The following is a 56,718-nucleotide window of genomic DNA, read 5'->3' on the forward strand; positions in this document are numbered from 1 at the left end:
AACCGGTCGACGAAGCGCTGCGTGGGCGCGCGCGTGCCCTGCGCCTCTTCGACCGCATGGATGATGCGCGCGAGCGTGGTGTTGGCCGCCACCGCGGTGACGCGGAATTCGAGCGCGGCCGTCTGGTTGATGGTGCCTGCGAACACCGCGTCTCCCACCGCCTTGTCGACCGGAATGCTCTCGCCCGTGACCGGCGCCTGGTCGATGGCGCTCGCCCCTTCGGTCACCACGCCGTCCAGCGGCACGCGTTCGCCGGGCCGGATGCGCACGACGGCATCGAGCGCCACCGCATCGGCCTTCTCCGTCTTCCAGCGGCCATCGGGCTGCCTGACCTCGGCCAGTTCGGGCGTCAGCGCCAGCAGGCCCTGGATGGCGTTGCGCGCGCGATCGACGGCGCGCGCCTCGATCAGCTCGGCAATGGCATAGAGCGCCATCACCATCGCGGCCTCGGGCCATTGCCCGATCAGGAAGGCGCCCGTGACCGCCACGGCCATCAGCGCGTTGATGTTCAGGCGCCCGCGCAGCAGCGCGGCAAAGCCCTTCTTGTAAGTGTCGAGGCCGGCCAGTGCGATGGCCGCGAGCGCGAGCCCCATCTCCGCCGCCATGGACCCGGCGCCCTCCGGTGCGAGAAAGGCAACGGCCTCGGCCGCGATGGCGAGCACCAGCGCGGCAACGAGGCGCACGAGGCCGCTGCTCATGCCCGCGATGCCTGCAGAGGCTGCCACCGGCTGCGCACCATCGGCCGGGCTGCCTGCCGCGCCGTTCAGCGGTTCGGGCTTGAAGCCCGCCTTGCGGATGGCGTCGAGCGCACCGGGCAAGGCGCCTTCGTCGGCCGTGATGGCCATGGTGCGTTCACCGAGCCGAAAGCGCAGCCCCCGCACACCCGCGACCGGCTCGAGCGCGCGCCGGATCTCGGACTCTTCGACCGCGCAGTCCATCGTGGGAATGCGAAAGAGCAAGGCGCCCTTCGGAATGTCGGCAGCGGCCACGGCAACGGCCGGCGAGCCGCAGGCCGTGCTGCCGCAGCAGGCCGTTTCGGGAGCGGCCGGCGCATGGGAGTGGGCATGCGGCGCCATCGGTTTCAGGGCATTCTGGTTCGTCATGAATCCCATTGGAAACCCTGAAGCAGGTGTAGAGTCAAACGACCATTCCTCCACTCATTCATCTTGCCGCATCATGAAAATCGGAGACCTGGCCAAGGCCGCGAACACGCCGGTCGAAACCATCCGGTACTACGAGCGCGAGCAGCTGCTGCCCGCGCCCGCGCGCACCGAAGGCAACTACCGCATCTACGACGACGAGCATGCGCAGCGCCTGGGCTTCATCCGCCGCTGCCGTTCCCTGGACATGACGCTCGACGAGATCCGCAACCTGCTCAGGTTCCGCGATGCGCCGGGCGAAGACTGCGGCGAGGTCAACCAGCTGCTCGACGACCACATCGGCCACGTGGCCGCGCGCATCCGCGAGCTCAAAACGCTGGAAAAGCAGCTGAAGGCGCTGCGCCAGCAATGCTGCGGGCCCGAATCAGCACGCAACTGCGGCATCCTGCAGGAGCTGGACACCGCCGCGCCCGCGGCCGAGCCTTTCGGGCAGCATGCGGGGCATGTGCATGGGTCGCTGCACAGCGCGTCCGCGAAGCGTTCGGCTTGAGGGTGATGTAGTTCAGCGATGCACAACGAGCGTGCCCTCGTGCACAGGGCATCGGGTGCTCCCCGCAGCGAAATCAAGGAGGAGGGGCGTAGCCCCGGGGGACATTCGCGGAGGGGAGTACCCGGTGGCCTGTGCACGCGCCCTGAACAAGAGCGCCCGAACACAAGCAACCTGAACCGTCACTTCCCGATCAGCTGCGTCAGCTTCTCCGCCTCGAAGCTCTCATCACGCGCCGCGTCGCAGGGTACGCAGTCCTTGGTGCCGGGATGCGCAGACAGCTTCTCGATGGCCTGCCACAGCAGCGCGATCTGGTGCTCCTGGCCTGCGGCGTTGTCGATCAGCCCGCGCATCGCCTGGCTCAGCGGGTCGTCCTCCTGCGTGATGCCGTAGGCGGAGAACTTCTGCGGCGCGGCCACATCGGCGCTCTCGCCGGCCTTCGACGGGATGATGCGTGCGGGAATGCCCACCGCCGTGGCGCCCGCCGGCACCGGCTTGATGACCACCGCGTTGCTGCCGATCTTCGCACCGTCGCCGACGAGGAAACCGCCCAGCACCTTGGCGCCCGCGCTCACGACCACGTTCTTGCCCAACGTCGGATGCCGCTTGGTGCCCTTGTAGAGCGAGGTGCCGCCCAGCGTCACGCCCTGGTAGATGGTGCAGCCGTCGCCGATCTCGGCGGTCTCGCCCACCACCACGCCCATTGCGTGGTCGAAGAACACCCGCTCGCCGATCTTGGCCGCCGGATGGATCTCGATGCCCGTGAGCCCGCGCGCCACGTGCGCGATGAAGCGGGCCGGCCACTTGAAGCCGTGCGTCCAACAGGCGTGCGCCCAGCGGTGCAGCACCACGGCATGGAAGCCGGGATAGACCGTGATCACTTCCCAGGCGCTGCGCGCGGCCGGGTCGCGTTCGAGGATGCACCGGATGTCGGCGCGCAATCGAGAGAACATCGCAGCCTTTGTTGTCGTTATATCGATAGGGCCGCGAAGTCTAAGGCCGGCCGTCTTCGCGTATCGCCGATGGGGTTTTGTCAGCCCTTGCGCGGTCCGCGCGCCGCATCGGCCATGGCCTTGGCGATGCCGCGCAGGATGTGGATCTCCTCCGGCGTGGGCTGGGCGCGGTTGAACAGCTGCTGCAGCCGCGGCATCAGCTTCTTGGGCGCCGCCGGGTCCAGAAAGCCGATCTCCACCAGCGAACGCTCCCAGTGCTCGAGCATGCCGGCCACCGCCTTGGCATCGGCCGCCTCGATGGGCGCGGTGGCATCGCGCACCTCGTAGCCGCCCAGCGCAAGCCGCCATTCGTAGGCCACCACCTGGATCGCGGCCCCAAGGTTGAGCGAGCCGAACTTCGGATCGGTCGGGATGCTCAGCGCCACGTTGCAGCGGTAGACGTCTTCGTTGCGCATGCCGAAGCGCTCGGAGCCGAACAGGAAGGCCACGTGCTGCTCGCCCTGCTTGGCGAGCGGCTCCAGGTGCTCGCGCGGCGTGCGCGTGGGCGGGCCGAAGTCGCGCGGGATCATGGCGGTGGCGCACAGGTGGGTGACGCCGTCGAGCGCCTCGTCGAGCGTTTCGACGATGCGGGCATTGGTCAGCACGTCGAGGGCGCCGCTTGCGCGCTGGATGGTTTCCTCGCGCCGCAGCACGTTGGCCCACCTTGGCGCGACCAGCACCAGGTCGTCGAAACCCATGGTTTTCATGGCGCGGGCGGCGGCGCCCACATTGCCGGCGTGGCTGGTCTGGATCAGGATGAAACGGGTGCGCATGGCGGGGTTGGGAGACACGAGGCGGCGGAGCCGGTAAAATGCTTGATTCTCGCCGCCCGCATCGCCGGACCGCAGGGTCGCCCCCAGGGGACCTATCCCACCGTTCTTCCCACAATCCAGAATGTCGTCCCCCAACCTGCATCCCATGCTCAATGTGGCCGTCAAGGCCGCACGCGCCGCCGGCGCCATCATCAATCGCGCCGCCCTCGACGTCGAGGCCGTGCGCATCTCGCAAAAGCAGGTCAACGACTTCGTCACCGAAGTCGACCACGCCAGCGAGCAGGTCATCATCGAAACGCTGCTTGGCGCGTATCCGGGGCACGGCATCCTGGCCGAGGAATCGGGCACCGAGCATGGCGCCAAGGATTCCGACTACGTCTGGATCATCGATCCGCTCGACGGCACCACCAACTTCATCCACGGCTTTCCGGTCTACTGCGTGTCCATCGCGCTGTCGGTGCGCGGCAAGATCGAGCAGGCGGTCATCTACGACCCGAGCCGCAACGACCTGTTCACCGCCACCAAGGGCCGCGGCGCCTACATGAACGAGCGCCGCATCCGCGTTTCCAAGCGCACCCGGCTCAGCGAATGCCTGGTGTCCACCGGCTTTCCGTTCCGCAGCGGCGACAACTTCAAGCAGTACCTGGCCATCATGGCCGACATGATGCCCCGCATGGCGGGCCTGCGCCGCCCCGGCGCCGCGGCGCTCGACCTCGCCTACGTGGCGGCCGGCTTCACCGACGGCTTCTTCGAGACCGGCCTCAACCCCTGGGACGTGGCCGCAGGCTCGCTGCTGGTCACCGAGGCCGGCGGCCTGATCGGCAACTTCACGGGCGAGCCCGACTTCCTCGAGCAGCGCGAATGCCTGGCCGGCGCACCGCGCATCTACGGCCAGCTGGTGCCACTGCTCTCCAAATATTCCAAGTTCGCGGGCATCGACGACAAGATGCGCGCCAGCGACCGCGTGCGCGCCGTGTCGGCCGCCGCGCGGCCCGGTGCCGACGAATCGGTCGACCTGTACGCCCGCAGCACCGTGACCGACCTGACGGCCGCGCCGCTCGACGGCGAGGCGCCCGCTCCCGCCGCCCCACCGGCCGCGCCCGTGCCGCGCAAGCTCACGCGCGTGCGCCGCGACGCGCCCGCGGGCGGCGGCTCCCCCGAAGGCGACGCTTCCGCCAAGTGATGCAGGGGCCAGGCGCCGCCCTCCGCTTCCGTGCGGCGCTGCGCATTGCGCTGAGCCAGTACGTCGCCAGCGGCCTCACCGTCGCGCTCGGCCTGCTCGTGATCTCGGCCGGCGCGCACCTGTGGCTCGGCGCCGTCGCGGCCTCGGCCGCCGCGGTGGGCGTGATCGTCACGGCCCCGCCCGACCTGCCCGGCCCGCGCCGCGGCAAGTTCTTCCAGATGCTGCCGGCCCCGCTGATCGGGCTGCCGCTGTTCTTCCTGGTGCAGCTGCTGCACGCCGCGCCCATCCGCCTGGGCCTGGTGCTGGTGCCCGCCACCTTCGTCGCCTTCCTGGCGATGGCATGGGGCAAGCGCGGCATCCCCATTGCCATCGCGGTGATGTTCTCGATGATCTTCTCGATGGCCACGCCCGCACCCAGCGGCATGGCCGAGGCGCTCGAGCGCACCTGGCACTTCGGCATCGGCGCCGGGCTCTACGTGATCTGGGCCACGCTCGCCAACCATGCGCTGAATTCGCGCTTTCGCGTGCAGTCGGTCTCGGACGTGCTGTATTCGCTGGCCGCGCTGATGCGCACCGAGGCCAGCCAGTTCACGCCGCGCGACGACACCAGCGACATCCGCGAAACCCCCGCGCCTTTGCTGGGCCGGCTGCTGCGCGAACAGGCCGCGCTGGCCGACCAGCTGCAGGCCACGCGCGACATCGTGCTCGAATCGCCGCGCACCCCGCGCCGGCAGCGGCTGGCCGCCATGCTGGTGATCGTGCTCGAGATGCGCGACCAGCTGCTCGCGAGCGAGCTCGACCTGGACGCGCTCAAGAGCCATCCCGCGCACGCCGAGGCGCTCATCGAGATGCGCCGCGTGCTCGAGGAGCTGGCCGACGACACCACCGCGCTCGGCGACGCGCTGCTGATGGGCCGCCAGCCCGAGGCGGTGGCCGACCGGCGGCCGCGGCTCGCGTCGATCCATCTTTCGGGCGAAGACCACATCGCCAGCCACGGCCTGCCGGGCCCGAACGCCGCCATGCTCGCGCGCGGCCTGGCCAGCCGCATCGGCCACATCAACGACGAGGTGCTGCGCCTGTCGGCCATGGCGCGCGGCGATGCCGAGCCCAATCTTGCGGTGGTGCGCGCCAACTGGCAGATGTTCGTGAGCCCGACCGACTGGTCGCTGCGGCCCTTTCTCGCGCTGTGGCGCTGGGACGCGCCGCCGCTGCGCCACGCGATTCGCGCGGCCCTGGCCATTGCGGCCGGCTACACGATTGCGGTGTCGCTGCCCTGGGGTTCGCACGACTACTGGATCCTGCTGACCATCGTGGTGGTGCTGCGCGGCAGCCTTTCGCAGACGCTGGAACGGCGCAACAGCCGCGTCGCCGGCACGCTGCTGGGCAGCGTGCTCGCGGTGGGCCTGCTCTCGGCGCATCCGTCGCCGCTCGCGCTGCTGGTCATCCTCACGGTGGCGCAGGCCATTGCCCACAGCTTTGCGGTGCGGCGCTACCTGATCACGGCGGTGGCGGCCACGGTGCTGGGCCTGGTGCAGGCGCACATGCTCAACGTGGGCGCCGCGCCCATCTTCGCGCTGTTCGAGCGCATTGCCGACACGCTGATCGGCGCCGCGCTGGCCTGGGGCTTCTGCTATGTGCTGCCCTCGTGGGAGCGCGGGCAGATTCCGGCGCTGGTGGCGCGCACGCTCACCGCGCAGGCGCGCCATGCACGGCTGGCGCTCGGCCTCGGCCAGCTGCAGGCCGTCGACAGCAGCCCCGAGCTCGAATGGCGGCTCGCGCGCCGCGAGGCCTACGACAGCCTCTCGGCGCTGGTGCAGGCCACGCAGCGTTCGCTGTCGGAGCCGCGCGCGGTGCAGCCGCCGCTCGAGCCGCTCGAACACCTGCAGGCGCACAGCTATCAGCTGCTCGCGCAGCTCAGCGCCGTCAAGTCGATGCTGGTGCTCAGGCGCGACCGGCTCACGGCCGCCGAGATCGAAGGCCCGCTCGCGCGCACCGCGCAGCGCATCGAGGCCGCCATCGGCAGCGCGCCGACCACCGGCCCCTCGCTCCCTGAAAGCACCGGCTCCACCACCGTGGGCGGCCCGATTCCCCTGCCCGACCCGTTCGACAACGACATCAGCCCCTGGCTGCTGCGCCGGCTCGACCTGGCCACGGCACTCTCGACGCAGCTGCGCGACGACGCGGCGCGCATCCTTCAACACCTGGACGAGACAACAGAAGCAGCCACGACCCCCGCCTGATGACCCAAGAGATACTTGCCCACCCCTGGTTCGGCACCTGGATTGCCGTTCTCGTCGCCGTCCCGCTCGCTCTCCTGGTCCACCGCATCGGCGGCCTTGTGCTGAAACGCATCACCCGCCCCGCGCCCGCGGTGCACGCGATGGTGGTCAACTGCAACGCACCGGCGCGGCTGGTGCTGCCGCTGGTGGCGCTGCTGCTCATCTTCCAGGCCGCGCCCGAGGACCTGCGCTTCCTTGGCAGCGTGCGGCATTTCAACGGCCTGCTGCTGATCGCCGCGACCACCTGGCTCGCGGTGCGGGCCATCAGCGGCTTTGCCGACGGCGTACTCGCGCAGCATCCCTCCGACGTTGCCGACAACCTGCAGGCGCGCCGCGTGCTCACGCAGACGCGCGTGCTCGCGCGCACGGCCATGTCGGTGGTGCTGGTGGCCGGCGGCGCGATGATGCTCATGACCTTTCCGGGCGCGCGCCAGGTGGGTGCGAGCCTGCTGGCCTCCGCGGGGGTGATCGGCATCGTGGCGGGCCTCGCGGCCAAGCCGGTGTTCAGCAACCTGATCGCCGGGCTGCAGATCGCGCTGGCCCAGCCGATCCGCATCGACGACGTGCTGGTGGTCGAGGGCGAATGGGGCCGCGTCGAGGAGATCACGGGCACCTTCGTGGTGCTCAAGATCTGGGACGACCGGCGCCTGATCCTGCCGCTCAGCTACTTCATCGAGAAGCCGTTCCAGAACTGGACGCGCCATTCCTCGCAGCTGCTGGGCTCCGTCTTCGTCTACGTCGACTACGGCATGCCGCTCGCGCCGCTGCGCGAAGAGGTCGAGCGCATCGTGAAGGCGGCGCCCGAATGGGACGGCCGCTTCTTCAACATGCGCGTGACCGACGCCACCGAGCGCAGCATGCAGGTTCGCGTGCTGTGCACCGCCGCCACATCGGGCCTGGCCTTCGACCTGCGCTGCACCGTGCGCGAAGGGCTCCTCGACTTCATGCAGCGCGAGTACCCGCAGTTCCTGCCGAAGATGCGCATCGAGGCCGATCCGCTCCAGGGCGCGGCGGCGGCCTGACGCAGCGCGCCGCAGCGCCTCAGCCGGGCACGGCGCCCGCCGGCACCGCCACCGCGCGCGCCGGGATCGGCACCGACATGACGATCGATGTGCGCGTCTCGCCCAGGTGGTTGATGCTGCTCACGAAGGCCTCGAGATGCTCGATGTCCCGCGCGACCACCTTCAGCACATAGGAATCCTGCCCGGTGACGTGAAAGCACTCGAGCACCTCGCGCCGGCCGTCGAGCAGCTTCAGCAGCCGGGCCTTGTCGGGCTGCGCGGTCGTGATGCCGATCAGCGCCGTTACCGTGTAGCCCGCCTTGCGCGGCGGGACCACCGCGCGGTAGCCCTCGATCACGCCGGCCTCCTCGAGCCGCTTCACGCGCTCCGAGGTCGAGGGCACGGACAAGCCCACCTGCCGCGCCAGCGCCGTCAGCGAGGTGCGCGCGTCCTGCTGGAGCGCGTCGAGGATTTGCCAGTTCTTGGAGTCGATTTCCATGAATCTAAGGTGCAGTTGGGAATTTCACTTCCGATTTCAGGCCAGGCACGCTGCGCGCCTGAATTCCGTCATTCTCACCATGAAGGTGGCGCCGAACAATCGAAGGCATGGACTTTTCTCTTTTCCTCAAGGCCCTGGTCATCGGGCTGTCGATCGCCGCACCCGTGGGCCCCATCGGGCTGCTCTGCATCCAGCGCACGCTCGCGCACGGCCGTGCCATCGGTTTTCTCAGCGGCCTCGGCGCCGCGCTGGCGGATGCGTGCTACGGCGCCATTGGCGCGTTCGGCGTGTCGGCGGTGATCTCGTCGATGGTGGCGGCGCGCGTGCCGCTGGCGCTCGGCGGCGCGGCCTTCCTGGCATGGATGGGCGTGCAGCTGCTGCGTGCGCCGGCCGCCACCCAGGCCCGCGCCGCGCAGGACGCTGCCACGCCGCTGAAAGCCATGCTGTCGGTGTTCATGCTCACGCTCGCGAACCCGATGACGATCCTGTCCTTCGTCGCGGTGTTCGCATCGATCGGCACCGGGCATGCGAGCAGCGGCAGCGGCGCTGCCGTGACGATGGTGGCGGGCGTTTTCCTCGGGTCGGCGATATGGTGGCTGGGCCTGTCGACCGTGGTGTCGATGGTGCGGCACAGGCTCGGTGCGCAGGTGCTCCAGTCCATCAACCGGCTGTCGGGCGCACTGCTGCTGGGCTTTGCGGTGTTTCAGCTCTCGGCGCTGCTGTCGCGCTGATCCGCATGACGGCGCCGGCGCAGCGGCGGGCGCTCGAGGTAGGTGAACGCCCGCAGCAGCCACTCCGCCGGGCCGTAGGCGAAGCGCTGCATCCACCAGTGGCTCAGCGCCAGGTTGCCCGCAAAGATCGCGAAGGCAATTGCAAACGTGGCCAGCGGCCCGACGGTTCCGATCCAGCGCAGCCCGTAGGCCAGAAAGATCCACGCGCAGGCCGCCGATTGCAGCAGGTAGTTCGACAACGCCATGCGGCCCGCGGGCGCCAGCAGCTGCGCCAGCCACCGGCCGCGCCGGCCCTGGAACACCAGCAGCAGGCCGGCCGCATACGCAGCCGACAGGAACGGCGCCGTCAGCAGCGTGAGCGCGAGGCCCTGGATGTCGCGCACCGGGTCGTTCAGCCGCAGGGTCGGCCAGGCGTAGGCCAGCGCACCCGGCAGGCCGAGGGCAAGCCCCCACCAGAACACGCGCCACCACAGCGTGCGATGCGCTTCGGCCTGCGCGAGGAGCCCGCGCTTGCCGGCGATGAAGCCCGCAAGGAACATGGCCAGCGCCTCGGGCGCCTGCACCAGCGCCGTGATCCACCAGGTCTGCGAGAGATCGCGCAAGTGCTGCACCACCACCATGGCGGGCGTGGCGCGGTAGGCGGCCAGCGCCGCGGCGGCTTCGGCGTAGGCCGCCTGCGTGGCCATCAGCATGTCCATGTGCGTGTACATCTGGCCGACGGCGGCCCACAGCAATGAAGTGAGCAGCACCAGCGCGATGGCCGCGCACGCCAGGAACACATCGCCGCGCCTGCGCAGCATGAGCAGCACGGCGCCCAGCACGGCGTACGCGGTGAGGATGTCGCCGTAGTAGAGCAGCACGGCATGCGCCACGCCGAGGACCCACAACCCGAAGTGCCGCCGCACCATGCGCGGCACGAAAGGCTTGCCGTCGCGCTCGGCCGCGCGCATCTGCAGCGTAAAGCTGTAGCCGAACAGGAACGAGAACAGCAGGTAGAACTTGCTCTCGAACACAAGGGCCCGCACGAACGAGGCGCCGCGGTCAGCCGGCGAGACGGCCATCGGATCGGGAATGCCCAGGCCGTAGTAGGTCGATGCAAAGCTCGCGATGTTGACCACCAGGATGCCCAGCAGCGCAAAGCCGCGCAGCGCATCGACCATCTGCTGGCGTTCGCCCGGAGCGGTGTTCATGCGGGTTTCCCGATGCCGGCATTGGCCAGGTTGCCGCGCGCCGCGGCCGCGACGATGCCGCGGATCGCCTCGACCAGCAGCCGCGCGCCCTCGCCCGCTTCGCCGCCGCGCCGCACCGTGAAGCCCACCGGCCCTTCGGTGCCCGAGGTGTCGATGGCCACGCGCTTCAACGCGCCCTGTGCAATCAAGCCCTCGACGGCACCCTGCGGCGCAAACCACACCGCATCGCAGCGCTGCAGCAGCCCGACCACGAAGCTGGTGTCCGTCGCCTCCACCAGCCGGCTGGGCAGCGCCATGCCCTGCGCGATCAGGAAGGCATCGGCCGTGTGCCGGATCAGCGTGCCCGAGACCGGCAGCACCAGCGGATGGGCGGCCAATGCATCGAGCGTGGGCCTGCGCCGCGCGGCGAGCGGATGGCCGGGTCGCACCACCAGCAGCAGCGGTTCGCTGTAGAGCTGTTCGAACGCCAGGTCGGCCATGGCCGAGGCTTGCGCGAGGCGGCCGAGCACCAGGTCGATCTCGCCCTGGCGCAGCTGCGTCATCAGCTGCGCATTGGTGCCGCTCACCACGCGCACGCGCAGCGCCGGGTGCGAGGCATACAGCCGCGCGACGGCCTCGGGCAGCAGGTTGGCCGCCATGTTGGGCAGGGCACCCACGGCCACGCGCAGCTGGTCGGCTTCGGGCTGGTCCATGGCCAGGCCCATGCCTTCGCGCAGTCCGCGCAGCGCGGAGACGGCATGGCGCACCAGCACCTCGGCCGCCGGCGTGAGCTCGACGCCGCGGCGGCGGCGCAGCAGCAACTGGCGCCCGACGATCTCCTCGAGTTCGGCGATGGTCTTGGACACCGCGGGCTGCGTGAGCGCCAGGGCCTTGCCCGCGCGCACGAGGTTGCGCTCCTGCGCCACCATCACCAGGCATTGCAGGTGGCGCAGCTTGAGGCGTGCAAAGTTGTTCATGGCTGACATGGGTGTCTTCCCTGTGGAGCGGCCATCCAAATATAACCAGAAGGAATAGCTGGCAGAAGAGCTTTCAGTTGTGCGGGCCGCTTCCGCCTTCTAGAGTGGCCCCCGATACGGAGACAAGCAAAGACATGACCACCGGTTTCTCGAAGAAGAACGCCCCGGGCGCATCGCGCCGCCTGGCCCTTGCCGCCGCCGCCTGCGCTGCGCTTTGCCTCGCGCTCGGCAGCCCGGCCGCGCATGCCGACGCGGCCTACCCCGCCAAGCCGGTGAAGTTCATCACCAACTTCCCGGCCGGCGGTCCGCTCGACATCCTCGGCCGCGCGCTGGGCGACGTGCTGCAGAAGGAGCTCAGGCAGCCCTTCGTGGTCGACAACAGGCCGGGCGCCGGCGGCAACATCGGCGCCGACCTCGTCGCCAAGAGCCCGCCCGACGGCTACACGGTGCTGCTGAGCATCGACAGCACTTTCACCATTAACCCGCACCTGTACGCGTCGATGCCCTTCGCGGCCAGGGACCTGAAGCCGCTGATGATCTTCAGCTCCTCGGGCCTGAGCTTCGGCGTCGGGCCCGCCGTGAAGGCCAGGACGCTGCCGGAATTCATCGCCCAGGCCAAGGCCGAGCCCGCCACCTTCAGTTCCGCCGGCAACGGCAGCCCGGGCCATCTTGCGGCCGGCATCTTCTCGACCGCGACCGGCGCCCGGATCACGCACGTGCCTTACAAGGGCAATGCGCCGGCCGTGATGGCGCTGCTGGGCGGCGAGGTGCAGGCCGGCATCCTCGCCACGCCGGGCCTGCTGCCGCAGGTGCAGGCCGGCAAGCTGCGCGCACTGGCCGTGACCGGCCGCCAGCGCTCGCCGCTGCTGCCCGAGGTGCCCACGGTGGGCGAGCTCGGCCTGAAGGACCTGGAATTCGAGGTGCTCTACCTCGCAATGGTGCCGGCCGCCACGCCCGAGCCCGTGGTGCAGCTGCTGCGCCAGTCGCTGCAGAAGGCGCTGGCGCTGCCCGAGGTCAAGGCGCGCCTCGCTTCGCTCGACATGGTGGCGCTCGGCGAGACCGGCGCACCTGCGGCCGAGCGCCTGGCAGCCAACCAGGCGCGCTACGGCCGCATCGTCAAGGCGACCGGGATGAAGGTGGACTGATGCCGCCCGCGCCGCGGCGCCCGCGGTCGGCCTTGGGCAGCACGGCCTTTTGCACCATGCGCTCGGCCTGCGCCTGCAGGCGGTCCAGGAATGCGTCCAGGCGCGCCGCGTCTTCCTTGTCGAGCGCTTCCATCAGCTCGGCGTTGATCTGGGTGACCAGCGGAAAAAGCTCCTCGTACAGCGCCTGCCCGCTCTCGGTCAGGCCCAGCAGCACCTGCCGCCGGTCGCCCGCGCGGGCCACGCGCGAGACCAGCCGCTTTTCGACCAGCGAACCGGTCGTCTTGGAGGTGCGGGCGCGGTCGAGCTGGGCGTGCTCGGCCAGCTGCGAGGAGCCCAGTTCGCCGCGGCTCGCGAGCACCGCGATCAGCCGCCACTCGCGCCGCGTGATGCCGAAGCGGCCCTCGCACAGCCGGATCACCATGCTGCCCGCAACCCCGATCAGCCGCGCGAGCCGGTACAGCAGCAGGTCGTCGGGCGAACGGCGCGGCACGGTCATTCGGGGTTAGTCCGGGGGATGGTTGATTAGATCAATCGAATGTAGCGTCTCTAAAGTCCTTCGGGATCCAACGCCAACCCTATAAGACCCCGGAGACACCGCCCCATGCCCCGCACGCCCCTTTCCTTGAGCCTCGACCGCCGCCGCGCACTTGCCGCGCTGGGCGGACTCGCCCTGGCACCCCTCGCGCTCGACGCGCAGGCCCAGGTTTTCAGGCCCGGCCAGCCGATCAAGGTGCTGATCGGCGTGCCCGCCGGCGGCACGCAGGACGTGCTGACGCGCGCCATCGCGCAGCAGGTGCGCGATGCGCTGGGCCCGCTCATCATCGACAACCGCGCGGGTGCGGCGGGCCGCATCGCGGCCGAAACCGTCAAGACGGCCGCGCCCGACGGCCACACGCTGCTGCTGGGAACGGCCAGCATGATGACCATGTTCCCGAGCGCATACCGCAGCCTCTCGTACGACCCGATCAAGGATTTCGTGCCCATCATCAACGCGGCGCGCTTCGAGCTGGCGCTCACCGTCCACAAGGACGTGCCCGCCAACACGCTGGCCGAATTCATCGCCTGGGCCAAGGCGCAGGGCGACAAGCTGAGCTTCGGCTCCTACGGCGCGGGCACGCCTTCGCACTTCCTTGGCGAGATGCTCAACCGCGCGGCCGGGCTCAAGATGGTGCACGTGCCCTACCGCGGCTCCACGCCCGCGCGGCAGGACCTGATGGGCGGCACCGTGCCGGTGTACTTCGACACCGTCGGCGGCGCGCAGCAGATGCTGCCCACGGGCCGCGCGAAGGTGCTGGCCACCAGCGGCGAGAAGCGCTCGCCGCTCATGCCCAACCTGCCCTGCTTCGTCGAGGCCGGCTACAAGGACGTGGTGGCCACCGCCTGGTTTGCCTACTATGCGCCGCTCAAGACGCCGCAGCCCGTCATCGACAAGCTGCGCGCCGAATTCACCCGCGCCGTCAATGCCCGCGAGGTGCGCCAGCTGCTGCTGCAAAACGGCATGTACCCGATCGCCGACGGCAGCGAGGCCTTGCTCAAGACCATGCGCGAGGACACCGCGCGCTGGGCGGGCATCATGAAGGCCGTGAATTTCCAGGCCACCGACTGAACGACCGAACGAACGAACCGAGGAGGAACCCCCACATGCCCAAGACCGCCCCCATCACCCGCCGCCTTGCCGCGCTGCTTGCCGCAGCCGGCTTCATGGCGTCCATCGCCGCCGTGCCCGCCAGCGCGGGCGCACAGGCGCTCGACAGCCCGCTGCACATCGTCGTCGGCTACGCGCCCGGCGGCGCCACCGACCGCGTGGCGCGCATCGTGGGCGACAAGCTCGGCGCGAGGCTGGGCGTGCCGGTCGTCGTCGACAACAAGCCCGGCGCCGGCGGCCGCCTGGCCGCGCAGCAGGCCAGGAACACGCCTGCCAGCCAGAACGTGCTGATGCTCGCCAACCCGGCCGTGATGGTGGTGGCGCCGCTCGTCTTCAAGGACAACAACTACGACCCCGAGCGCGACTTCGTGCCCGTGTCGCACGTCAACAGCTACAACTTCGCGCTGTCGGTGTCGCCCACGCTGCCGGTGCGCGAACTCAACCACCTGCTGGCGTGGATGCGCGCCAACCCCAACCAGGCCAACGTGGGCGTGCCGGCCACCGGCAGCCTGCCGCACTTCTTCGGACTCATGGTGGGCGAGAAGGCCAAGGTGCAGACGCAGGTGATCGGCTACCGCGGCTCGGCCCCGCTGCTGAACGACCTGATCGGCGGCCAGGTGCCCATCTCGGTCGACACCGAGGACGTGGTGCTGCCGCTGCACGACACCGGCAAGCTGCGCATCCTGGCGATCTCGGGCGACAAGCGCTCGCCCTTCGCGCCGAACATCCCGACCTTCAAGGAAGCCGGCCTCGACCTGGCCGCCACCGGCTGGAACACCTTCTTTGCGCCGGCCAGCATGCCCAAGGCCAAGGCCGAGCGCCTGGCCGCCACCATCCGCGAGGTCATGCAGGATGCGGACACGCAGCGCAAGTTCAAGGACGCCGGCATGACGCCGGTGGTGAGCACGCAGGCGCAGACCGCGGCGATGCTCAAGGCCTACAAGGCGCAATGGGCGCCCGTGGTGCAAAAGTCCGGCTACCAGCCCTGACCTTTCCAAAAGACATGACCAGACCCAACATCATCTTCATCGTGGCCGACGACCTCGGCTATGCCGACCTCGGCTGCTACGGCGGCCGCGACGCCGCCTTCGGCCCCGTGTCGCCCGTGCTCGACGGCCTGGCGGCCAACGGCCTGAAGCTCACGCAGGGCTACTCGAACTCGCCCGTGTGCTCGCCCACGCGCTTTGCGATGATCACCGCGCGCTACCAGTACCGGCTGCGCGGCGCGGCCGAGGAGCCCATCAACAGCAAGAGCCGCGGCAGCACCACGCTCGGCCTGCCGACCGAGCATCCCACGCTGCCTTCGCTGCTGAAGGCCGGCGGCTACCAGACCGCGCTCATCGGCAAGTGGCACCTGGGCTATCCGCCCACCTTCGGGCCGCTGCGCTCGGGCTACGACGAGTTCTTCGGGCCGATGTCGGGCGGCGTCGACTACTTCACGCATTGCGACTCCACCGGCCGCCACGACCTGTGGTTCGGCGAGGAAGACAAGCAGGAAGAGGGCTACCTCACCGACATCCTTTCGAAGCGCGCCGTCGACTACGTGGAGCGCATGGCAAAGCAGGACGCGCCCTTCTTCCTGAGCCTGCACTACACCGCGCCGCACTGGCCCTGGGAAACGCGGGACGACGCCGACAAGGCGCCGCTCGTGAAGGACAACCTGTTCGACCTGGCCGGCGGCAACATCCACGTGTACCGCCGCATGATCCATCACATGGACGAAGGCATCGGCTGGATCATGGCCGCGCTGCGCAAGCACGGCATGGCCGACAACACGCTGGTGGTGTTCACCAGCGACAACGGCGGCGAGCGCTTCTCCGACAACTGGCCGCTGGTGGGCGGCAAGATGGACCTGACCGAAGGCGGCATCCGCGTGCCATGGATCGCGCACTGGCCCGCGGTGATTGCCAAGGGCGGCGAGAGCCGGCAGCTGTGCATGACCATGGACTGGTCCGCCACCATGCTCGATGCGGCCGGCGTCAAGGCCGATGCGGACTACCCGCTGGACGGCGTGTCGCTGATGCCCGTGCTGAAGGACGCCAGGCACAGCTTCCGCCGTCCGCTGCACTGGCGCATGAACCACCGCGGCCAGCAGGCCATGCGCGACGGCGACTGGAAGTACCTGAAGGTCGACGGCAACGAGTACCTCTTCAACATTCCGGCCGACGAGCGCGAGCGCGCGAACCTGGGCAAGAAGGAGCCGCAGCGGCTCGCGGCCATGCGGGAAGACTGGCTGGCCTGGAACGCAACCATGCCTTCAATTCCGGAGGATGCGACGGTGAGCCTGGGCTACTCGGTCAAGGACATGCCGCAGCGCTGAACCCAGGCGAGGGAACGGGCGGACCCGCCGCCGCGTCCCTTCGCCGATCCTTCACCTGTTCACGCCAAGCGAGGCCCTGCGAGCAGAAGCGGCCAGCTCGGACGCGGAGGCAGCGCCCGCCTCCAGCGAACACCATGCGGCCGCGGGCTTGCCCGCCTCGAGCGAACACCATGCCGCTGCGGGCTTGCCCGCCTCGAGCGAACACCATGCGGCTGCAGGCTTGCCCGCCTCGAGCGAGCACCATGCGGGCGCATCCTTGCCCGGCGCGTATCGGGCTGCGGCCGCCGGCTCGCCGAATTCCTCGGCGGTCAGGCGCTGCATCTCCAGGAAGGCCGCCTGCAGCGCCTTGGCGTCTTCCTCGCCGCGCAGGCCGAGGTACGGAAAGTGGTGCAGGAAGTAGCCGAAAGTGGTTTCGCAATCGGCCGCGTACTTTCTCGTGTCGAGGATGTGCATGTGCCAGAAGCGGTCGACGTCCTGCTCGGGAGCGAGCGTCAGCTCGGGGTGCCTGGCGTGCAGTATCAGGTAGCGTTTGTAGGCCACCTCCATCTGGTCCGCGTAGCCGGCCGACCAGCCGTAGCCGTCCTCTTTGCGGCAGGCCTTGAACTTGATCGGCGTGAGGTCGATCGCCTCGATGGCGGCGATCGTCTGCTCCAGTGTCTTGCGCTGGGTGGAATGGATCATGAATGCTCCTGTGAAGTTGCGGGAAGGTCCGAGCGAACGTGCCCGGTGACGATTGCTTCAGGAACTCGGCCGTCAGGCCGCCTCCGATGGAGCAAACTGGTTGCGCAGGTGGCGCGCCATGAAATTGCGCACCTCGTCGGCAGGCACGGGCTTGCACAGCCAATAGCCCTGGGCCTCGTCGCAACCGTGGCTGCGCAGGTAATCGAGCTGGGCCGTGGTCTCGATGCCCTCGGCGACCACTTTCATCCGCAGCCCGTGGGCCAGGGTGATGATGCCGTCGATGAGCGCCCGCGCGTCGGCGTCCTGCGACAGGTCGTTGATGAAGGAGCGGTCGATCTTGACCGTCGACAGCGGGAAGTGCTTGAGGTAGGAGAGCGAGGAATAGCCCGTTCCGAAATCGTCGATCGCAAGGCCGACGCCCATGTCCCGGATCGCCCTGAGCAACTTCGCCGCATGCTCGGGATTCGCCATCACCGCGCCTTCGGTGATCTCCAGCTCCAGCAGCGACGGCTCCAGCCCCGAGGCTTCCAGGACAGCCTGGATGTCGGCGATGAGCGTGCGGCTTTCGAATTGGCGCGGCGATAGATTGACGCTCATCAACACCTTCGGCAAACCGTATTTCTGCCACGAACGCGAATCGGCGCAAGCCCTCTCCAGCGCCCATTTGCCCAAGGACACGATCAGGCCGAGTTCTTCGGCGATTGGAATGAACTGCACCGGCGGGATCATGCCCAGGATCGGATGGTGCCAGCGCATCAGCGCCTCGACACCGACGATGCGCTGGGTCTGCAGATCCATCTTCGGCTGGTAGTGCATTTCGAGCTCGCCACGCTCCAAGGCATGGCGCAGCGCGCTTTCGAGCATCAGCTGTTCGGTATTCTGCGCATTCATCTTCGCGGCGTAGAACCGGAAGGTGTTGCGGCCTCTTTCCTTGGCCCGGTACATCGCCGTATCGGCATTTTTCAAGAGCGCTTCGGCGTCTGCGCCGTTGTCCGGATAGATGCTCACGCCGACGCTGGCGCTGACGTGCAGTTCGCGCCCCGCGAGGAAGAAAGGCTCGGCGCAGCAGGCCAGCACTTTTTCGGCGAGCCCCGCGGCATCGTTTGCGCTGGACAGGTTCTCCAGGAGCAGCACGAACTCATCGCCACCGAAACGCGCCACGACATCCGCCTCGCGCAGCAGCGCCGTGAGGCGCTCGCCGCAGATCTTGATCATCTCGTCGCCCACGCCGTGGCCCAGCGTGTCGTTGATGTGCTTGAAGCGATCCAGGTCGACGAATATCACCGCGAACTGCTTTTGATGGCGGTTGCTGCGCTTGATGGCGCGAGCAAGCTCGTGTTGCAGCGCAGCGCGGTTGAACAGGCCGGTCAGTCCGTCGTGGCTGGCCATGAAACGAAGGCTTCTCTCCGCCTGCTTGCGCTGCTTGTACTGGGCGATCTGCAAGGCGATCACACGCAGCGACTCCTGCGTCTGGGCGTCGATGGCGTACGGATTGGAGCCAAGGAGCTCCAGCGCCGTGATCGAATCGGTAACGGCCATCGGCACGACGATGCCGACGGCCAGCCCGGCCTCGCGGGCCATCGCATCGCGCGCGAAATGGCCCGGAGCCGCCAGCACGTCGATTTGCACGATGCCGCCGGTTTTCCAGGCGCGGCCCAGCGAGCCTTCGTCGGCCCGGTATTCGAACGACCGGCTGTCGGAGGCGAATTGCCGCACCGCCGGGGGAATGTGGTCGGCATGCCAGGCGGCGGCGCAGCGAACCACGCCGTCCTCGCCAACGCTCCACAACGCGCCGCAGTCCCAGCGCAGGTCGGTGCACAGGGCTTCCAGCGCTTGGGTGATCACCGTCTCGGCCCTGCCATCGCCGGCAAGCAGCCGGGCAATCCTGTATTCGAGCCCCTGGCGCAACGCATCCTTGCGCGGCCGCGTGGCGTCGCGCACGGTGCCGCGCACCATCGTCTTTCCGTCTTCTTCGGCCGACTGCGCGATGACGTGGAGCCAGCGCTCGGTGCCGTCGGGCAGGCACAGGTGATGCTCGAATTCGCTGCGTTCCATGGACCGGGAGGCCTGCGCGATCTGCTGTTCGACCGCGGGGCGTTCTGCGGCCGGAACACGCGAGAGCAGCGCGGGCAGCTCCGGCCGCAAGTGGCCGGCCTCGAAGCCCAGGATGCGCCGGGCTTCTTCGGAGCACTGCAGGGCTCCGGTTTCGGGATCGAGGATCCAGCTGCCCAGGCTTGCCAGGTGCTGGGCCTCCTCCAGCTGCCGTTCGCTCGTGCGCAGGTGGCGGGTCATCTCGTTCGCCAGGATCTGGGCTCGGCTGCGTGCGGTGGTCAACGAAAAGACGATGCCGGCAAGCAGCATGCTGGTGGCCAGGCCGCCAAGGACGATGAACCACGGGATCGCCTTGTCGAGCGGGCCGAAGACCTGGTTTTCGTCCTGGCCGACTTCCACGAGCCAGGAGTGGCCGCCCAACTCGAAGCCGAGCATGCGCTCCAGGCTGCGCGCAGGTGCGGCAGCGGGCCTGGCCAGGGCCGCGCTGTCGAACAGCAATTGCCGTTCGCCGAACGAGGCCGTCGTCACGAACCTGGTCTCGACCCGTGTCCCGATCGCTCCCCGGCTCGGCCCGGCATCGATCAGGCGCAACCGGAGCGTCCTCATGGCGTCGGTACCCACCACGTCGCTCAACATCCCTGCGACGCTGAAGCCCGAGCCGACCGAACCGATATAGGCACTGCGCCGCTGTTCGAGCGTATCGAGCGGTTGCCCGGGGCGGTAGACCGGCAGCCGCATCGCCAATCCGATGTCGGACTCGCGGCCCGCGATGCGGACCTTGCGGCCGGACGTGACGAGCCCGCCGGTGTCGCGCCCCTGCTCGAGCGCGTCTCCCCTGTCGGGCATCGCGCCCAGGTCATTGCCGAGCAGCCTCTCGTTGCCGGCCTGCGGTTCGATGTAGATCAGCGGGTAGTACGTGTCCCGCTCACCGGGCGGCTTGATGGCGAAGCTGGAGGCAACGCCGGTGTCGAGGCTGGCATCGCGGCGGACCTGTTCCTCGAAGGCCTGCCTGTCGTTGACCGTGATGCGGGGCGCATAGTTGACGGCCTGGAAACCGGGGTAGGCGCGCGCCAGGTCCAGCCCCGCGACGTAGTCCCTGAAATCGCTTCGCGTCACGGTCTCGGAGGTGTTGAATCGCGCACGCAATCCGATCAGGACGGCAACGTAGTCATCGAAGCGGGCCTCGACCTTGCGCGCCAGATCGAAGGCGGTGGCGTCGAAGCGCGCCTGGGCGCTGCGCCCGATCTCCTGGCGGGCGGAGACGCCGAGGGCGATCGACAGCACCGTGCCAGCCGCGAAAATCACCAGCGGCAAGCGAATCCTGACCCAGATGGACGATGACATCGGATTTGATCCTGTCGTCGGCACAGGCCGGTCGGTTCCGTGTGCAGCAGCGCGGCACGACAGAGAACGCAACAGGTTGTATCGTCCGCGAAATATATATGGCCGGAGCGAGAACGTCACGCGATTTGTCTCGACAAGGGTGAGAGCACGGGAAAACCATGCTGCGCGCCGCGGCCGCGGGCCGTGTTGAGATGGATCAAACACCCCGCGGAGAAACATCTACTTACGCGCCCGGGGTAGCCACCGCGCGGACCAGCGCGCAGCCGCATCGGTGTTGCAGGAAGTCTGCAACCAGGCCGCGGGAACCGGCCCGATTCCGAAGACATCAACATGTAACACTAAGGTTGCAGGACAATCCCGGGCAGCAAAAAACTACAGCCCGAGATCGCCATGACCCTGGACGAACTGTTTACCGACAGCCACTTGCTTCCCACGGTGCCCAAGGTGGTGTTCGATCTCATCGAGCTCCTTCGCAACGAGGACGCCGCGGTTTCCGTGGTGGCACGCAAGATCGAGCTCGACCAGGTGCTGACGGCCCGCGTGCTGCGCATGGCCAATTCGCCGTACTTCGGGCTGCGCCGCAAGATCCTGTCGATCCAGGACGCGATCCAGCTGCTGGGCTTCTCCTCGATCCGCTCCCTGGTGGTGAGCTCCGGCCTCACGGGCACCTTCCGCAAGGTCGAGGGCGTGAACCTGCCGGCCTTCTGGTCGCACAGCCTGCGCGTGGCCGCCGTGGCCCGCTATCTCGCGGGCAAGACGCGCCGTGTGGACCAGAGCCTGGCCTTCACGGTCGGCAGCATGCACGCCATCGGCCACCTGATCATGGCCGGCGCCATGAAGCAGCCGATGGCCGAGCTCAACGCCGCGCACCCCTTCGACCGCATGGGACGGCTCGAGGTCGAACGGCAGAAGTTCGGCTTCCATTACGGCCAGGTCGGCGCCCGGCTGGCCGCCCGCTGGGAATTCGCGCCCGAGTTCGTCAGCGCCCTGTCCTCCTTCGCCAACCCGATGGAGGCCGAGCAGGTCGACCCGCTCGCCAGCGTGCTGCACCTGGCGGTCTGGCGCGTCGCGCTGGAACGCGAAGGGCTGCGCATCGGCGACGCGCAGCATGTCTGGCCGGCCCAGCCGGCGGACGCGATCGGCCTGTCCGAAGACGTGATGCAGGACATGCCGGCACCACGCGAGCTGGCGTCCGACCTGGAATCGATGATCGCCTGATCACCGCGGCGGGCGCCCCGCCCTCGCTCATTCACAGCTAAGTCTTCTGCCTTTCGACTGACACGGGGCAAACCTAGATTCGTTCGCGGCCCCCAGTGCCGACGCAGCGCCGCGCCGCGCTGCGTCATGCCCTTCCACGTCGAAAGAACGAATTGAAAAAAGCCATTCCAAACATCAGATCCGGCTTGCTGTACCCCACTCTGAGCATGCTCGCAGCCTCGCTGCTGGCCGCGTGCGGAGGCGGCAGCCACGGCGCCGGACCGGCAGCCTTCCTGCCGCCGCCCGCGAACCAGGCCAGCAGCACCACCTTCAGCGGCGTCCTCACGGCCAGCGCCTTCAAGCCCGGCAGCAGCACCGACCCGGTGGTCACGCCGGGCTACTACGCCGGCGCCACCGTCTGCGTGGACAGCAACGGCAACGGCCGCTGCGACAGCGGCGAGCCGGCCGCGGTCACCGATGCCAACGGCAAGTTCAGCCTGTCGCTGTCCGGCGCGTCGGCACTCATTGCCGACATCGGCACCAACGCCAGGAACACCGCGAGCAACACCAACGTGGCCACGCGCGAAGTGCTGCGCGTCATGCTCGACCAAGTGCAGGAACAGGGCACGGCCGTGGTGGTCAGCCCGCTGTCCTCCGAAGTGGCGCGGCTGGTCGAGGCCAACGGCACGAGCTATGCCGCCGAGAAGCAGAACCTGGCCGCGCGCCTGGGCGTGCCTGTCGGTTCCCTGCTCGGCGACGTCAACGCCGCCAGCGGCGCCGTGCAGGCCGCCTTGCTCAATGAAGCCAATGCGCTGAACAACCGCTTCGCCTACGCCACCACCAAGCTCGACCGCGGCGACAAGTTCCCCGACGCGCTGGCCAACCCCGGCGGCGATCCGCGCCTCGCAGGCATGGCCGGCGTGACCGCGGCCACGGCGAGCGTCGCGGACAACCGCAAGCCCATCACCTTCCTGCAATCGCAGCAGGCGGCGTTCAATGTGGAGGGCATTCCGCGCTACGACAACATCTTCATCGTGATGCTCGAGAACAAGGCCACGATGTCGATCCTGAACTCGGCCTATGCGCCCAAGATCAACGGCTACCTGAAGGCCGGCAACCAGCTGGTGAGCTACTACGCCACCGGCAACCCGAGCGAGCCCAACTACACGGCCCTGGGCGGCGCCGACGACTGGGGCATCACGGACGACAGCCAGTGGAACTGCGACGCCACCGGCGCCAACGCCGTGCAGGACCTGCCCGTGCCCGACAACACCCAGCCGGGCCTGGCCAAGTCGCCCTTTGCAGCCACCTGCACGCAGGCCGCCGCGGTGAACCACAACATCGTCGGCAGGCCGAACCTGTTCAATGCGATCACCAATGCCGGCCTGACCTGGCGCACCTACAGCGAATCGATGAACCCGGGCCAGGACTTCCGCACCGACAGCGTGGCCGATGCCGCCGTCACCGCCAAGGACAACGTCTACGCGCCGGGCACGCTGGGCGGCAACACCACGGCCATTGGCGACGCCACGCTCACGCTGCCGCTGCCGGGCGGCCTGTACAAGACCAAGCACCACCCCGGCATGGCCTACCAGAACGTGCGCAGCGCGCCCGAATGGAAGTACAGCAACCGCACCATGGGCGGCGGCCAGTGGGACGCGGCGCTGAAGAACAGCACCGACTACGCCATTCCCGCCAGCTACGACTACGACCAGCTCGGCACCGACCTGGCCAGCGGCAACGTCGGCAACCTGAACTTCCTGGTGCCGGACCAGTGCGACGACATGCACGGCATCAGCGTGAAGGGCGCAGGCGGCGTCGGCACCGCGAGCGACTGCGCCAGCGTGGCCAACAACGTGTCGACCAGCGCCGTCTCGCCGATCATCACGCGCGGCGACAACTACGTCGACTACACGGTCAAGCGCATCCAGGCTTCGCCGCTGTGGCAGAACCCGCAAAAGCGCGTGGCCATCGTGCTGATGTTCGACGAGGGCAGCGCCACCAGCGGCTTCAACTCCTGCTGCGGCTGGAACGTGTCGAACAGCACGGTCGCCAATCCGGTCAAGCAGAACGCGGACGGCAGCTGGTCGGTGGACGCGAGCATCAACAACTACACCAAGGGCAACCGCGGCCACGGCGAGAGCATCTTCGGCATCCTGACCAACCAGGCTGGCGCGCCCAAGGGCGTGTCCGACAGCGATGCCTACAGCCACTTCTCGTTCGTGCGCACGCTGCAGGACATGTTCCAGCTGGCCGACCCGGCGGTCGACGGCACGTACATGAACCGCTCGAAGTACACCGAGGCTTTCATCGCCCAGAACATCGTGAACCTGCCCGAATACGCAGGCAGCGCGGACACGCACTTCGACAGCGTGCGGCCGATCAACCATGCCTTCGTGATTCCGGCGGGCTACACGCAGAAGCAGTCGGGCGACGTGTCGACCACGGCGCAGGTCGGGCCGGACGCCAACCAGCTCAATGTCTGGTCGCTGAAGCAATGAGGCTGCGCCGTTCAGGCCCGAAAGGGCCGGCGGCGGCGGCGCGCGCGGGTCGGCTCGCGCTGGCGGCGCTCGGCGCGGGCGCGTTGCTGGTTGCATGCGGCGGCAGCAACGGCAGCGGCTCTGCCGCCGTGCCGCCGGGTGCGGTTGCGGCCGCCGCGGCTGCCGGTGCCGCAGCGACGCCGCCCGCGCTCTCCAGCACGCTGAGCCTTGCAGCGCAGGTGGGCCAGAAGATGTTCTTCGACAAGAACCTCTCGGGCTCCGGCGCCATGTCCTGCGCAAGCTGCCACGACCCGGCGCATGCGCACGCGCCGGCCAACGGTCTTTCGGTGCAGCTCGGCGGCCCGCACATGGACCGGGCCGGCCTGCGCGCCGTGCCCTCGCTGCGCTACAAGGACGTGACCCCGCCCTACGCCGACCTGCTGGACAACCCCGACGGCGTCAGCGTGCCGGGCCCTGGCGGCGGGCTGGCCTGGGACGGCCGCGCCGACACGCTGGCCGCCCAGGCCCGCATCCCGCTGCTCGACCCGCTCGAGATGGCCAACGCCAGCAGCGCCGACGTGGTGAAGAAGCTCCAGGCCGCCGACTACGCCCCGCTCATTGCCAAGGCCTTCGGTGCCAAGGCCTTCGACGACAGCGACGCGGCCTTCGCCAATGCCCTGCAGGCCTTGCAGGCCTACCAGCTCGAGGACAAGAGCTTTCATCCGTACAGCAGCAAGTTCGACCTGTACGCGGGCAACAAGATCGGCGGTGCGCTCACGCCCGCCGAAGGGCGCGGCCTCAAGGTGTTCACCAATCCGAACACCGGCAACTGCGCCTCGTGCCACTACCAGGGCGCGGGCCTCGGCGGCAGCTCCGCGCTGTTCACCGACTTCTCCTACGAGGCCATCGGCGTGCCGCGCAACGCCGGCATTCCCGCCAACGGCAACCTGCAGTATTTCGACATGGGCGTGTGCGGCCCGATGCGCACCGACCACGCGCCGGCCGCGCCCAGTGCCGCGAACGGCTTCTGCGGCATGTTCAAGGCGCCGACGCTGCGCAACGTGGCAACGCGCACGGCCTTCTTCCACAACGGCGTGATGCATTCGCTGGAACAGGTCGTCCGCTTCTACAACACGCGCGACACGCAGCCCGAGCTCTGGTATCCCACCGTGGGCGGCACGCCGAAGGCGAAGAACGACCCCGGCTTTCCGGCCTACGGCCTCGTCACCACCCAGTACACGGGCGGCAAGGTGCAAAAGTACGACGACCTGCCGGCTGCCTACGCATCGAACATCGACACGCAACTGCCGATGGACGGCCGCGCCGCGGGCTCGGCGCCCCCCATGTCCGAGCAGGACATGGGCGACCTGGTCTGCTTCCTCCACACCCTGAGCGACGCGGACACCCAACCCGCGGCGCCCGCGAAGCCCGGTGCCTGCGCCAACTGATCCCTTCTCCCTCTTCCATGAACAACAACAGAAAAATCCCCACGGCACTGGCTGCGGCCGCGCTCGCCATGCTCGCCGCTTGCGGCCCGCAGCAGCCCCAGGCCAATCTGCAGGACCTGACCGCCGCGATGAACACCTACCTCGCGGCCAAGGGCGACCTGTGCCTGGGCAAGACCCGCTGGCCCATCGACGTGCCGCAGCGCGAAGCCGGCACGCGCGCGCGCAACGCCGTGCAGATGCCGGTGCTGGAGCACCTGGGGCTGGTGAGCGCGTCCACGGCCCAGGTCGGGGAAGCCAGGGAAGGCGAGCAGCCCACCCAGGTCACCGTCACGCGCTATGCGCTGACCGACGAAGGAAAGAAATACTTCCACGCGCGCGAGCCGCAGGGCGATTTCTGCGCCGCCCACCTGACGCTCGACAGGATCGTGGGCTGGGAAGCGGCCAAGGACGCGTCCGCCGTCGCCGTCACCTACACCTACAGGATCGATGCCGCACCGTGGACCGGCGATGCCGACGCGCAGAGGGTCTTTCCGATGGTGGACCGCGTGGTGCGCGGTGCCGGCACGATGCAGCTCAAGCAGAACTTCAGGCGCACGCCCACTGGCTGGGCTGCAGAGGGCATCTGACCCGATGGATGCCGTGCTGCGCTTTTCGCCCGCGCTGAGCGACTGGGTGCTGCACAACCTGCGCCAGGGCTGCACGCCCGCGCAGGTGGTGCAGGCCATGCGCACGCAGGACATGCCGCCTGATGCGGCCAAGGCCATCGTCGACGCCTTCGTGTTCGCGCTGCGCACCGCGGGCCCCTTGCCGACCGATTCGGTCACGGTGGCGCCGGCCTACCGCCACGAAGCATCGCGGCTGCCGCCGGGCGCATCGATCCGCACCGCGGACCGCATTGTGCGCGTGGCGGCGCGCGCGGCGCAGCCGGCCCTCGCGGTGCTGAGCGACGTCTTCAGCGCCGAGGAATGCGAGGCGCTGATCGCACTGGCCCGGCCGCGGCTCGCGCCCTCGACCAGCGTCGATCCGCTGACCGGACGCAACCGCTTGGGGGCACAGCGCAGCAGCCTGGGCATGTTCTTCCGGCTGCGCGAAAACGCCTTCGTCGCGCGGCTCGACGAACGCCTGTCCGAACTCATGAACCTGCCGGTGGAAAACGGCGAAGGCCTGCAGGTGCTGCACTACCCGGCCGGCGCGCAGAGCCTGCCGCACTTCGATTTCCTGGTGCCGTCGAACGCCGCCAACCAGGCCTCGCTGCAACGCAGCGGCCAGCGCGTGAGCACGCTCGTGGCCTACCTCAACGAGGTGGAAGAAGGCGGCGAAACGGTGTTTCCGGAGACGGGGTGGTCGGTGTCGCCGCAACGCGGCGGCGCGGTGTACTTCGAGTACTGCAACAGCCTCGGCCAGGTGGACCACGCATCGCTGCACGCGGGCGCGCCCGTGCTGAGCGGAGAGAAGTGGGTGGCGACCAAATGGATGCGGCAGCGGCGCTTCGTGGCCGCCGCCCAGGCGCCGCGCCCCTGAGGGCAACGCGCCCCTCGGGGCATTCGGATGCGTATCGGTTTGACTTTTATTTAGATATATCTAAAATAAGTCAGATACACATCGAGAAGGCATCGATCATGCGACATTTCCGCTTCGGCCACCACCACTCTCACCACTGCCACTCTCCGCGCGGCGAACACGAGGACGGCCTCTCGGGCGGCCGTGGCCGCCACGGCGGCGAAGAGCGCATGCACGGCGGAGGCCGCGGCGGACGCGGCGGCGGACGGGTGTTCGGCCATGGCGGCCTGCGCTTCGTGCTGCTGCAGCTCATCGCCGACAAGCCCGCCCATGGCTACGAGCTCATCAAGGCTATCGAAGACCGCCTGGGCGGCAGCTACGCGCCCAGCCCCGGCGTGGTCTACCCCACCCTCACGCTGCTCGAGGAGATGGGCTACCTGAGCGTGGAGATGGCCGACACCGGCGGGCGCAAGCGCTACAGCATCACCGCCAGCGGCCGGGAATTCCTGGCCGCCAACCGCGACACGGCCGACGCCATGATGGCCCGCATGAGCGGCGGCGTCGACGGCGCCGGTCCGCGCGGCGGCCGCCCGCCGCAGGTCACGCGCGCCATCGAGAACCTCAAGCTCGCGATGCGCATGCGCCTCTCGGGCACCCCCCTCACCGAACAACAAGCCCACGATTTCGCCGCGGTGCTCGACAGCGCCGCTCAACAGCTAGAGCGCATCTGAACTTCTTCTTTTTTTGAAATGACCGACTTCACAACCACTTCTGCTTCCACCACACCCGACCGCACGCCGCAACGCGTGCGCCACGAGCTTCGCTTTCGCCAGCTCACGGTCAAGACCGTGCAGCGCGTGACACCGCACCTGATCCGCATCACGCTGACGGGCGACGACCTCGCGGGCTTCACGAGCCCGGGTTTCGACGACCACGCCAAGATCTTTTTCCCCGATGCCGTGACCGGCCAGCTCACGCTGCCGACCGTGGGGCCCGACGGCCCGGTGTGGCCCGCGAGCGGCCGGCCCACCATGCGCGACTACACGCCGCGCCGTCACGACGCCAGCGCCAACACGCTGGAGCTTGACTTCGCGCTGCACGACGCCGGCCCCGCCACGCAATGGGCCGAGCAGGCCAAGCCCGGCGATGTGCTCGGCGTGGGCGGCCCGCGCGGCTCGTTCATCGTGCCGACGGCCTTCGACTGGCACCTGCTGATCGGCGACGACACCGCCCTGCCCGCCATTGCGCGGCGCCTGGCCGAGCTGCCGGCCAGTGCCCGGGTGGTGGTGCTGGCCGAGGTCGACAGCAAAGCCGACCAGGTTCCGTTCGAGACGAAGGCGCAACTCACGCTGAAGTGGGTGCACCGCAACGGCGCCGAACCGGGCCTGAGCCCGGTGCTGATCGATGCGCTGCGGGCCATGGCGCTGCCGGCCGGCGACTTCCACGCCTGGGTGGGCTGCGAATCGGCGATTGCGAAGGCCTTGCGCGCGCACCTCGTGGGCGAACGCGGCGCCAACCCCAAGTGGATTCGCGCCTCGGGCTACTGGCGGCGCGGTGCGGTGGCCACGCACGATACGCACGACGAGTAAAGCGCCTTGGTATTGCTCCTTCCCCTCCCGGGGGAAGGTTGGGATGGGGGCGAGCGGCACTTGCAAGGCCGCCGATGCTTGATACGCCGCCAGCCCCCACCCCTGCCCTCCCCCGGAAGGGGAGGGAGAAAGAAAAGGCTCAGAGCCAGCCCGCGCGCCTGAACCGGTAGTAGAGATAGCTGCAGGTGGCCGCAATCAGCACCAGCGCCACCGGATACCCATAGCGGAATTTCAGCTCCGGCATGTGCTCGAAGTTCATGCCCCAGATGCCCGCGAACGCGGTGCACACCGCAAAGATGCTGGCCCAGGCAGCCAGCCGCTTGGTGACTTCGCTCTCCTCGATCGTGACCATCGAGAGGTTCACCGAAATGGCCGTGCCGATGGTGTCGCGCATGGCGTCGATCGAGCCGTTGATACGCACCAGGTGGTCGGCCACGTCGCGAAAATATTCCTGCGAACTCATGCAGATCTGCGGCACCCGCCCGCCATGCAGCTTGCCCGCCGCCTCGGCCAGCGGCGCCACCGCGCGCTTGAGGATCATGCTGCGCCGCTTCAGGTCGTACAGCTGCTTGATCTTGTCGCGCGCCGCACCGCCCTGCGTGAAGATCTGCTGCTCGATGGATTCGAGCTCCACCTCGAGCGCATCGATCACCGGAAAGTAGCGGTCGACCACCGCATCCATCAGCGCATACAGCACGAAGCCCGCGCCATTGCGCAGCAGCTCGGGCTCGCGCTCGCAGCGCTCGCGCACGCCCAGGAAGCCCTGCTGGCTGCGGTTGCGCACCGACAGCACGTAGTTCTTGCCGACGAAGACGTCGACCTCGCCCACGTTCACGCAGTGCTCGCCCTCGGCAGAGGGCTCGACCAGGTGCATCACGACGAAGAGCGAATCGCCGTATTCCTCGACCTTGGGCCGCTGGTGGCCGTGCTGGGCGTCTTCCACCGCGAGCGGATGCAGGTTGAACTCCTCCTGCATCTGGGCCAGCTCCTGCGGCGTGGCGTCGCTCAGCGCCACCCAGACGAAGCAGCCGGGCCGGGAGATGTACTCGCTGATGTCCTCGACCGGAATGTCGGCAAGCTTGGCGCCGTTCTCGTAGGCCACGCAGTTGATCAGCATCGGTACTCGTCCATGGTCGGTCTGGAAGGAAGCGGGTCAGGCCACCGCATCCGGATTGGAAGCCGCGGCCAGCTGCGCGGTGGCCGCCAGCGCGGCCTCGATGGCCTCGGTCTCGCGCCTGAGCAGGGCGAGCCCCTTTTCGGCAAGCGCGCTGTGGCTTGCCACGTCGGCCCACAGGCTCGCGGCGGCTTCGGCGCATGTCAATGAGGTGAAGCGGATGCGGCCCTTTGCCAGGTCGGCGAAGCGTTTCTCGCGCAGCGGGTCCGCCCGGTCCCAGGCGCCGCCGATGAGCACGCGCCGGCCGCGCTTGATGCGGGGTTCGCGCTCGGCAAAGAAAGGCAGCCTGGCGGCCACCCAGCCCGGCAGCCCGGAGTCCAGCGCGGTGTCGAAGGCCGTGGGGGCGGTGTGCGTCTTTGCAAAGCCGCGCAAGGTGCCCATCTGGTACAGCACCGGGTCTTTCGCGCCGCCTTCCACCGGCTTGATGATGGATGCGCCATTGCCTGCCCGGCCGTCCGGCCGTTTCGACTTGCGCAGGTCGGCGAGCTGGGCCGGCGGCATGCAGAGGTACAGCGCGGCGAGTTCTGCGGGCACGGTGGCGGTGTCGGGCAGCGCGTCCGCTTCGGGGCCTTTGAATTCATCCGGGTGGACCATGGGCGCCTTGTTTCTTTCGCGCGGGGTTCGCGCCGGCGGATTTTAAAGGTGGGGCGCCGGCCCGGCCGAGGCATTCGCGTCCCCGATAATCGTCCGAGTGAAAACGACGACCGCGCAACCCTCCCCCTCCACCAGCGACTTCTCCGGGCATACGCCCATGATGGCGCAGTACCTGGGCCTCAAGGCGAACCATCCGGACACCCTGCTGTTCTACCGGATGGGCGATTTCTACGAGCTGTTCTGGGCCGACGCCGAAAAGGCCGCGCGCCTGCTCGACATCACGCTCACCCAGCGCGGCCAGTCGGCCGGCCAGCCCGTGGTGATGTGCGGCGTGCCCTTCCATGCGGTCGACACCTATCTTGCGCGGCTCATCAAGCTGGGCGAATCGGTGGCCATCTGCGAGCAGGTGGGCGAAGTCGGCGCGAGCAAGGGCCCGGTCGAGCGCAAGGTGGTGCGGGTGGTCACGCCCGGCACGCTGACCGATTCGGAACTGCTCAACGACAAGAGCGAATCGCTGCTGCTCGCAGTGCATGCGGGCACGCGCAACTTCTGCGGCCTGGCCTGGCTCAGCGTGACCGGCGCGGAGCTGCGGCTGGCCGAATGCCCGGCCGATGCGCTCGAAGCCTGGATCGCGCGCATCGCGCCGAGCGAGCTGCTCTACAGCGCCGAGGTGACGCCGGCCTTCGAGCAGCGCCTGAAGGCCGCGCGCGCGGCCACGCCCTTCACGCTCTCGATCCGCCCCGCGTGGCAGTTCGACGGCGGCCTGGGCGAGCGCAAGCTCAGCGAGCAGATGGGCAGCAACAGCCTCGCGGCCTGGAACGCCGAATCGCTCGCCAACGCGCATGCCGCCGCGGCCGCGCTGCTGGGCTATGCCGAGCACACGCAGGGCCGCGCGCTGTCGCATGTGCAGCGCCTGTCGGTGGAGCGCGACGGCGACCTGGTCGAGTTGCCGCCCACCACGCGGCGCAACCTCGAACTGGTGCAGACATTGCGCGGCGAAGACTCGCCCACGCTGTTCTCGCTGCTCGACACCTGCATGACGGGCATGGGCAGCCGGCTGCTCAAGCGCTGGCTGCTGTCGCCCCGGCGCGACCGCGGCGAGGCGCAGGCCCGGCTCGAAGCCATTGCGGCGCTCCAGTCCACGGTGCTGGGCGGCACCGCCGCGCCCTGGCGCACCTTGCGCGAACAGCTCAAGAACACCAGCGACGTGGAACGCATCGCGGCGCGCATCGCGCTCAGGCAGGTGCGCCCGCGCGAACTGCTCGCGCTGCGCCTCGCGCTTGCAAAGGCCGAGCAGCTGGCCCCGGCGCTTCCGGCGTCCGGCGAACTGCTGGGCGGCATCATCGAACGGCTCGCGCCGCCGTCGGGCTGCGCCGACCTGCTGGCGAGTGCGATCAAGCCCGACCCCTCGGCGCTGGTGCGCGACGGCGGCGTGATCGCCACCGGCCACGACGCCGAACTCGACGAGCTGCGCGCGATCAGCGAGAACTGCGACGATTTTTTGCTGAAGCTCGAAGTCAGCGAACGCGAGCGCACCGGCATCAGCAACCTGCGGGTGCAGTTCAACCGCGTGCACGGCTTCTACATCGAGGTCACGCAAAGCGCGCTCTCCAAGGTGCCCGACAACTACCGCCGCCGCCAGACGCTGAAGAATGCCGAGCGCTTCATCACGCCCGAGCTCAAGGCCTTCGAGGACAAGGCGCTGAGCGCGCAGGACCGGGCCCTTGCCCGTGAGAAGTGGCTCTACGAGCAATTGCTCGACGCGCTGCAGCCCTCGGTGCCCGCGCTCACGCAGCTGGCCGGCGCCATTGCCACGCTCGATGCGCTGTGCGCGCTGGCCGAGCGCTCGCACACGCTGCACTGGCGCGCGCCGAGCTTCGTCTCGCACCCCTGCATCGAGATCCAGCAGGGCCGCCATCCGGTGGTGGAGGCGCGGCTGGCCGAAAAATCGTCGGGCGGCTTCATCGCCAACGACACGCAGCTCGGGCCGCAGCAGCGCATGCAGGTGATCACCGGCCCCAACATGGGCGGTAAGTCAACCTACATGCGGCAGGTGGCGATCATCGTGCTCCTGGCTTCCATCGGCTCGCACGTGCCGGCGGCGGCCTGCCGGCTCGGGCCGATCGACGCCATCCACACCCGCATCGGTGCCGCGGACGACCTGGCCAACGCGCAGTCGACCTTCATGCTCGAGATGACCGAGGCCGCGCAAATTTTGCACAGCGCCACCGCCCAGTCGCTGGTGCTGATGGACGAGATCGGCCGCGGCACCAGCACCTTCGACGGCCTGGCGCTGGCCGCGGGCATCGCGGCCCAGCTGCACGACCGCAGCAAGGCCTTCACGCTCTTTGCCACCCACTACTTCGAGCTGACCGAATTCCCGGCCACGCACCACTGCGCCGTGAACATGCATGTGAGCGCCACCGAGGCGGGCCGCGACATCGTGTTCCTGCACGAAATGCAGCCCGGCCCGGCCAGCAAGAGCTACGGCATCCAGGTGGCGCGGCTCGCCGGCATGCCGGCCGCAGTGGTCAACCACGCGCGGCAGGCGCTCGAGGCGCTCGAGTCGCAACACGCCCAGACGCGCGCGCAGGTCGACCTGTTCGCCCCGCCCCCGGCGGCCGAAACGCCGATGGCCAGCGCCGTAGAATCCGCCCTGGCCGCGCTCGATCCTGATGCGATGACGCCACGGGAGGCGCTCGACGCGCTCTATGCCTTACAAAAACTGAACACGCGCGAACGCGGCGCCGCGTAGCGGGCATCCTTCGTGCGAGATGAAAAAATGACTTATTGCGTAGGCATCAAACTCAACGCCGGCCTGGTGTTTCTCTCCGACTCGCGCACCAATGCGGGCGTGGACCACATCAGCACCTTCCGCAAGATGATCGTCTACGAGCAGCCGGGCGACCGCGTCATGGTGCTGCTGTCCTCGGGCAACCTGAGCATCTCGCAGTCGGTGCGCGAGATCCTGCAGATCGAGGAACTGCGCGAAACGCGCGAAGACGGCTCGCAGGGCGACCCCATCACCATCTGGAACGCCAAGAGCATGTTCGATGCCGCGCGCGTGCTCGGCTCGGCCGTGCGCCACGTGTACGACCGCGACGCCGAGGCGCTCAAGCATGCGGGGCTGGACTTCAACGTGTCCTTCATCTTCGGCGGCCAGGTCAAGGGCGAAGGCATGCGCCTGTTCCTGGTCTATGCGGCCGGCAACTTCATCGAGGCCACCACCGAGACGCCCTACTTCCAGGTGGGCGAGTCGAAGTACGGCAAGCCGGTGCTCGACCGCGTGCTCACACCCGAGACCCCGCTGGACGAAGCCGCCAAGTGCGCGCTGGTGTCGATGGACTCGACCATGAAGTCGAACCTGTCGGTGGGCCTGCCGCTCGACCTGGTGGTGTACGAGGCCAACAAGCTCGAGACCGACCGCGTGATCTGCATCGACGCAGACAACCCCTACTACCGCATGATGCACAACAGCTGGGGCCAGAAGCTGCGCGAGGTGTTCGACAGCATCGAGGACCCGGTGTGGGACGACTCCGCCACCGAGCATCCGCTGAAGATGCCGGCCACGCGGCACAGCCCGTTGCGCAAGATCTCGACGCCCGACGAAAAGCTGATCTGAAGAAGCCGACCGCGGCCATGCCGATGCCTCCCGTCGTGTTCTCGCACGGCAACAGCTTTCCCGCGAGCACCTACCGCGTCGTCCTCGACAGCCTGCGCAGCCGCGGCTTCGAGGTCGATGCCATCGAGAAATTCGGGCACGACCCGAAGTACCCCGTCACCGATAACTGGCCGCACCTGGTGCAGCAGCTGGCCGACTTCGCGCAACGGCACGCCGACCGCGCCGGCGGCCCGGTGTTCCTGGTCGGCCATTCGCTGGGCGGAATCCTGAGCCTGATGTGCGCAGCGCTGCATCCGGCGCTCGCTTGCGGCGTGGTGCTGCTCGACTCGCCGGTCCTCAGCGGCTGGCGCGCGAACACGCTCAATGTCGTCAAGCGCACACCGCTCATGAAGAGCATTTCGCCCGGCGCCATTAGCCGGAAACGCCGCAACAGCTGGGCGCACCGCGAAGCGGTGTTCGAGCATTTCCGCAGCAAGAAGGCCTTTGCCAGGTGGGACGAGCAGGTGCTGCACGACTACATCGACCACGGCACCTTCGCGAGCGAAGACATGAGAGAGCTGAGTTTCGACCGCGACGTGGAAACGGCCATCTACGACACCCTGCCCCACAACCTGGGCGCGCTGCTGCGCCGCCATCCGCTCAAGTGCAAGGCGGCCTTCATCGGCGGGCGCCAGTCCGCCGAGATGAAGCAGGTGGGCATGGCCATGACCCAGAAGGTCACCCGGGGACGCATCGCCATGCTCGACGGCACGCACCTGTTTCCCATGGAAAAGCCGCTGGCCACCGCGGCGGCGGTGGAAGCGGCGCTGCGCAACCTGATGGGCTGATCGCACGGAAACATATGTCCAATTCCAGGCCGGAAGCCGTCGAAGGCGTTTCCTTGAGCCCTTCGCTGGTGGTCGAGGACGACCCCGCGATGCGCGAACGCCTCAGCCACGTGCTGGCCACGCTCAGCCACGCCGCGCCGCAGATCGCCTGGGCCGACAGCATTGCCGCGGCCAAGGAACTGCTCGGCGCGCAGAGCTTCGGCATCGCGCTGGTCGACATCGGACTGCCGGACGGCAGCGGGGTCGAACTGATCGGCTGGATGCAGGCGCAGCATCCCAAGGTGCCCGCGGTGGTGATCTCGGCCTTCCGGACCGAGGACGTCATCTTCGCGGCGCTGCGGGCCGGCGCCATCGGCTACCTGCTGAAGGACCGCGACGATCTCGAACTGGGCATTGCGCTTCGCAGCATCGAGCAGGGGGGCTCGCCGATCGATCCGGCCATTGCGCGCCATATCCTCGGCTGGCTCGCGGCGCAGCAGCCTTCGCCGCCCGCCGTGTCGGCGGCCGATGCACCTGCTGCGCTGCCCGTCGCGCTGACGCCGCGGGAGCGCCGGATCCTCGAACTCGTGGCGCAGGGGCTGAGCAACCGCGACATGGCCGAATCGCTGTCGATCTCCAGGCTGACCGTGGAATGCCACACCAAGAACATCTACCGCAAGCTGGCCGTCAGCTCTCGCACCGAAGCCGTCTACCAGGCCCGAAGGCACGGCTTGCTGGACTGAGGGCACGCGTTCTTCCCTGCTGCACGCCTCACCAGGAATAGCCGGCCTGCACGCGGGCGGCGATGCGGTTGCTGCTGCCGCTGCTGGTGGCGGTGGAAACCCCCAGCCCCAGGTTCAGGTTGTCGTTGACCTGGTAGCCGAAGGCAAAGCCGATGGCCGCTGCGCCGGCGTAGTTGCCCACGGCGGCACCCATCCATTTCTTGCCCGCCGACAGGGCCGGCATCGACGGCATGGCCAGTGCCGAGGCCACGCCCTGCGCGGCAAAGGCGTTCGCCTGGCTGGTCGCGCTGCTCACCGCCTGCTGCAGCTGGTTGACGTTGACGGCATCGGTGCCCAGCACGCCGGGAGCGACATTCGCGATGCCGCGCAACTGCCCGGTGGCCGCGTTGCCCACCGACACGGTGTTGTCGCGGTCCGCCACCGACCCCTGGCCCAACGCCACCGCATTGCTGCCCGAGGCCAGCGTGTTGGCGCCCAGCGCCACCGCGTTGTTGCCGGTGGCCACCGCGTTGTTGCCCACGGCCGTGGCGGGATCGGCCAGCGCCTTGGCGCCGGCGCCGATGGCCACCGAGCCGGCATGGCGGGCCTCGGCGCCGCTGCCCAGCGCGGTGGTGCCCTCGCCATCGGCAATGGCGTTGGTGCCCATGGCCGTGGCACCCGCGCCGGTGGCCTTGCTGCCCGTGCCGCAGGTCACGCTGCCCCCGCTGAAGCTGCACAGGCCGTTGGCAAGGGCCTGGTTCATGACGCTCTGCAGGGCAGTCACCTGCTGCATCGTGAAGCTGTTGGAGGCCGTGACGGCGCCTTGCTCCGCCTGCTGGACCTGCCCGACGTTGGCGGCATCCGTTGCGGCGGTGCCGGCGCGCACGTTGTTGAGCGTGGTTCCCGCGCCGTCGTTGGCGTTCAGGCTGACGCTCGTACCGCCCGGGCCGTACTGGACCGAGTTGTTGGCCACGCCCAGGGCGGTGTTCGCCGTGCCCTGGGCGGCAGCCGCCGCGGTCTGGGCACCGTTGGCCGTGGCCTGAGCAGTGGCCGCATTCGCGAGCGCAGTATTTGCCGTGCCCTGGGCGGCAACGGCCGTGGTCTGCGCGGTGCCTGCGTTGGCGAGCGCGGTATTTGCTGTGCCCTGCGCAGTAGCCGCCGCGGTCTGGGCGCCGTTGGCCGTGGTCTGCGCGGTGGCCGCATTCGCGAGCGCAGTATTTGCCGTGCCCTGGGCGGCAACGGCCGTGGTCTGCGCGGTGCCTGCGTTGGCAAGGGCAGTGTTTGCTGTGCCCTGGGCAGTAGCCGCCGTGGTCTGGGCGCCGTTGGCTGTGGTCTGCGCAGTGGCCGCATTCGCGAGCGCAGTATTTGCCGTGCCTTGAGCGCCAACGGCCGTGGTCTGTGCGGTATTCGCCGTGTCTTGGGCTCGCGTCGCATCAAGTTCAGCAATCATCGCCCGGCCCATTGCGCCGCTCGCAGTTGCTCGAGCCACTTCTGCAGCACTCTGCACGGCGTACAGCTGGCTGCCGTTGACAGCGTCGGTGCTCGTGGAGTTCACCGATCCGGCGCTGACGTTGACCAGGCCGCGCGTCTGGCCGGTGGACCCGAAGGACACCGTGTTGGCCGCCGTGGCGACGGAATTCGCGCCGATGGCCACGCTGCCGCTCGCGCCGCTTTCGACCCGACTGCCCGAGCCGATCGCCACACCGCCTGTCGCAAGCGCCGCCGCGCCCGAAGCGCCACCGTTCGCGCCGCCGATCGCCGTGCTGCCATTGCCGGACGCCACTGCGCCCTGGCTGGTGCCAGAGGCGCTCCCGATGGCGACCGCCGAGTTGCCCGTGGCCTGCGCGCCGCTGCCGCCGGCGCGGCCGGGGAAGCCGCAGCAACCGTCAACGCCAGCGCCGCCAGCGCCGACGGCAATGGCGCCGGAAGACGTGGCCTGGGCGCCGCTTCCCCCTGCCCCGCCCGTGCCGCCCGCCCTACCTTGCCCCGCGGTTCCGCCGCCCCCGATGGCCGTCGAACCATTCGCGGTCGCACTGGCGCCAACGCCGCCCGTTCCACCTGTTCCGCCAGCAGTTCCGTTGCTGCCATCGCCACCCGCGCCGATCGCAGTGGAACCGTCTCCTGAGACCGTAGCCGCACCGCCGCCGGCGCTCGACGACCAGCCGGGTTGGGCGGGGCCTGCGTTGCCCGCGCCACCGGCCGCATAGCCGGCGGCATGTGCGCTTCCCGCGAAAGACAAGGCAATCGCCAGCAGCTGCGCGTGGATCCGGATGGACATGGACTTCTCCCCTTGTGAACAACCAAGACAAAACATGGCAAAGTGTGTCTTTTCGTTTTCATCGAGGCCATCCCCGAGAACTGGTAAATGAAGGATCTGGATCGGATGAGGAGCCGGCAGCCCGCATCGCCCGCACAGGCACTGCTTGCCGCGTTGATGGGCGCCCTTCTTTTCTTCCTCCTTGTTTCCATCCCTGCGACGACGCTCGCGCAGCAGCCCCCTCCTCCCGAGTTCCATGTCGAGGCAGTGCGGAGCACGGGCTGGAACGAGACCAGCCCGCCGACCGACGGATGGACGCGCGTCACGCTGCCCGACAGCTGGGCCGAACGCTGGCCCGGCTTCGACGGCGTGGTCTGGTACCGGCTCACCTGGGACCAGCCCGCAGAGGTCACCGAGGTCGGCTTGCTGCTGCACTACCTCAACATGGCCGGCGCGGTGTCGCTCAACGGCACCCCGATCTGGCGCGACCAAAGCCTGGTCGAGCCGCTGACCCGCGCCTGGAACAGCCCGCGCTACTGGCTGCTGGCGCCGCCGCTGCTGCAGGCGGGCCGCAACACGCTGCTGGTACGCGTCTCGGGCCTGTCCGCCTACCAGGCCGGCCTCGGCCCGGTCAGCCTGGGCGCACCCGCGGCCATGCAGGCGGAGTACGGGCAGGAGCGCGTCTGGCGCCGCGATCTCCAGATGCTCGGGCTCGCGGTGAGCGCCGCGGTCTCGGCCTTCTTTGCCGCGCTGTGGGCCATGCGCCGGCGCGAGACGGCCTATGGCTGGTTCGCGCTGATGTCGGTGCTGTGGCTCCTGTTCGGCTACAACCAGATCGCCACCAGCCCCTGGCCCTTTGCGAGCAACCACAGCTGGCAGGCGCTGAACACCTCGCTGCTGCTGCTCTTCAGTGTGTCCTACGCCGTGTTCGCGCTGCGCTTCTGCGAGCGGCGCATGCCGCGGCTGGAAGGCCTTGCGCTGCTGGTCGCGGTGGCCGGCGTGCTCGACCTGTGGCTCGCCGGCTCCGCCAACCTGCTCGCTCACCGCGCCGTCTGGACGCTGGTGGGCGGCCTCACGATCATCGCGGTGAACAGCGCCGCGCTGATCCATGCCTTGCGCCATCGCCGCAGCCCGATGCGCTCGCTCGCGCCCTTCATGGCCCTGTCGGCGGCAACGGGCGCGCACGACCTGCTGGTGTTCACGCAGGTGATCGACAGCAACATCTACTACACGACCATGTCCTCGTATGGCCTGCTGCTGGGCATGGCGCTGACGCAGGCCGGGCGCTTCGTGCAGAGCCTGAAGCGCATCGAGAACTTCAACACCGAGCTGATCGAGGAAGTGAACGCGGCCAAGGCCGAACTCGGCGTCACGCTGACGCAGCAGCATGCGCTCGAGCTGGCGCATGCGCGCATCGGCGAGCGGGTGAACCTCGCGAGCGACCTGCACGACGGGCTGGGCGGCATGCTGGTCGGCAGCATCGCAACGCTCGAACGCAAACCCGAGAAACTCTCCGCGCCCGAACTGCTCGCCATGCTCAAGCGCTTGCGCGACGACCTGCGGCTGATCATCGAGGCCGCGGGCCAGCACGACGGGGCGCGTGCATTCGGCGAGCTGCTCGCGCCCTTGCGCCATCGCACCTCGCAGCTGCTCGACGCGAACGGCATCGACTGCCGCTGGCAGGTATCGAACATCGAGACGCTCGAGCTGCCGCCGTCGCAGAGCCTGGATCTGCTGCGCTTCCTGCAGGAGGCGTTGACCAACGTGCTCAAGCACAGCGCAAGCCGCCGCGTCGACGTGGCGGTGACGCGCACCGGCGCCGAACTGCAGCTCAGCGTGCGCGACGACGGCCGCGGCTTCGTGGTGGACGGCGCCGACAAGGGCGCCGGCGCGGGCTTGCGCAGCCTGCGCACGCGCGCACGCCGCCTGGGGGCCGAACTGCAGCTGCAATCGCGCCCCGGCCAGACGCAACTGGCGCTGCGCATGCCGCTGGCAGCGGCGTCTTGAGGGGCCTGCGCACCCCCGTCCCGGCCCTTGCCGGAGCGGGTTGCGCCACCTGGTCCGGCCCTCTGTGCAAGGCCCTGTTCAGGGCATGGGCAAACCGGGGGACATAAATGTCAATTCCGGCAACATTCGCGCAAAATAAGTCAAAACGTCCCAGTTTCTCGGCCACAGTCTCAGAATGCCGCCCAAATGTTCTCCTCGGAAGCCGCCGAAACCGTTTCGCTGAGCTCGGTGCTCGTGGTCGAAAACGACACGGCAATGCAGGAACGCCTGCGTTACATCCTGCCCACGCTCGGCTGCGACGAGCCGCAGATCACCTGGGCCGACGATGCCGAGATGGCCATGCAGCTGCTGGAAAAGCCGAGCTTCGGCGTGATGCTGGTGGACATCGGCCCGCCTGGCGACGACGCGGTCGAGCTCGTCGAATGGCTGCAGGCCCACCATCCGCAAGTGCCCGCCGTGGCCATTTCCGCCTCCCGCAGCGAAGAAGCCATTTTTTCCGCACTCCGCGCCGGCGCGGTGGCCTATCTCCTGAAGGAGCGCGACGACCTCGAGCTGAGCATCGGCCTGCGCAGCATCGAGCAGGGCGGCGCCACCATCGATCCGGCCATTGCGCGGCGCGTGCTGGCCTGGCATGCGGGGCAGGCGGCCGATCCGGGGTCGATGCCCGAAGCGGCGCTGACGCCGCAGGAGCGCAAGACGCTCGAACTGGTGGTGCAGGGGCTCGAGCACCGCGACATCGCCCAGGCGCTGGCCATGCCCCGGCTGGCGGTGGAATGCCGCATCAAGGGCATCTACAGAAAGCTGGCGCTCGGCTCGCGCGCCGAGACGGCGCACATGGGCGGCGGGCACGCCCTGGCGCGCTGACCAGTCCTAGAGCTCGAGCACCAGCCGGCCTTCGCAGGCGCGCGAGCAGCAGGCCATCATCTTGTTGTGGGCCTCGCGTTCCGGGCGGGTCAGCACCACGTCGCGGTGATCGACCTTGCCGGACAGCACCCGCACTTCGCAGGAGCCGCACAGGCCCTCCTCGCAATCGCTCTGCACGTCGACGTTGGCGGCGCGCAGCGCCGACAGCAGGGTCTGGCCGGGCGGCACGTTGACCACCAGGCCGGAATCCTTCAGCTCGACCTCGAAGGCATGCTCCTTCGACGGATCGAGGGTGGCGAGCGTCGACTCGAAATGCTCGACGCGCAAGGCACCCTCGGGCCAGGCGGCGCAGCAGTCTTCGAGCGCCTCGAGCATGCGCAGCGGTCCGCAGGCATAGACCTGCGCACCGGCCACCGGCTCGGCAAGCAGCGCGCGCAGGTCGCAGCGCCGCCCTTCGTCGCTCGCATGGACCTGCAGCCGCTCGCCGTGCAGCGCCGCGAGCTCGTCCAGGAAGGCCATGCGCGCGCGGCTGCGGCCGCTGTAGTGCAGCTCGTAGTCCATGCCGAGCGCCTTCGCGCGGCGCGCCATCGCGCTGACGGGCGTGATGCCGATGCCGCCCGCGATGAAGATCGCCTTCGCCAGCGACTCGTCGAGCCGGAAGTGATTGCGCGGCCCGCGAATGCGCAGCCGGTCGCCGGCCTTCACCTGCGCATGCACCCAGGCCGAGCCGCCGCGGCCTTCGGGCTCATGCAGCACCGCGATCTCGAACACGCCGGCTTCGCCCGGGTCGCCGCACAGCGAATACTGGCGCGACCGCTCGGGCGAGCCGCATTCCACGTCGATGTGCGAACCGGCGGTCCAGCGCGGCAGCGGCTTGCCATCGGGCGACGCGAGCCGCAGCTTGACGATGCCCTCGGCCACCGGCGTCACGCGCTCCACCACCACCGGCCGCGTGATCGCGTGCCGCGAGGGCTCGCCGATGCGCACCGGCACCTGCACCGCGCGCAGCGCGGGGTTCCTGCGCTCCGGATTGGCCGCCGGGTCCCACTCGACCCACAGGTGTTCGGGCCCGCGGAACGAGGTGTTCGGCACGTAGCTGAAGCGCTGCTCCGAGAGCCGCATGTGCGGCAGCCGCCGCGTGAATTCCTCCAGGAAGATCTGCATCTCCATGCGCGCGAGGTTCTTGCCCATGCACTGGTGCGAGCCGTAGCCGAAGGTCAGGTGGTCGCTGGCGTTGTCGCGGCGGATGTCGAACAGGTCGGCATCGGAAAAATACGCTTCGTCATGGTTGGCCGACGAGGTGACGATCAGGAGCCGCGAGCCGGCCGGCAGGTCGACGCCCCCCACCTGCGTGTCCCGCGTGACGAGGCGCCGCCACGCGGCCACCGAGCCGTTGTGGCGCAGGCACTCTTCCACCGCGTTGGGAATGAGGCCCGGGTCTTCGCACAGCTCCTGCCACACCTGCGGATGCTGCAGCAGCAGCTTGACTGCATTGGCGCTGGCATTGGCGGTGGTCTCGTGCGCGGCCACGATGCCGGCCATCATCATCGAGTGCAGGTACGAGTCGGTCACCACCTCGGGGTGCAGCTTCTGCTTGCGGATGCCGTACTGCATCCAGCCGGGCGCGTCGGGGTCCTGGCGCATCTTCTCGAGCACCTTGCCAGCGTACTGCCAGAAGTTGCCGACCGCATGCGCCACGGCCACCTGCTCCTCGGGCTTGGGGCGGCCCCAGGTATTGACGGTGTGCGCGATCGAATACTTGCGCAGCGTGTCCATGTCTTCCTCGGGCACGCCAAGGAAGTGCAGCGCCACGGTCAGCGGAATTTCCCACAGCATCTGGTCGACGAGGTCGGCACGGCCGTCGTCGATGAAGCGGTCGACATAGCTGCGCGCCAGCTCGCGCACCATCGGCTCGCGGTGCTTGAGCGCCTCGGGCGTGAACGGGTCCATCAGCACGCGGCGGCGCGGCATGTGGGCGGGCTCGTCCTCGTTGACCAGCGTGCGGTTCAGCGCGAAGCCGTAGGAGGCGAGCACGGCGTTGGCCTCGTCGCCGGTGGGCGTGATCTTCTCGAGCGCGTTGGAGGGGCTGAAGGTGATGTTGTCGCGGAACACCGCCTTGATGTCGTCGTAGCGCGTGATCACCCAGTAGCCGAGCTTGGGGCTGAAGAAGATCGGCTCCTTCTCGCGCGCCCAGCGTACGTACTCGGGCGGGTCCTGCTGGTAGCCGTCCTCGAAGGGGTCGAACTCGGCGGCGCGCGCGCTCACAGGGCAGCCGGTGGGCGTGCGCTCGGAAGACAGCGGCCCGTGCGCGACGGGGCAGCCGGAAGTGCGCGAAGGCATGGCGGTATCGGACATGGCAGCAGACTCAGTCCAGCGTGATCTTCAAATCGCGGATCAGCTTGTGCCAGCGCACGGTCTCGGCCTTCAGCAGCGCGGTGTACTGCGCGGGCGTGTTGCCGACCGGCTCGACGCCGAAGTCGACCATGCGCTTGTTCACCGAGGGCTCATGGATGGCCGCCACCAGCTGGCGGTTGAGCGTGTTCACCACCTCCGTCGGCGTGGCCGAGGGCACCACCACGCCGACCAGCGCGGCGGCTTCGACGTTCTTGTAGCCCAGCTCGGCGAAGGTGGGCACGTCGGGCAGCTGCGGCAGGCGCGTCGGGTTGGCCACCGCCAGCGCGCGGACCTTGCCGCCCTTGATGAAGCCGGCGCCGGCCGCCAGGTCGACCATCATGGCCGGCAGCTGCCCTCCCACCACGTCGGCCAGCGCCGGCGCCGCGCCGCGGTACGGCACATGGACCATGAAAAGGCCGGCCTCCACCTTGAGCAGTTCCATTGCCAGGTGGTGCGGGCTGCCGGCGCCGGCCGAGGCGTAGCTCACGTCGCCCGGCTTGGCCTTGGCCCTGGCGATGAAATCCTTGGCCGTCGCGATGCCGGAATTGGCGCCGACCACCAGGATCATCGGGAACTTGCCCATCAGCGTGACGGGCGCCAGGTCCTTGGTCGGGCTGTACGAGAGCGACTTGTAGAGCGCCGGATTGAACACCAGCGTGCCGTTGTCGGCCGACAGCACCGTGTAGCCGTCGGCCGGCGCGCGCGCCGTCTCGGCCGCGGCCAGCGCGGTGTTGCCGCCGGGCTTGTTGTCCACCAGCACCGGCTGTCCCACCTGGGTGGAGAGCGTCTGCGCCACCGTGCGCGCGAGAAAGTCGGAGCCGCCGCCGGCCGCGTACGGAACGAGCCAGCGGATCGGCTTGGCGGGAAAGGTCTGGGCGCCGGCACTTGTTGCCACGGCAGCAAGGGAAAGAACGGCAAGGCACCGAACAAGGCGGTTTTTCATGGATGTCTCCGGCATGATTGTGTATTGCGTAATTATCATACGCATTGCGTAATATTGATTCAAGGGACAACCCTGAACCCGAGCGGCCGCTCGGCGCCCGGCCCCAGCACCTAACATGCAGCCCACATGACCCAAGCTCCGGAGCTCCCCCCTCTCTCCCCCGCGACCCGCGAACGCCGCCAGCGCGTGCAATCGGCCGAGACCGGCATGGCGGTGCTCAAGGGGCTGGCCCACCTGGGCGGCCGCAGCAGCCTGACGGCCCTGTCGGCCCACGTGGCCGAAAGCCCGGCCAAGGTGCACCGCTACCTCGCCAGCCTGATGGAGGAAGGGCTGGTGCTGCAGGACGCCGTCTCGCAGCACTATTACCTGGGTACGGAAGCCATCCAGATCGGCCTGGCCGCCATGCGCCAGGCCGACCCGATCCGCGCGGCCGAGCCCTGCCTCGTGCGGCTGCGCGAATCGCTGGAAGTGACCTGCTTCGTCGCGGTCATGGGCAACAAGGGGCCGACCATCGTGCGCTTCGAGGAGCCGGGCCTGCCGGTCACGGTGAACGTGCGCGCCGGCTCGGTGATGTCGATGCTCTGGTCGGCCACCGGACGCGCGTTCCTGGGCCTGCTCGACGAGTCGCGGGTGCTGGCGCTGGCCGAGCAGGAACTGGCCGATTCACCGGAAGACATGCGGGCCACGCTGGACGCGAAGGACCCCATCGGCCAGCTGCGGCGCGAGGTGCAACTGGCCCGCTGCGCGAGCGTGAAGGACACCTACCTGCGCGGCATCAGCGCCGTGGCGGCGCCGGTCTACGACTATGCGGGCCGGGTGTGCGCGGTGCTGACCGCGCTGGGCGCCACAGGCGGCTTCGACCCGGCCATCGACGGCCCGATCGCCACCGCGGTGCGGCAGGAAGCCCGTGCCGCGAGCGCCATCCTGGGGCACGGGAACGGCGCCTGAGCGCCGGGCCGGCTGCTGCGCTTATTCCGCCCAGACCACCGTGCCGGTCCACGCCGTGGCCAGCACCACGATGCCGAAGGCGATGCGATACCAGGCAAAGGGAATGAAGTCGTGCGTGCTGATGTACTTGAGCAGCCAGCGCACGCAGAGCCAGGCGCTGATGAAGGAGAACACCAGCCCCACCGAGAACAGCGGAATGTCGGCCACCGACAGCAGCGCGCGCTCCTTGTAGAGGCTGTAGGCGCCGGCGCCGATCAACGTCGGAATGGCCAGGAAGAACGAAAAGTCGGTGGCCGCCTGGCGCGACAGGCCGAGCAGCATGCCGCCGATGATGGTCGAGCCGCTGCGGCTGGTGCCCGGAATCATCGCGAAGCACTGCACCAGGCCGACCTTGAGGGCGTCCCACATCGTCATGTCGTCGACATGCTCGATGCGCACCGAGCCCGGCGGCCGCTTCTCGGCCCACAGGATGATGAAGCCGCCGATGATGAAGGTGCTGGCCACCACCACGGGAATGAAGAGGTGCGCCTTGATCATCTTGCCGAACAGCAGGCCCAGCACCACGGCGGGCAGAAATCCGATGACCACGTTGAGCGCGAGGCGCCGCGCCTTGGCCTGCCTTGGCAACGCCACCACGGTGGAGTGGATCTTCTGCCAGTACACCAGGATCACCGCGAAGATCGCACCGGTCTGGATGGCAATGTCGAACACCTTGGCCTTGTCGTCGTCGAAACCGAGCAGCGAGCCCGCAAGAATCAGATGCCCTGTCGACGAGATCGGAAGAAATTCGGTCAGCCCCTCGACGATGCCCATGACGGCGGCCTTCACCAGCAAAACGATGTCCACGCTTACTCCTTTAAAGAGCAGCAATTATGGCGAGGCATCGAGTCAGGCCAGGTTCAGCTGGCCCCTGGCATCTGCGGGCTTTATCGAAGAGCCCGATTCGTGCGCAGCCGCAGGGCCCGTACCGCGCTGTCGACGGTGGTGAGCACCGGCAGGCCGCTGGCCGCTTCGCAGGCGGCACGCGCGCGCGCCATGCTGAACTGCGCAAGCGCAATGCGCGTGCAGCCGCGCTCGCGCAGCGCCGCCGCCTGGGCGGCAATCAACGCATCGTGCCGCTGCGTGTCGCCGGCGTTCAGCGCGTCGAGCGCGCCTTCGGCCAGCATGGGCTCGAGCGCGATGCCCGGCGGAAACTCCGGCGGCATCGACACCAGCGTGGCCGCGAAGGTGGCGATGAGGCCGAGGCGGCCCTGCTGCCCTTGCGCGGCCTCGGCCACCATCGCCTCGTTGGGCTTGAGCACCGGAATGCCCGCATGCCGCTGCGCCACGGCCTCGATGCAGGGCCCGAAGGCCGAGCAGGTGAAGAGGATGCCCTCGGCGCCCGTGTCGACCGCGTACTGCGCGAGCCGCTGAAAGCGCTCGTGCATCGCCGCGTCGAGCCCTTTGCCGCCGCGCGCCAGGTCGGCCGAGAGGCTGTCGTCCAGCAGGTTCATGCGCACGGCCTCGGGCCAGTCGCGCTCGAAGGCGGCGTTGATGGGCGCAACCGAGTGCGAGAGCGCGTGGATCAGTGCGATGCGGGTCATGCGGCAGGAAGGGTCAGATGCCCTTGGACGACGGGTTGGCAAAGGCCTCCTTCGTCTCGGCGTTGAGCGGATAGTTGATGTTGATGCCCTTGGGCGGAATCGGCGACATGAACCACTTGTTGTAGAGCTTCTCCATCTCGCCCGACTTCATCATGCCCGACACCACGCGGTCCACCAGCGCCTTGAAGGCCGGATCGTCCTTGCGGAACATCAGCGACTGGTTCTCGGTGCGCAGGCTCTCGCCCGTGATGATGAAGTCCTTCGGATTGCGCGCATTCGCGATCTGGCCGGCCAGCAGGATGTCGTCGAGCACGAAGGCCTGCGCACGGCCGCTCTCCACCAGCAGGAAGGAGTCGCTGTGGTCCTTGCCGCCCAGGTTGTTCACCTCGAGGTTGCGGCCCTTGTCGGCCTCGCGCAGCAGTCGGAACGAGGTGGTGCCCGTGGTGGTGGCCACCGTCTTGCCCTGCAGGTCGGCAATGCTCCTGATGCCAGAATCGGCCTTCACCAGCATGCGCACGTTGTAGCGGAAGATGTCGGGCGAGAACGCCACCTGCTTCTGGCGCTCGACCAGGTTGGTGGTGGAGCCGCACTCGATGTCCACCGTGCCGTTCTGCACCAGCGGAATGCGGTTGGCCGAGGTCACGGCCTGGTACTTGATCTCGATGGCCGGCAGCTTGAGTTCGCTCTTCACCGCCTCGACGATGCGGTTGCAGATCTCGATGCTGTAGCCCACCGGCTTCAGGTTGCCGTCGAGGTACGAGAAGCCGAACGACGACTCGCGGTAGCCGAAGGTGATGGCGCCGCTCGCCTTGATCTTGGAGAGCGTGTCGTTCTCCTGGGCCTGCGCGGCCACGTGCGGCAACAGGGCGGCAAAGGCCACCGCGAGAGCGGCAGCACCGAAAGGAATCGGCAGACGAAGCTTGGGCATGGAAGCGCTCCTCGGAACGGCGGTGGAAGAAAACGGGCGAAAGAAAATCGGCAGCGAAGCGGTCAGCGCGCGGCGGCGCGCGTCACCGCATCGATCGAAGCCGCGAGGCGGGCCGCGATCTCCTGCAGCTGCTGCCGCGTGGCAATGAAGGGCGGCGCAAGCAGCACGTGGTCGCCCTGCCGGCCGTCGACCGTGCCGCCGAAGGGGTAGCACAGCAGGCCGCGCGACATCGCGTCCTTCTTGATGAGCGCGTGGAGCTTCAGCGCCGGATCGAACGGCGCCTTGCTCGCGCGGTCGGCCACCAGCTCGATACCCCAGAAGAAGCCGCGGCCGCGGATGTTGCCCACATGGGCGTGGCCGCCGAGCGCCTCGGCCAGCATCGCGCCGAAGGCCGCGCCGTCTTCGCGCACCTTGGCGACCAGGCCGTCGCGCCGGATCACCTGCTGCACCGCGAGCGCCGCCGCGCAGGCCATCGGATGGCCGAGGTAGGTGTGGCCATGCTGGAAGAAGCCGCTGCCACTGGACATGGCCTCGACGATCCTGCGCTGCGCCAGCACCGCGCCGATCGGCTGGTAGCCGCCGCCCAGGCCCTTGGCGATGGTGACCAGGTCGGGCACCACGCCCTCCTGCTCGCAGGCGTGCAGCGTGCCGGTGCGGCCCATGCCGCACATCACCTCGTCGAGGATCAGCAGCACGCCGTACTTGTCGCACACCGCGCGCACCGCCTTGAAGTAGCCCGGCACGGGCGTGAGCACGCCGGCCGTCGCGCCGCCCACCGTTTCCGCCACGAAGGCGATCACGCGGTCGGCACCCTGCGCGACGATGGCCGCTTCGAGCTCGGCCGCCAGGCGCAGGCCGTACTGCTCGGCGCTTTCATCGGCGCGCTGCTCGCGGTACGGATAGCACGGCGCCACATGGGTGGCCGGCACCAGGATGGGCGCGAACGGTTCGCGCCTCCACGCGTTGCCGCCCACGGCCAGCGCGCCCAGCGTGTTGCCGTGGTAGCTCTGGCGGCGCGCGATGAAGTGCGTGCGCTGCGGCTGGCCGGTCTCGACGAAATACTGCCGCGCCATCTTGAGCGCCGCCTCCACCGCCTCGGAGCCGCCGCTCACCAGGTACACGTGGCTCATGCCCTCGGGCGCGGAAGCGATCAGCTCGTCGGCCAGCTGCTCGGCCACTTCGCTGGTGAAGAAACTGGTGTGGGCATAAGCGAGCTTGTCGAGCTGCGCATGCATGGCGGCCAGCACCTCGGGATGCGCGTGGCCGAGCGAAGACACGGCCGCGCCGCCAGAGGCGTCGAGGTATTCGCGCCCTTCGGCATCGCGGATGAACATGCCGCTGGAGCCGGCGGCAACCGGCGGGGTGTGGCGAAGGTGGCGGTGGAAGACGTGCGTCATGGCGGGTGGCTGGCCTGTTCGGTTCTGGAACTAACGTTTCCACCGGATTATTGTTTGGAACATTTGTTCCGTCAACTGTTCCAGCGTTCCATGTCCGGTACATTCGTTCCAACGACCGCCAGAAGAGAGACACCGCCATGGGCGCCAGAGACCAGATCCGCCAGCGTTTCAACGAACTGAGCCCCGCCCTGCAGCAGGTGGCGCGCTACGTGCTCGACCATCCCAACGAGGTGGTGACCGCGTCGATGCGCAACGTGGGCACGCGCGCGCAGAGCACGCCCGCCACGCTGGTGCGCTTCGCGCAGCACCTGGGCTATGCGGGCTGGCCGCAGCTCAAGGAAGCCTTTGCCGGCGACATGGGCCTGGCCAGCGAAACCTATGGCGGGCGCGCCAAGCAGCTGATCGGCCGCGCGCAGGACCGCAGCCTCACGGCCGAGATGTTCGAGGTGCAGCGCCGCAACCTGGAGGCCACGCACCAGCAGAGCGAGCAGGCGCTGCAAAAGGCCTGCGCGCTGATCGAGAAGGCGCCGGCGGTACATGCGGCGGGTTTCAGGGCCTGCTTTCCGATCGCGTTCTCGTTCGTCTATGTGTACCGGCTCTTCCGCGCCAGCGTGCACCTGGTCGATGGCCAGGGCGGCTCGCTCGAAATGCAGCAGCGCGCCTTCGCCAAGGGCGACGCGCTGGTGGTGGCCAGCTTCAGGCCCTACTCGCGCGAGGCGCTGCAGGTGGCCGAGGCGGCCCGGGCGGCCGGCTGCCGCATCGTGGCCATCACCGACAGCGTGGCCTCGCCGCTGTCGCTCTTGGCGGACGAAACGCTGCTCTTCACGATCAACAGCCCCTCGTTCTTTCCTTCGGTGGCGGCCGGCGTGGCCGTGACCGAGGCACTGGTCGAGCTGCTCGCGAGCCGCGCGGGCAAGCCGGTGATCCGGCGCATCGACCAGGCCGAGGCGCAGCTGTTCGAGTCGGGTGCCTACCTGGTGGCGCCGGTGGCGCGCGGAGGCTAGGCCCGGCAGGCTCGATTGCATGCTGCAGCGCCGCATCGCGGAACCCCGCCGGATCGGCATGGTCCAACCGCTGTCGCGGTTGTGTGTCGCGACAGGAGGTAATGACCATGAAGCAAGTGAAGCATTGGCAAGATCCGGTCAACGTCGCCCTGGGTGCGTGGCTGATCATCTCGCCTTGGGTCCTGGGCTTCCAGGGCGTCACTGCCGCGATGTGGAGCGCAGTGGCGACGGGTGTCGTGCTGGGCGCCGTGGCGCTGGGAGCGACCCTGGTACCGCGTGCATGGGAAGAGTGGACCGAAGGCGCACTCGCCATCTGGCTGGCCGTGTCGCCCTGGGTGCTCGGTTTTGCCACCGTGGAGAACGCGATGGTCAACGCGGTGCTCGTGGCTGCGGCCATCCTGGTGCTCGCGCTGTGGGTGCTTGTCACCGACAAGGACTACCTGGGCGGGAGCATGGATCGCCACGCGCATTGAGCACGCAGGCGATCGCGTCGTGAGAAGCGGCCCCGCGCGCCACGTGCAGCGGGCTGAGGGGACGGGCAGCCGCCCTCCCCGGCAGCTACTTCACTCCGCGCTGCGGAGAAGGGGCAGCCTGCGCCGTCGAAGGCGTGGACGACACGGTGCCGCCCGCCCCGCCGGCATGCCAGCCGCCGCCCAGGGCCTGGATCAGCGCCACCGCGGCGGTCTGGCGATTCACCTGCAGCTGCACCAGCGTGCGCCGCGCGCCGAGGGCGGCGGCCTGCGCAGTGACCACCTCGGTGTAGCTCACCTGGGCCGCGCGGTAGCGGTTGAGCAGTTGCTGCTCGGTCTTGTCGGCCGCGGCCGAGGCCTCGCGCCGCAGGCCTTCCTGCTGCGCCAGTGCGGCGCCGGCAGTGAGCTGGTCTTCCACCGCCTGGAAGGCGGTGAGCACGGTCTGGCGATAGCGCGCCACGCTGGCTTCGTGCGCCGCCTTGGCCGAGTCGACCGTGGCGCCGATGGCGCCCGCATCGAACACCACCTGCGCCACCGACAGACCCAGCGCCCACAGCGTATTGGACGCGTTGAACAGGTCTTTCACCCGGCTCGCGCTGCTGCCCACCGAGGCACTGAGCCCGAAGTTGGGGAAGTACGCCGAGCGCGCGATGCCGATCTGCGCATTGGCCGCAGCCACCGCGCGCTCGGCCGCCGCGATGTCCGGCCGGCGCTGCAGCAGCGTGGAAGGCACGCCCGTCGGAATGCCGGGCACCGTGGGCGTCCACTGCGCCGCGGGCAGGCTGAAATCGGCCGGCGCCACGCCCACCAGCATGGCAATGGCGTGCTCCAGCGTGGTGCGGGTGCGCTGCAGGCCCACGCGTTCGGCCTGCGCGTTCACCAGCTGGGTCTGCGCCTGCAGCACGTCGGTCTGGGCCGCGATGCCGGCCTTGTAGCGGTTGCTGGTGATTTCGAAGGCGCGCTGGTAGCCCTCGATGGTCTGGTCGAGCAGCACGATCTCGGCATCGGCCTCGCGCAGCGAAAAGTAGTTGGTGGCCAGGTCGCCGACGGCCGACAGGCGCGCCGACGCCAAGTCGGCCTCGCTGGCCTCGGCATTGGCCTGCGCGCTGCTCACGGCCTGCCGCAGGCGCCCCCACACGTCGGGCGCCCAGTCGACCCCGAGCGTCGCCGAAAACGCATTGGCCGCATTGCTGGTGCCGCCGATGTTGCCGCTGCGCCGGCCGCTGCCGTCGAGCGATACCGTGGGGAACAGCGCAGCGCGCTCGCCCCGCACCAGCGCCTGGGCCTGCGCGTAGTTGGCCACGGCCGCGGCGATGTTCTGGTTCGACACCTGCACGCGGGCGGCCAGTTCGTCGAGCGTGGCGTCGCCGAAGAGCTTCCACCATTCGCCGCGGTCGAGCGCATCGGCCGGCGCGGCGGGCAGCCAGCCTTCGGCGGTCTTCTGCTCCTTCCAGCCGGCGGGCGCAGCCGAGGTGGGTACTTCGTAGGCGGGGCCCACGGCGCAGCCGGCCAGCACGGCCGCCAAGGCGAGCGCGGACAGCCTGCCGGGCAGATGCGAAAGGATGCGTTGTCGGTGTGTCATGGCAGCTTCGTTCATTCTTCTGTTCAGGTCGGCGAGGCTGCGGCGCGGCTCAGGTGCCGCTCGTTGCCCGAGCGCCGGCGCAGCTTGTCGAGCAGCACGTAGACCACCGGCGTGGTCAGCAGCGTGAGCAGCTGGCTCGCGATCAGGCCGCCGATGATCGCCACGCCCAGCGGCTGGCGCAGCTCGGCGCCCTGGCCGAAGCCGATGGCCAGCGGCAGCGCGCCCAGCGCAGCTGCCAGCGTGGTCATGAGGATCGGCCGGAAGCGCAGCATGCAGGCCTCGCGCACCGCTTCCACGGCCGAGATGCCGCGCGCGCGTTCGGCCTCGAGCGCAAAGTCGATGATCAGGATCGCGTTCTTCTTCACGATGCCGATCAAGAGGAAGAGCCCGATCAGCGCAATGATCGAGAACTCCATGCGGAACAGCAGCAGCGCCAGCACCGCGCCCACGCCCGCCGAAGGCAGCGTGGTCAGCACCGTGATGGGGTGGATCAGGCTTTCGTAGAGCACGCCGAGCACGATGTAGATCACCACGATCGCCGCCAGGATGAGCGCGAGCTGCTGCCCCTGCGACTGCTGCGCCGCAAGCGCGGTGCCCTGGAAGCTGCCGCGCACGTTGACCGGCATCGCGATGTCGGCCTCGGCCTGCGCGACGATGCGGCGCGCGTCCTGCAGCGTCACGCCTTCGCCCAGGTTGAACGAGACGGTGCTCGCAAGCTCCGTGTCCTGGTGGTCGATGGAGCTCGGCACCGCGCGCTCGCTGACCTTGGCAATGGCCGAGAGCGGCACCATCAGCGTGGTGCTGGCCGCGAGCGCCTGGCCGGTGGAAGCGGTGCGCAGGCCCGGGTTGGCCGAGGTGGTGGTCGAGGTGCCGGTGCTCGCGTCGGTGGTGTTGGCCAGCGAGCTCACCGTGGTGGCGCCGCTCGCGGTGGTGCTGGTGGTGAGCGTCGAAGGCACGTACAGGTCCTTCAGCACCACGGGCGCGCGCTGGTAGCGCGGGGCCCACTCCATGATCACCGAATACTGGTTGAGTTCGTCGTAGATGGTGGCGACCGAGCGCTGGCCGTAGGCGTTGTAGAGCGCGTTGTCGACCGCGCTCGAAGTCACGCCAAGGCGCGCGGCGCTTTCGCGGTCGACGTCGACGAAGGTCTCCACGCCGTTGTCGGCCTGGTCGCTGTCGACGTCGGTGAGCGCGGTCTCCTGGCGCAGCCGGTCGGCCAGCTTGGCGGTCCAGGTGCGCAGGTCGGCCAGGTTGTCGCCCTTGAGCGTGTACTGGTAGGTGGAATTGCTCGAACGCCCGCCCATGCGCAGGTCCTGCACCGGGCTCAGGAACACCCGCAGGCCGGTGAGCTGGTTGAGCTGCGGCCGCAGCCGGTTGATGACGGCTGCGGTCTTCTCGGTGCGCTGCGACAGCGGCTTCAGGTTGACGAACATGAAGCCGCCGCCCGAACGGCTGCCGCCCGAGAAGCCCACCACGGTGTCCACGGCCGGGTCCTTGTGGATGATGTCGACGGCCTGGCGCAGCTTGTCGCTGAGCGCCACCGACGAAATGCTCTGGTCCGCGCGCAGGCCCGCGTTGAGCTGGCCGTTGTCCTGCTCGGGGAAGTAGCCCTTGGGAATGGCGGAGAACAGGTACACGTTCAGGCCCACCACCGCCAGCAGCACCACCACGACCACGGCCTTGCTCGCGAGCGCCCAGTCCAGGCTGTGGGCATAGGTGCGCAGGCTCCACTGGTACACGCTCTCGGCCATGCGCGCGAGGCGCCCCGGCGGCTTCGCGCCGGGCTCCTCGGCGCGCAGCAGCATGGCGCACATCATGGGCGTGGTGGTGAGCGAAATGACCAGCGAGATCAGCACCGACACCGACAGCGTCACCGCGAATTCGCGGAACAGCCGGCCGATCTGCCCGTCCATGAACAGCAGCGGAATGAACACCGCCACCAGCGACAGGCTGATCGACAGCACGGTGAACCCGACCTCTCGCGCGCCGCGCAATGCGGCCTCGATGCGGCCCATGCCGGCCTCGATGTGGCGGCTGGTGTTCTCCAGCACCACGATGGCGTCGTCCACCACGAAGCCCGTGGCCACGGTGAGCGCCATCAGGCTCAGGTTGTTGAGGCTGTAGCCCAGCAGATGCATCACGCCGAAGGTGCCGAGCAGCGACACCACCGTGGCCACCGCCGGAATGATGGTGGCGCGCGCGCGGCGCAGGAACAGGCCCACCACCAGCACCACCAGCGCGATGGAGATCATGAGCGTGGCCTCGATCTCGCGCAGCGAGGCGCGGATGGAGTTGGTGCGGTCGGAGGCCACCTGCACCTCGATGTCCTGCGGCAATTGCGCGCGCAGTTCCGGCAGCAGCTCGCGCACGCCGTCCACGGTGTCGATGATGTTGGCGCCCGGCTCCTGCGTGACCAGCACGATCACCGCGGGCTGGCCGTTGAACAGGCCCAGCGTGCGCGTGTTCTCCACGCTGTCGATCACCCGCGCCACGTCGCCCAGCCGCACGGCCGAGCCGTTGCGCCAGGCGATCACCATGTCGCGGTACTCCACGGCATGGCGGCCCGGCGAGGGCGTGTAGATCTGCAGCCGGCGCTCGTCGTTCTCGATGGCGCCCTTGGGCCGGTTGGCGTTGTTGGCCTGGATGGCGGCGCGCACGTCCTCGCTGCTGATGCCGAAGCGGTTGAGCGAGAAAGGCTCCAGCTCCACCCGCACGGCCGGCAGCGAGCCGCCGCCGATCTCGACCTCGCCCACGCCCTCCACCTGCGAGAGCTTCTGGCTCACGATGTTGGACACGGCCTCGTAGATCTGGCCCGGCGTGCGCGTCCTGGAGGTGAGCGCCAGGATCGCGATGGGCGCGGCGGTCGGGTTGCGCTTGCGGTAGATGGGGTTGCTGCGCAGGGTGGCGGGCAGGTCGGCCCGCGCCGCGTTGATGGCCGCCTGCACCTCGCGCGCGGCGCTGTCGATGTTGCGCTTGAGGTCGAACTGCAGGCTGATGCGGGTGGAGCCGTTGGAGCTGGTCGAGGTGAGTTCGTTGACACCCGCGATCACCCCGAGCCGCCGCTCCAGCGGCGTGGCCACGCTCGACGCCATGGTGCTCGGGCTGGCGCCCGAGAGGCTGGCGGTGACCGAGATGGTGGGAAAGTCGACCTGCGGCAGCGGCGACACAGGCAGCACGAAGAACGCCGCGATCCCGGCCAGTGCAATGCCGATGGTCAGCAGCACCGTCGCAATCGGGCGCTCGACGAAGGGCCTGGACAGGTTCATGCGGCTGCGGCCTCCCGCTTGCGCCCGAAGCGCCGGCCCATGCGGTCGAAGGCCAGGTAGACCACCGGCGTGGTGAAGAGCGTGAGCACCTGGCTCACCACCAGCCCGCCGAAGATGGCCAGGCCCAGCGGCCGGCGCAGCTCGGCCCCCTCGCCCCAGCCGAACATCAGCGGCAGCGCCGCAAAAAGCGCCGCCAGCGTGGTCATGAGGATGGGCCGGAAGCGCAGCAGCGCCGCCTGGTGGATGGCCTCCTGCGGCGACTTGCCCTCGCGCCGCTCGGCGTCGATGGCAAAGTCGATCATCATGATCGCGTTCTTCTTGACGATGCCGATCAAGAGGATGATGCCGATGATGCCGATCACGCCCAGGTCGTTGCCCGTGACCATCAACGCGAGCAGCGCGCCCACGCCGGCCGAAGGCAGTGTCGAGAGAATCGTCAGCGGATGGATGTAGCTCTCATACAGCACGCCCAGCACGATGTACACGCACACCACCGCCGCCAGGATCAGCCACAGCTGGTTGGAAAGCGATTTCTCGTAGGCCCCCGCCGCGCCCAGGAAGCTCATGGTCATGCTCGCGGGCATGCCGATCTCCTTGGCCGCCGCGCGAATGGCCGCCACCGACTTTCCGAGCGCCACGTTGTCGGCCGTGTCGAAGCCCACGGTGGCGGCCGGGTACTGCGCCACGTGCGTCACCTGCAGCGGCGCGGCCTGCTCGCGCACCGTGGCAATCGATGAGAGCGTGGTGGCACTGCCGCCGCCGGTGCGCAGTTGCAGGTTGCCCAGGAGCTGCGGCGAGGCCAATGCCTCGCGCTGCGCTTCCAGGATCACGCGGTACTGGTTGGTCTCGGTGAAGATGGTCGAGACGATGCGCTGGCCGAACGCGCTGTAGAGCGTGTCGTCCACCGAGCTGGCCGTGACCGAGAGGCGCGAGGCCGTGTTGCGGTCGATGTCCACGTAGGCGGCCAGGCCCTTCGCACCCGCGTTGGTGGTGGGGTTGCGCACCAGCGGCTCGGTGCGCAGGCGCTCCACCAGCTTCTGCGCCCAGGCGTCGACGGTGTTGGTGTCCACCCCTTCGAGCGAGACGCGGAATTCGGTGGGGCCGGTCTCGGCGTCGATGGTCAGGTCCTGCGTGGGCTGCAGGTACAGCGTGACGCCGGCCACGGCGCGCACGCGCTCGCGCAGGCGCTGCATCGTGGCTTCCTGGTTGCCGCGGTCGGCGCGCATGTTGATGAGCATGCTGCCGGTGTTCAGCGCCGTGTTGTTGGCGGCGTCCACGCCCACCACCGAGCTCACGCTGGCCACCTCGGGGTCGGCCAGGATCGCGTTGGCGGCCTGCTGCTGCAGCTCGGCCATGCGCGTGTACGACACGTCCTGCGCGGCCTCGATGCGCGCCTGCAGCTGGCCGGTGTCCTGCGTCGGGAACAGGCCCTTGGGAATCACCACGTAGAGCAGCACCGTGAGCGCCAGCGTGGCCACCGCCACCACCAGCGTGAGCGGCTGGTG

General features: G+C 68.9%; 46 protein-coding genes (2 of these 46 only partly in view). 25 read left to right on the forward strand and 21 right to left on the reverse strand.

Annotated elements, in window-relative coordinates; genetic code table 11:
• Window positions 1-1,103, reverse strand: partial view of a heavy metal translocating P-type ATPase gene (locus ACAM58_RS17285; RefSeq protein ID WP_080515774.1) — the start only. 1,177 nt of this gene lie to the left of the window's left edge; 1,103 of the gene's 2,280 nt are visible here — the first part of the coding sequence; it begins with the start codon at window positions 1,101-1,103; its stop codon lies off the left edge, out of view.
• A gap of 73 nt (window positions 1,104-1,176) precedes the next feature.
• On the opposite strand from ACAM58_RS17285, the gene cadR reads away from it, so the two are divergent.
• Window positions 1,177-1,650: a Cd(II)/Pb(II)-responsive transcriptional regulator gene (gene cadR, locus ACAM58_RS17290; protein ID WP_012748658.1), complete on the forward strand. Its 474-nt coding sequence runs from the start codon at window positions 1,177-1,179 to the stop codon at window positions 1,648-1,650.
• Window positions 1,651-1,829: 179 nt separating this feature from the next.
• On the opposite strand, the gene cysE is transcribed toward cadR, so the two are convergent.
• Together cysE and ACAM58_RS17300 are read right to left on the reverse strand one after the other, a co-directional pair.
• Window positions 1,830-2,684, reverse strand: a complete 855-nt coding sequence (gene cysE, locus ACAM58_RS17295; RefSeq protein ID WP_369664497.1) for a serine O-acetyltransferase — start codon at window positions 2,682-2,684, stop codon at window positions 1,830-1,832.
• A complete protein-coding gene (locus ACAM58_RS17300; RefSeq protein WP_012748660.1) occupies window positions 2,681-3,412 on the reverse strand; it encodes an RNA methyltransferase in 732 nt (243 codons plus the stop codon). The genes cysE and ACAM58_RS17300 overlap by 4 nt, the downstream gene beginning before the upstream one ends.
• A gap of 121 nt (window positions 3,413-3,533) precedes the next feature.
• Between ACAM58_RS17300 and ACAM58_RS17305 the strand changes: the two genes are divergently transcribed.
• Genes ACAM58_RS17305 through ACAM58_RS17315 form a run of 3 tightly spaced genes read left to right on the forward strand, consistent with a single transcriptional unit; the run spans window position 3,534 to window position 7,896 of the window.
• Window positions 3,534-4,595, forward strand: a complete 1,062-nt coding sequence (locus ACAM58_RS17305) for an inositol monophosphatase family protein (protein WP_012748661.1) — start codon at window positions 3,534-3,536, stop codon at window positions 4,593-4,595.
• On the forward strand, window positions 4,595-6,835 hold the full coding sequence (locus ACAM58_RS17310; RefSeq protein WP_012748662.1) for an FUSC family membrane protein: 2,241 nt from the start codon (window positions 4,595-4,597) through the stop codon (window positions 6,833-6,835). The genes ACAM58_RS17305 and ACAM58_RS17310 overlap by 1 nt, the downstream gene beginning before the upstream one ends.
• Entirely contained in the window at window positions 6,835-7,896 is a 1,062-nt protein-coding gene (locus ACAM58_RS17315) for a mechanosensitive ion channel family protein (protein ID WP_012748663.1), read from the forward strand. The genes ACAM58_RS17310 and ACAM58_RS17315 overlap by 1 nt, the downstream gene beginning before the upstream one ends.
• A gap of 19 nt (window positions 7,897-7,915) precedes the next feature.
• Here ACAM58_RS17315 and ACAM58_RS17320 read toward each other — a convergent pair whose 3' ends face one another.
• On the reverse strand, window positions 7,916-8,374 hold the full coding sequence (locus tag ACAM58_RS17320) for an Lrp/AsnC family transcriptional regulator (RefSeq protein WP_012748664.1): 459 nt from the start codon (window positions 8,372-8,374) through the stop codon (window positions 7,916-7,918).
• Between the two features lie 107 nt (window positions 8,375-8,481).
• Here ACAM58_RS17320 and ACAM58_RS17325 point away from each other — a divergent pair, with 107 nt between their 5' ends.
• Entirely contained in the window at window positions 8,482-9,105 is a 624-nt protein-coding gene (locus ACAM58_RS17325; protein ID WP_012748665.1) for a LysE family transporter, read from the forward strand.
• Here ACAM58_RS17325 and ACAM58_RS17330 read toward each other — a convergent pair.
• Both ACAM58_RS17330 and ACAM58_RS17335 read right to left on the reverse strand, forming a co-directional pair.
• On the reverse strand, window positions 9,078-10,295 hold the full coding sequence (locus ACAM58_RS17330) for a DUF418 domain-containing protein (RefSeq protein WP_012748666.1): 1,218 nt from the start codon (window positions 10,293-10,295) through the stop codon (window positions 9,078-9,080). The genes ACAM58_RS17325 and ACAM58_RS17330 overlap by 28 nt on opposite strands.
• Window positions 10,292-11,260, reverse strand: a complete 969-nt coding sequence (locus ACAM58_RS17335) for a LysR substrate-binding domain-containing protein (protein ID WP_012748667.1) — start codon at window positions 11,258-11,260, stop codon at window positions 10,292-10,294. Before ACAM58_RS17335 ends, ACAM58_RS17330 begins: the two co-directional genes overlap by 4 nt.
• A 125-nt stretch (window positions 11,261-11,385) precedes the next feature.
• Between ACAM58_RS17335 and ACAM58_RS17340 the strand changes: the two genes are divergently transcribed.
• A complete protein-coding gene (locus ACAM58_RS17340; protein WP_012748668.1) occupies window positions 11,386-12,396 on the forward strand; it encodes a tripartite tricarboxylate transporter substrate binding protein in 1,011 nt (336 codons plus the stop codon).
• On the opposite strand, the gene ACAM58_RS17345 is transcribed toward ACAM58_RS17340, so the two are convergent.
• Entirely contained in the window at window positions 12,368-12,892 is a 525-nt protein-coding gene (locus tag ACAM58_RS17345) for a MarR family winged helix-turn-helix transcriptional regulator (protein WP_369663145.1), read from the reverse strand. The genes ACAM58_RS17340 and ACAM58_RS17345 overlap by 29 nt on opposite strands.
• 105 nt (window positions 12,893-12,997) lie before the next feature.
• On the opposite strand from ACAM58_RS17345, the gene ACAM58_RS17350 reads away from it, so the two are divergent.
• From ACAM58_RS17350 to ACAM58_RS17360, 3 genes are read left to right on the forward strand one after another with little or no spacing between them, the layout of a single operon-like run.
• A complete protein-coding gene (locus tag ACAM58_RS17350; RefSeq protein WP_369663146.1) occupies window positions 12,998-14,002 on the forward strand; it encodes a Bug family tripartite tricarboxylate transporter substrate binding protein in 1,005 nt (334 codons plus the stop codon).
• A gap of 35 nt (window positions 14,003-14,037) precedes the next feature.
• Window positions 14,038-15,030, forward strand: a complete 993-nt coding sequence (locus ACAM58_RS17355; protein WP_012748671.1) for a Bug family tripartite tricarboxylate transporter substrate binding protein — start codon at window positions 14,038-14,040, stop codon at window positions 15,028-15,030.
• A gap of 14 nt (window positions 15,031-15,044) precedes the next feature.
• Window positions 15,045-16,361 (forward strand): sulfatase-like hydrolase/transferase, encoded by a 1,317-nt coding sequence (locus ACAM58_RS17360; protein ID WP_012748672.1) that lies wholly within the window; start codon window positions 15,045-15,047, stop codon window positions 16,359-16,361.
• 51 nt (window positions 16,362-16,412) lie between these two features.
• On the opposite strand, the gene ACAM58_RS17365 is transcribed toward ACAM58_RS17360, so the two are convergent.
• Window positions 16,413-17,042 (reverse strand): hypothetical protein, encoded by a 630-nt coding sequence (locus tag ACAM58_RS17365; RefSeq protein WP_012748673.1) that lies wholly within the window; start codon window positions 17,040-17,042, stop codon window positions 16,413-16,415.
• Window positions 17,043-17,114: 72 nt separating this feature from the next.
• The gene (locus ACAM58_RS17370; protein ID WP_369663147.1) at window positions 17,115-20,438 is read right to left on the reverse strand and encodes an EAL domain-containing protein; all 3,324 of its coding nucleotides are present in this window, start codon (window positions 20,436-20,438) and stop codon (window positions 17,115-17,117) included.
• 390 nt (window positions 20,439-20,828) lie between these two features.
• Here ACAM58_RS17370 and ACAM58_RS17375 point away from each other — a divergent pair, with 390 nt between their 5' ends.
• The 7 genes from ACAM58_RS17375 (at window position 20,829) to ACAM58_RS17405 (ending at window position 28,652) form a co-directional block, all read left to right on the forward strand.
• Window positions 20,829-21,656 (forward strand): HDOD domain-containing protein, encoded by an 828-nt coding sequence (locus ACAM58_RS17375; protein WP_012748675.1) that lies wholly within the window; start codon window positions 20,829-20,831, stop codon window positions 21,654-21,656.
• A gap of 206 nt (window positions 21,657-21,862) precedes the next feature.
• Window positions 21,863-24,136 (forward strand): alkaline phosphatase family protein, encoded by a 2,274-nt coding sequence (locus ACAM58_RS17380; RefSeq protein WP_012748676.1) that lies wholly within the window; start codon window positions 21,863-21,865, stop codon window positions 24,134-24,136.
• Window positions 24,133-25,563, forward strand: coding sequence for a cytochrome c peroxidase (locus ACAM58_RS17385; protein WP_012748677.1), 1,431 nt, complete (start codon window positions 24,133-24,135; stop codon window positions 25,561-25,563). The genes ACAM58_RS17380 and ACAM58_RS17385 overlap by 4 nt, the downstream gene beginning before the upstream one ends.
• A gap of 17 nt (window positions 25,564-25,580) precedes the next feature.
• Window positions 25,581-26,189: a hypothetical protein gene (locus tag ACAM58_RS17390; RefSeq protein ID WP_012748678.1), complete on the forward strand. Its 609-nt coding sequence runs from the start codon at window positions 25,581-25,583 to the stop codon at window positions 26,187-26,189.
• 4 nt (window positions 26,190-26,193) lie between these two features.
• Window positions 26,194-27,084 (forward strand): 2OG-Fe(II) oxygenase, encoded by an 891-nt coding sequence (locus tag ACAM58_RS17395; RefSeq protein ID WP_012748679.1) that lies wholly within the window; start codon window positions 26,194-26,196, stop codon window positions 27,082-27,084.
• Between the two features lie 98 nt (window positions 27,085-27,182).
• On the forward strand, window positions 27,183-27,794 hold the full coding sequence (locus ACAM58_RS17400) for a PadR family transcriptional regulator (protein WP_369663148.1): 612 nt from the start codon (window positions 27,183-27,185) through the stop codon (window positions 27,792-27,794).
• An 18-nt stretch (window positions 27,795-27,812) separates the two neighbouring features.
• Window positions 27,813-28,652, forward strand: a complete 840-nt coding sequence (locus ACAM58_RS17405; protein WP_012748681.1) for a siderophore-interacting protein — start codon at window positions 27,813-27,815, stop codon at window positions 28,650-28,652.
• A gap of 139 nt (window positions 28,653-28,791) precedes the next feature.
• Here ACAM58_RS17405 and corA read toward each other — a convergent pair whose 3' ends face one another.
• Complete coding sequence (corA, locus tag ACAM58_RS17410; RefSeq protein ID WP_012748682.1) at window positions 28,792-29,769, reverse strand: magnesium/cobalt transporter CorA; 978 nt, start codon at window positions 29,767-29,769, stop codon at window positions 28,792-28,794.
• A 36-nt stretch (window positions 29,770-29,805) separates the two neighbouring features.
• Entirely contained in the window at window positions 29,806-30,420 is a 615-nt protein-coding gene (locus ACAM58_RS17415) for a hypothetical protein (RefSeq protein WP_012748683.1), read from the reverse strand.
• Window positions 30,421-30,517: 97 nt separating this feature from the next.
• Here ACAM58_RS17415 and mutS point away from each other — a divergent pair, with 97 nt between their 5' ends.
• From mutS to ACAM58_RS17435, 4 genes are read left to right on the forward strand one after another with little or no spacing between them, the layout of a single operon-like run.
• Entirely contained in the window at window positions 30,518-33,175 is a 2,658-nt protein-coding gene (gene mutS / locus ACAM58_RS17420; protein WP_012748684.1) for a DNA mismatch repair protein MutS, read from the forward strand.
• Window positions 33,176-33,202: 27 nt separating this feature from the next.
• Complete coding sequence (locus ACAM58_RS17425) at window positions 33,203-34,042, forward strand: proteasome-type protease (protein WP_012748685.1); 840 nt, start codon at window positions 33,203-33,205, stop codon at window positions 34,040-34,042.
• A 17-nt stretch (window positions 34,043-34,059) separates the two neighbouring features.
• Window positions 34,060-34,869 carry an alpha/beta fold hydrolase gene (locus ACAM58_RS17430; RefSeq protein WP_012748686.1) on the forward strand — a complete coding sequence of 270 codons (810 nt, stop codon included), beginning with the start codon at window positions 34,060-34,062 and terminating at the stop codon, window positions 34,867-34,869.
• A gap of 14 nt (window positions 34,870-34,883) precedes the next feature.
• The gene (locus ACAM58_RS17435) at window positions 34,884-35,591 is read left to right on the forward strand and encodes a response regulator transcription factor (protein ID WP_012748687.1); all 708 of its coding nucleotides are present in this window, start codon (window positions 34,884-34,886) and stop codon (window positions 35,589-35,591) included.
• Between the two features lie 28 nt (window positions 35,592-35,619).
• Here the strand turns inward: ACAM58_RS17435 and ACAM58_RS17440 are convergent, their stop codons facing one another.
• Window positions 35,620-37,848, reverse strand: a complete 2,229-nt coding sequence (locus tag ACAM58_RS17440; protein WP_012748688.1) for an adhesin — start codon at window positions 37,846-37,848, stop codon at window positions 35,620-35,622.
• Window positions 37,849-37,953: 105 nt separating this feature from the next.
• Between ACAM58_RS17440 and ACAM58_RS17445 the strand changes: the two genes are divergently transcribed.
• The gene (locus ACAM58_RS17445; protein ID WP_012748689.1) at window positions 37,954-39,834 is read left to right on the forward strand and encodes an ATP-binding protein; all 1,881 of its coding nucleotides are present in this window, start codon (window positions 37,954-37,956) and stop codon (window positions 39,832-39,834) included.
• Window positions 39,835-40,020: 186 nt separating this feature from the next.
• Window positions 40,021-40,698: a response regulator transcription factor gene (locus tag ACAM58_RS17450; RefSeq protein ID WP_012748690.1), complete on the forward strand. Its 678-nt coding sequence runs from the start codon at window positions 40,021-40,023 to the stop codon at window positions 40,696-40,698.
• Window positions 40,699-40,704: 6 nt separating this feature from the next.
• Here the strand turns inward: ACAM58_RS17450 and ACAM58_RS17455 are convergent, their stop codons facing one another.
• Both ACAM58_RS17455 and ACAM58_RS17460 read right to left on the reverse strand, forming a co-directional pair.
• On the reverse strand, window positions 40,705-43,053 hold the full coding sequence (locus tag ACAM58_RS17455) for a cytochrome P450 (RefSeq protein ID WP_012748691.1): 2,349 nt from the start codon (window positions 43,051-43,053) through the stop codon (window positions 40,705-40,707).
• 10 nt (window positions 43,054-43,063) lie between these two features.
• On the reverse strand, window positions 43,064-44,035 hold the full coding sequence (locus tag ACAM58_RS17460) for a tripartite tricarboxylate transporter substrate binding protein (protein ID WP_012748692.1): 972 nt from the start codon (window positions 44,033-44,035) through the stop codon (window positions 43,064-43,066).
• Window positions 44,036-44,161: 126 nt separating this feature from the next.
• Between ACAM58_RS17460 and ACAM58_RS17465 the strand changes: the two genes are divergently transcribed.
• A complete protein-coding gene (locus ACAM58_RS17465; RefSeq protein WP_012748693.1) occupies window positions 44,162-44,983 on the forward strand; it encodes an IclR family transcriptional regulator in 822 nt (273 codons plus the stop codon).
• Between the two features lie 21 nt (window positions 44,984-45,004).
• On the opposite strand, the gene ACAM58_RS17470 is transcribed toward ACAM58_RS17465, so the two are convergent.
• The 4 genes from ACAM58_RS17470 to ACAM58_RS17485 all read right to left on the reverse strand — a co-directional run bounded on the left by ACAM58_RS17470 (window position 45,005) and on the right by ACAM58_RS17485 (window position 48,891).
• Complete coding sequence (locus ACAM58_RS17470) at window positions 45,005-45,829, reverse strand: undecaprenyl-diphosphate phosphatase (RefSeq protein WP_012748694.1); 825 nt, start codon at window positions 45,827-45,829, stop codon at window positions 45,005-45,007.
• Between the two features lie 80 nt (window positions 45,830-45,909).
• Window positions 45,910-46,566 carry an aspartate/glutamate racemase family protein gene (locus ACAM58_RS17475; RefSeq protein ID WP_012748695.1) on the reverse strand — a complete coding sequence of 219 codons (657 nt, stop codon included), beginning with the start codon at window positions 46,564-46,566 and terminating at the stop codon, window positions 45,910-45,912.
• 13 nt (window positions 46,567-46,579) lie between these two features.
• Window positions 46,580-47,494 carry an amino acid ABC transporter substrate-binding protein gene (locus ACAM58_RS17480; RefSeq protein WP_012748696.1) on the reverse strand — a complete coding sequence of 305 codons (915 nt, stop codon included), beginning with the start codon at window positions 47,492-47,494 and terminating at the stop codon, window positions 46,580-46,582.
• A gap of 62 nt (window positions 47,495-47,556) precedes the next feature.
• On the reverse strand, window positions 47,557-48,891 hold the full coding sequence (locus ACAM58_RS17485; protein ID WP_012748697.1) for an aspartate aminotransferase family protein: 1,335 nt from the start codon (window positions 48,889-48,891) through the stop codon (window positions 47,557-47,559).
• 137 nt (window positions 48,892-49,028) lie between these two features.
• Between ACAM58_RS17485 and ACAM58_RS17490 the strand changes: the two genes are divergently transcribed.
• Window positions 49,029-49,895 (forward strand): MurR/RpiR family transcriptional regulator, encoded by an 867-nt coding sequence (locus tag ACAM58_RS17490; protein WP_012748698.1) that lies wholly within the window; start codon window positions 49,029-49,031, stop codon window positions 49,893-49,895.
• 107 nt (window positions 49,896-50,002) lie between these two features.
• Window positions 50,003-50,368: an SPW repeat protein gene (locus ACAM58_RS17495; RefSeq protein WP_012748699.1), complete on the forward strand. Its 366-nt coding sequence runs from the start codon at window positions 50,003-50,005 to the stop codon at window positions 50,366-50,368.
• Between the two features lie 85 nt (window positions 50,369-50,453).
• On the opposite strand, the gene ACAM58_RS17500 is transcribed toward ACAM58_RS17495, so the two are convergent.
• The 3 genes in view from ACAM58_RS17500 to ACAM58_RS17510 are tightly spaced (at most 8 nt apart) and all read right to left on the reverse strand, a layout consistent with a single transcriptional unit that may run on beyond the window.
• On the reverse strand, window positions 50,454-51,962 hold the full coding sequence (locus ACAM58_RS17500; protein WP_012748700.1) for an efflux transporter outer membrane subunit: 1,509 nt from the start codon (window positions 51,960-51,962) through the stop codon (window positions 50,454-50,456).
• 8 nt (window positions 51,963-51,970) lie between these two features.
• Window positions 51,971-55,213 carry an efflux RND transporter permease subunit gene (locus tag ACAM58_RS17505; RefSeq protein ID WP_012748701.1) on the reverse strand — a complete coding sequence of 1,081 codons (3,243 nt, stop codon included), beginning with the start codon at window positions 55,211-55,213 and terminating at the stop codon, window positions 51,971-51,973.
• Window positions 55,210-56,718, reverse strand: partial view of an efflux RND transporter permease subunit gene (locus tag ACAM58_RS17510; protein ID WP_012748702.1) — the 3' end only. Its footprint extends 1,683 nt past the window's final position; the window shows 1,509 of its 3,192 coding nt (coding positions 1,684-3,192); its start codon lies off the right edge, out of view; its stop codon occupies window positions 55,210-55,212. Before ACAM58_RS17510 ends, ACAM58_RS17505 begins: the two co-directional genes overlap by 4 nt.

The organism is Variovorax sp. V116, assembly GCF_041154435.1.
GTDB lineage: Bacteria > Pseudomonadota > Gammaproteobacteria > Burkholderiales > Burkholderiaceae_C > Variovorax > Variovorax paradoxus.

What these genes read in the sequence shown, in the direction of transcription:
- ACAM58_RS17365 (WP_012748673.1), bottom strand. Translation starts at nt 17,042, where the DNA reads ATGATCCATTCCACCCAGCGCAAGACACTGGAGCAGACGATCGCCGCC.
- ACAM58_RS17490 (WP_012748698.1), top strand. Translation starts at nt 49,029, where the DNA reads ATGGGCGCCAGAGACCAGATCCGCCAGCGTTTCAACGAACTGAGCCCC.
- ACAM58_RS17440 (WP_012748688.1), bottom strand. Translation starts at nt 37,848, where the DNA reads ATGTCCATCCGGATCCACGCGCAGCTGCTGGCGATTGCCTTGTCTTTC.
- ACAM58_RS17465 (WP_012748693.1), top strand. Translation starts at nt 44,162, where the DNA reads ATGACCCAAGCTCCGGAGCTCCCCCCTCTCTCCCCCGCGACCCGCGAA.
- ACAM58_RS17380 (WP_012748676.1), top strand. Translation starts at nt 21,863, where the DNA reads ATGCTCGCAGCCTCGCTGCTGGCCGCGTGCGGAGGCGGCAGCCACGGC.
- corA (WP_012748682.1), bottom strand. Translation starts at nt 29,769, where the DNA reads ATGCTGATCAACTGCGTGGCCTACGAGAACGGCGCCAAGCTTGCCGAC.
- ACAM58_RS17415 (WP_012748683.1), bottom strand. Translation starts at nt 30,420, where the DNA reads ATGGTCCACCCGGATGAATTCAAAGGCCCCGAAGCGGACGCGCTGCCC.
- ACAM58_RS17485 (WP_012748697.1), bottom strand. Translation starts at nt 48,891, where the DNA reads ATGACGCACGTCTTCCACCGCCACCTTCGCCACACCCCGCCGGTTGCC.
- ACAM58_RS17310 (WP_012748662.1), top strand. Translation starts at nt 4,595, where the DNA reads ATGCAGGGGCCAGGCGCCGCCCTCCGCTTCCGTGCGGCGCTGCGCATT.
- ACAM58_RS17455 (WP_012748691.1), bottom strand. Translation starts at nt 43,053, where the DNA reads ATGTCCGATACCGCCATGCCTTCGCGCACTTCCGGCTGCCCCGTCGCG.
- ACAM58_RS17345 (WP_369663145.1), bottom strand. Translation starts at nt 12,892, where the DNA reads ATGACCGTGCCGCGCCGTTCGCCCGACGACCTGCTGCTGTACCGGCTC.
- ACAM58_RS17505 (WP_012748701.1), bottom strand. Translation starts at nt 55,213, where the DNA reads ATGAACCTGTCCAGGCCCTTCGTCGAGCGCCCGATTGCGACGGTGCTG.
- ACAM58_RS17385 (WP_012748677.1), top strand. Translation starts at nt 24,133, where the DNA reads ATGAGGCTGCGCCGTTCAGGCCCGAAAGGGCCGGCGGCGGCGGCGCGC.
- ACAM58_RS17335 (WP_012748667.1), bottom strand. Translation starts at nt 11,260, where the DNA reads ATGTCAGCCATGAACAACTTTGCACGCCTCAAGCTGCGCCACCTGCAA.
- ACAM58_RS17315 (WP_012748663.1), top strand. Translation starts at nt 6,835, where the DNA reads ATGACCCAAGAGATACTTGCCCACCCCTGGTTCGGCACCTGGATTGCC.
- ACAM58_RS17370 (WP_369663147.1), bottom strand. Translation starts at nt 20,438, where the DNA reads ATGTCATCGTCCATCTGGGTCAGGATTCGCTTGCCGCTGGTGATTTTC.
- ACAM58_RS17330 (WP_012748666.1), bottom strand. Translation starts at nt 10,295, where the DNA reads ATGAACACCGCTCCGGGCGAACGCCAGCAGATGGTCGATGCGCTGCGC.
- ACAM58_RS17400 (WP_369663148.1), top strand. Translation starts at nt 27,183, where the DNA reads ATGCGACATTTCCGCTTCGGCCACCACCACTCTCACCACTGCCACTCT.
- ACAM58_RS17360 (WP_012748672.1), top strand. Translation starts at nt 15,045, where the DNA reads ATGACCAGACCCAACATCATCTTCATCGTGGCCGACGACCTCGGCTAT.
- ACAM58_RS17355 (WP_012748671.1), top strand. Translation starts at nt 14,038, where the DNA reads ATGCCCAAGACCGCCCCCATCACCCGCCGCCTTGCCGCGCTGCTTGCC.
- ACAM58_RS17480 (WP_012748696.1), bottom strand. Translation starts at nt 47,494, where the DNA reads ATGCCCAAGCTTCGTCTGCCGATTCCTTTCGGTGCTGCCGCTCTCGCG.
- ACAM58_RS17475 (WP_012748695.1), bottom strand. Translation starts at nt 46,566, where the DNA reads ATGACCCGCATCGCACTGATCCACGCGCTCTCGCACTCGGTTGCGCCC.
- ACAM58_RS17340 (WP_012748668.1), top strand. Translation starts at nt 11,386, where the DNA reads ATGACCACCGGTTTCTCGAAGAAGAACGCCCCGGGCGCATCGCGCCGC.
- ACAM58_RS17325 (WP_012748665.1), top strand. Translation starts at nt 8,482, where the DNA reads ATGGACTTTTCTCTTTTCCTCAAGGCCCTGGTCATCGGGCTGTCGATC.
- ACAM58_RS17460 (WP_012748692.1), bottom strand. Translation starts at nt 44,035, where the DNA reads ATGAAAAACCGCCTTGTTCGGTGCCTTGCCGTTCTTTCCCTTGCTGCC.
- ACAM58_RS17435 (WP_012748687.1), top strand. Translation starts at nt 34,884, where the DNA reads ATGTCCAATTCCAGGCCGGAAGCCGTCGAAGGCGTTTCCTTGAGCCCT.
- ACAM58_RS17430 (WP_012748686.1), top strand. Translation starts at nt 34,060, where the DNA reads ATGCCGATGCCTCCCGTCGTGTTCTCGCACGGCAACAGCTTTCCCGCG.
- ACAM58_RS17375 (WP_012748675.1), top strand. Translation starts at nt 20,829, where the DNA reads ATGACCCTGGACGAACTGTTTACCGACAGCCACTTGCTTCCCACGGTG.
- ACAM58_RS17350 (WP_369663146.1), top strand. Translation starts at nt 12,998, where the DNA reads ATGCCCCGCACGCCCCTTTCCTTGAGCCTCGACCGCCGCCGCGCACTT.
- ACAM58_RS17450 (WP_012748690.1), top strand. Translation starts at nt 40,021, where the DNA reads ATGTTCTCCTCGGAAGCCGCCGAAACCGTTTCGCTGAGCTCGGTGCTC.
- ACAM58_RS17390 (WP_012748678.1), top strand. Translation starts at nt 25,581, where the DNA reads ATGAACAACAACAGAAAAATCCCCACGGCACTGGCTGCGGCCGCGCTC.
- ACAM58_RS17445 (WP_012748689.1), top strand. Translation starts at nt 37,954, where the DNA reads ATGAGGAGCCGGCAGCCCGCATCGCCCGCACAGGCACTGCTTGCCGCG.
- ACAM58_RS17495 (WP_012748699.1), top strand. Translation starts at nt 50,003, where the DNA reads ATGAAGCAAGTGAAGCATTGGCAAGATCCGGTCAACGTCGCCCTGGGT.
- ACAM58_RS17425 (WP_012748685.1), top strand. Translation starts at nt 33,203, where the DNA reads ATGACTTATTGCGTAGGCATCAAACTCAACGCCGGCCTGGTGTTTCTC.
- ACAM58_RS17305 (WP_012748661.1), top strand. Translation starts at nt 3,534, where the DNA reads ATGTCGTCCCCCAACCTGCATCCCATGCTCAATGTGGCCGTCAAGGCC.
- ACAM58_RS17500 (WP_012748700.1), bottom strand. Translation starts at nt 51,962, where the DNA reads ATGAACGAAGCTGCCATGACACACCGACAACGCATCCTTTCGCATCTG.
- ACAM58_RS17405 (WP_012748681.1), top strand. Translation starts at nt 27,813, where the DNA reads ATGACCGACTTCACAACCACTTCTGCTTCCACCACACCCGACCGCACG.
- ACAM58_RS17300 (WP_012748660.1), bottom strand. Translation starts at nt 3,412, where the DNA reads ATGCGCACCCGTTTCATCCTGATCCAGACCAGCCACGCCGGCAATGTG.
- cadR (WP_012748658.1), top strand. Translation starts at nt 1,177, where the DNA reads ATGAAAATCGGAGACCTGGCCAAGGCCGCGAACACGCCGGTCGAAACC.
- ACAM58_RS17395 (WP_012748679.1), top strand. Translation starts at nt 26,194, where the DNA reads ATGGATGCCGTGCTGCGCTTTTCGCCCGCGCTGAGCGACTGGGTGCTG.
- ACAM58_RS17320 (WP_012748664.1), bottom strand. Translation starts at nt 8,374, where the DNA reads ATGGAAATCGACTCCAAGAACTGGCAAATCCTCGACGCGCTCCAGCAG.